Source organism: Streptomyces flaveus, from assembly GCF_014647675.1.
Classification (GTDB): Bacteria; Actinomycetota; Actinomycetes; order Streptomycetales; family Streptomycetaceae; genus Streptomyces; species Streptomyces flaveus.
In genome coordinates, this window is sequence record NZ_BMPQ01000048.1 from 1 (window position 1) to 50,930 (window position 50,930).

The 50,930-nt window shown below is 69.5% G+C and carries 46 protein-coding genes and 2 pseudogenes; 22 read left to right on the forward strand and 26 right to left on the reverse strand.

Features of this window, described 5'->3' with window-relative positions:
• Positions 1–34: 34 nt before the first annotated feature.
• The 4 genes from IEZ21_RS43735 to IEZ21_RS43750 form a co-directional block, all read right to left on the reverse strand.
• Positions 35–2,143, reverse strand: a complete 2,109-nt coding sequence (locus IEZ21_RS43735) for a PTS fructose transporter subunit IIABC (protein WP_189327373.1) — start codon at positions 2,141–2,143, stop codon at positions 35–37.
• Positions 2,144–2,453: 310 nt separating this feature from the next.
• Positions 2,454–3,401: a 1-phosphofructokinase gene (pfkB, locus tag IEZ21_RS43740; RefSeq protein ID WP_189327374.1), complete on the reverse strand. Its 948-nt coding sequence runs from the start codon at positions 3,399–3,401 to the stop codon at positions 2,454–2,456.
• The gene (locus IEZ21_RS43745) at positions 3,398–4,159 is read right to left on the reverse strand and encodes a DeoR/GlpR family DNA-binding transcription regulator (RefSeq protein ID WP_189327375.1); all 762 of its coding nucleotides are present in this window, start codon (positions 4,157–4,159) and stop codon (positions 3,398–3,400) included. The genes pfkB and IEZ21_RS43745 overlap by 4 nt, the downstream gene beginning before the upstream one ends.
• A 242-nt stretch (positions 4,160–4,401) precedes the next feature.
• On the reverse strand, positions 4,402–5,919 hold the full coding sequence (locus IEZ21_RS43750; protein ID WP_189327376.1) for an MFS transporter: 1,518 nt from the start codon (positions 5,917–5,919) through the stop codon (positions 4,402–4,404).
• 107 nt (positions 5,920–6,026) lie between these two features.
• On the opposite strand from IEZ21_RS43750, the gene IEZ21_RS43755 reads away from it, so the two are divergent.
• On the forward strand, positions 6,027–7,019 hold the full coding sequence (locus tag IEZ21_RS43755; protein ID WP_189327377.1) for a helix-turn-helix transcriptional regulator: 993 nt from the start codon (positions 6,027–6,029) through the stop codon (positions 7,017–7,019).
• A 323-nt stretch (positions 7,020–7,342) separates the two neighbouring features.
• Here the strand turns inward: IEZ21_RS43755 and IEZ21_RS43760 are convergent, their stop codons facing one another.
• Positions 7,343–8,335 carry a sigma-70 family RNA polymerase sigma factor gene (locus tag IEZ21_RS43760; RefSeq protein WP_189327378.1) on the reverse strand — a complete coding sequence of 331 codons (993 nt, stop codon included), beginning with the start codon at positions 8,333–8,335 and terminating at the stop codon, positions 7,343–7,345.
• Between the two features lie 167 nt (positions 8,336–8,502).
• Between IEZ21_RS43760 and IEZ21_RS43765 the strand changes: the two genes are divergently transcribed.
• Complete coding sequence (locus IEZ21_RS43765; RefSeq protein WP_189327379.1) at positions 8,503–9,021, forward strand: GNAT family N-acetyltransferase; 519 nt, start codon at positions 8,503–8,505, stop codon at positions 9,019–9,021.
• A gap of 27 nt (positions 9,022–9,048) precedes the next feature.
• Here IEZ21_RS43765 and IEZ21_RS43770 read toward each other — a convergent pair whose 3' ends face one another.
• Entirely contained in the window at positions 9,049–9,855 is an 807-nt protein-coding gene (locus IEZ21_RS43770; protein ID WP_189327380.1) for a dioxygenase family protein, read from the reverse strand.
• 132 nt (positions 9,856–9,987) lie between these two features.
• On the opposite strand from IEZ21_RS43770, the gene IEZ21_RS43775 reads away from it, so the two are divergent.
• Positions 9,988–10,491, forward strand: a complete 504-nt coding sequence (locus IEZ21_RS43775) for a MarR family winged helix-turn-helix transcriptional regulator (RefSeq protein ID WP_189327381.1) — start codon at positions 9,988–9,990, stop codon at positions 10,489–10,491.
• Positions 10,492–10,629: 138 nt separating this feature from the next.
• Here the strand turns inward: IEZ21_RS43775 and IEZ21_RS43780 are convergent, their stop codons facing one another.
• Positions 10,630–12,171: an MFS transporter gene (locus tag IEZ21_RS43780; RefSeq protein WP_189327382.1), complete on the reverse strand. Its 1,542-nt coding sequence runs from the start codon at positions 12,169–12,171 to the stop codon at positions 10,630–10,632.
• Positions 12,172–12,331: 160 nt separating this feature from the next.
• Entirely contained in the window at positions 12,332–12,976 is a 645-nt protein-coding gene (locus tag IEZ21_RS43785; RefSeq protein ID WP_189327383.1) for a TetR/AcrR family transcriptional regulator, read from the reverse strand.
• A 266-nt stretch (positions 12,977–13,242) separates the two neighbouring features.
• On the opposite strand from IEZ21_RS43785, the gene IEZ21_RS43790 reads away from it, so the two are divergent.
• The 3 genes and pseudogenes from IEZ21_RS43790 to IEZ21_RS43800 all read left to right on the forward strand — a co-directional run.
• Positions 13,243–14,523: a M6 family metalloprotease domain-containing protein gene (locus tag IEZ21_RS43790; RefSeq protein ID WP_189327384.1), complete on the forward strand. Its 1,281-nt coding sequence runs from the start codon at positions 13,243–13,245 to the stop codon at positions 14,521–14,523.
• 110 nt (positions 14,524–14,633) lie between these two features.
• Complete coding sequence (locus tag IEZ21_RS43795; RefSeq protein WP_246568822.1) at positions 14,634–16,421, forward strand: IclR family transcriptional regulator domain-containing protein; 1,788 nt, start codon at positions 14,634–14,636, stop codon at positions 16,419–16,421.
• A gap of 239 nt (positions 16,422–16,660) precedes the next feature.
• Positions 16,661–16,873, forward strand: a pseudogene (locus IEZ21_RS43800) (PGPGW domain-containing protein); the annotation flags it as partial.
• A gap of 149 nt (positions 16,874–17,022) precedes the next feature.
• Here IEZ21_RS43800 and fxsA read toward each other — a convergent pair.
• A complete protein-coding gene (fxsA, locus tag IEZ21_RS43805) occupies positions 17,023–17,208 on the reverse strand; it encodes an FxSxx-COOH cyclophane-containing RiPP peptide (RefSeq protein ID WP_189327385.1) in 186 nt (61 codons plus the stop codon).
• A gap of 233 nt (positions 17,209–17,441) precedes the next feature.
• Here fxsA and fsxC point away from each other — a divergent pair, with 233 nt between their 5' ends.
• The 5 genes from fsxC (at position 17,442) to IEZ21_RS48720 (ending at position 26,712) form a co-directional block, all read left to right on the forward strand.
• A complete protein-coding gene (fsxC, locus tag IEZ21_RS43810) occupies positions 17,442–18,755 on the forward strand; it encodes an FxsC protein (protein WP_189327386.1) in 1,314 nt (437 codons plus the stop codon).
• Positions 18,745–22,752 carry an FxSxx-COOH system tetratricopeptide repeat protein gene (gene fxsT, locus IEZ21_RS43815; RefSeq protein ID WP_189327387.1) on the forward strand — a complete coding sequence of 1,336 codons (4,008 nt, stop codon included), beginning with the start codon at positions 18,745–18,747 and terminating at the stop codon, positions 22,750–22,752. Before fsxC ends, fxsT begins: the two co-directional genes overlap by 11 nt.
• 91 nt (positions 22,753–22,843) lie before the next feature.
• A complete protein-coding gene (locus tag IEZ21_RS43820) occupies positions 22,844–24,115 on the forward strand; it encodes an FxsB family cyclophane-forming radical SAM/SPASM peptide maturase (RefSeq protein ID WP_189327388.1) in 1,272 nt (423 codons plus the stop codon).
• 35 nt (positions 24,116–24,150) lie between these two features.
• Positions 24,151–25,977, forward strand: a complete 1,827-nt coding sequence (locus IEZ21_RS48715) for an AAC(3) family N-acetyltransferase (RefSeq protein WP_189327389.1) — start codon at positions 24,151–24,153, stop codon at positions 25,975–25,977.
• Between the two features lie 78 nt (positions 25,978–26,055).
• The gene (locus tag IEZ21_RS48720) at positions 26,056–26,712 is read left to right on the forward strand and encodes a helix-turn-helix domain-containing protein (protein WP_308429716.1); all 657 of its coding nucleotides are present in this window, start codon (positions 26,056–26,058) and stop codon (positions 26,710–26,712) included.
• On the opposite strand, the gene IEZ21_RS43835 is transcribed toward IEZ21_RS48720, so the two are convergent.
• Together IEZ21_RS43835 and IEZ21_RS43840 are read right to left on the reverse strand one after the other, a co-directional pair.
• Positions 26,640–27,203 carry an NUDIX domain-containing protein gene (locus IEZ21_RS43835; protein ID WP_506004894.1) on the reverse strand — a complete coding sequence of 188 codons (564 nt, stop codon included), beginning with the start codon at positions 27,201–27,203 and terminating at the stop codon, positions 26,640–26,642. The genes IEZ21_RS48720 and IEZ21_RS43835 overlap by 73 nt on opposite strands.
• A 20-nt stretch (positions 27,204–27,223) precedes the next feature.
• A complete protein-coding gene (locus IEZ21_RS43840) occupies positions 27,224–27,901 on the reverse strand; it encodes a hypothetical protein (protein WP_189327391.1) in 678 nt (225 codons plus the stop codon).
• Positions 27,902–28,174: 273 nt separating this feature from the next.
• Between IEZ21_RS43840 and IEZ21_RS43845 the strand changes: the two are divergent.
• Positions 28,175–28,378: pseudogene (locus IEZ21_RS43845) on the forward strand (dihydrofolate reductase family protein); the annotation flags it as partial.
• A gap of 37 nt (positions 28,379–28,415) precedes the next feature.
• Here IEZ21_RS43845 and IEZ21_RS43850 read toward each other — a convergent pair.
• Complete coding sequence (locus tag IEZ21_RS43850; RefSeq protein ID WP_246568825.1) at positions 28,416–29,045, reverse strand: TetR/AcrR family transcriptional regulator; 630 nt, start codon at positions 29,043–29,045, stop codon at positions 28,416–28,418.
• 252 nt (positions 29,046–29,297) lie between these two features.
• On the opposite strand from IEZ21_RS43850, the gene IEZ21_RS43855 reads away from it, so the two are divergent.
• A complete protein-coding gene (locus tag IEZ21_RS43855) occupies positions 29,298–30,353 on the forward strand; it encodes an aldo/keto reductase (protein ID WP_189327393.1) in 1,056 nt (351 codons plus the stop codon).
• Positions 30,354–30,673: 320 nt separating this feature from the next.
• The gene (locus tag IEZ21_RS43860) at positions 30,674–31,372 is read left to right on the forward strand and encodes an SDR family oxidoreductase (RefSeq protein WP_189327394.1); all 699 of its coding nucleotides are present in this window, start codon (positions 30,674–30,676) and stop codon (positions 31,370–31,372) included.
• Between the two features lies 1 nt (position 31,373).
• On the opposite strand, the gene IEZ21_RS43865 is transcribed toward IEZ21_RS43860, so the two are convergent.
• Positions 31,374–31,535 (reverse strand): hypothetical protein, encoded by a 162-nt coding sequence (locus tag IEZ21_RS43865; RefSeq protein WP_189327395.1) that lies wholly within the window; start codon positions 31,533–31,535, stop codon positions 31,374–31,376.
• A gap of 255 nt (positions 31,536–31,790) precedes the next feature.
• Between IEZ21_RS43865 and IEZ21_RS43870 the strand changes: the two genes are divergently transcribed.
• Both IEZ21_RS43870 and IEZ21_RS43875 read left to right on the forward strand, forming a co-directional pair.
• The gene (locus IEZ21_RS43870) at positions 31,791–32,702 is read left to right on the forward strand and encodes an alpha/beta hydrolase (protein ID WP_189327396.1); all 912 of its coding nucleotides are present in this window, start codon (positions 31,791–31,793) and stop codon (positions 32,700–32,702) included.
• A gap of 107 nt (positions 32,703–32,809) precedes the next feature.
• Positions 32,810–33,496, forward strand: a complete 687-nt coding sequence (locus IEZ21_RS43875; protein ID WP_189327397.1) for a hemerythrin domain-containing protein — start codon at positions 32,810–32,812, stop codon at positions 33,494–33,496.
• A gap of 51 nt (positions 33,497–33,547) precedes the next feature.
• Here IEZ21_RS43875 and IEZ21_RS43880 read toward each other — a convergent pair whose 3' ends face one another.
• The 8 genes from IEZ21_RS43880 to IEZ21_RS48215 all read right to left on the reverse strand — a co-directional run bounded on the left by IEZ21_RS43880 (position 33,548) and on the right by IEZ21_RS48215 (position 40,385).
• Positions 33,548–34,021: a winged helix-turn-helix transcriptional regulator gene (locus tag IEZ21_RS43880; RefSeq protein WP_189327410.1), complete on the reverse strand. Its 474-nt coding sequence runs from the start codon at positions 34,019–34,021 to the stop codon at positions 33,548–33,550.
• Positions 34,022–34,446: 425 nt separating this feature from the next.
• A complete protein-coding gene (locus tag IEZ21_RS43885) occupies positions 34,447–34,797 on the reverse strand; it encodes a DoxX family protein (RefSeq protein ID WP_189327398.1) in 351 nt (116 codons plus the stop codon).
• 204 nt (positions 34,798–35,001) lie between these two features.
• On the reverse strand, positions 35,002–36,099 hold the full coding sequence (locus IEZ21_RS43890) for an SMP-30/gluconolactonase/LRE family protein (protein ID WP_246568829.1): 1,098 nt from the start codon (positions 36,097–36,099) through the stop codon (positions 35,002–35,004).
• Between the two features lie 109 nt (positions 36,100–36,208).
• Positions 36,209–37,024: an oxidoreductase gene (locus IEZ21_RS43895; RefSeq protein ID WP_189327399.1), complete on the reverse strand. Its 816-nt coding sequence runs from the start codon at positions 37,022–37,024 to the stop codon at positions 36,209–36,211.
• 126 nt (positions 37,025–37,150) lie between these two features.
• Complete coding sequence (locus IEZ21_RS43900; RefSeq protein ID WP_189327400.1) at positions 37,151–37,981, reverse strand: enoyl-CoA hydratase/isomerase family protein; 831 nt, start codon at positions 37,979–37,981, stop codon at positions 37,151–37,153.
• Between the two features lie 119 nt (positions 37,982–38,100).
• Positions 38,101–38,907: a strictosidine synthase gene (locus IEZ21_RS43905; protein WP_246568832.1), complete on the reverse strand. Its 807-nt coding sequence runs from the start codon at positions 38,905–38,907 to the stop codon at positions 38,101–38,103.
• Between the two features lie 33 nt (positions 38,908–38,940).
• Complete coding sequence (locus tag IEZ21_RS43910; protein WP_246568834.1) at positions 38,941–40,116, reverse strand: alpha/beta fold hydrolase; 1,176 nt, start codon at positions 40,114–40,116, stop codon at positions 38,941–38,943.
• 14 nt (positions 40,117–40,130) lie between these two features.
• A complete protein-coding gene (locus IEZ21_RS48215) occupies positions 40,131–40,385 on the reverse strand; it encodes a zinc-binding dehydrogenase (RefSeq protein WP_246568836.1) in 255 nt (84 codons plus the stop codon).
• Between IEZ21_RS48215 and IEZ21_RS48220 the strand changes: the two genes are divergently transcribed.
• Positions 40,272–40,580: a hypothetical protein gene (locus IEZ21_RS48220; protein ID WP_246568838.1), complete on the forward strand. Its 309-nt coding sequence runs from the start codon at positions 40,272–40,274 to the stop codon at positions 40,578–40,580. The genes IEZ21_RS48215 and IEZ21_RS48220 overlap by 114 nt on opposite strands.
• Before the next feature lie 75 nt (positions 40,581–40,655).
• Here the strand turns inward: IEZ21_RS48220 and IEZ21_RS43920 are convergent, their stop codons facing one another.
• The 5 genes from IEZ21_RS43920 to IEZ21_RS43940 form a co-directional block, all read right to left on the reverse strand.
• Positions 40,656–41,207, reverse strand: a complete 552-nt coding sequence (locus tag IEZ21_RS43920; protein WP_189327401.1) for an ester cyclase — start codon at positions 41,205–41,207, stop codon at positions 40,656–40,658.
• 288 nt (positions 41,208–41,495) lie between these two features.
• A complete protein-coding gene (locus tag IEZ21_RS43925) occupies positions 41,496–42,773 on the reverse strand; it encodes a PQQ-dependent sugar dehydrogenase (protein ID WP_213089427.1) in 1,278 nt (425 codons plus the stop codon).
• A gap of 322 nt (positions 42,774–43,095) precedes the next feature.
• A complete protein-coding gene (locus IEZ21_RS43930; RefSeq protein ID WP_189327402.1) occupies positions 43,096–44,031 on the reverse strand; it encodes an alpha/beta hydrolase in 936 nt (311 codons plus the stop codon).
• 209 nt (positions 44,032–44,240) lie between these two features.
• Positions 44,241–45,056 (reverse strand): oxidoreductase, encoded by an 816-nt coding sequence (locus IEZ21_RS43935; protein ID WP_189327403.1) that lies wholly within the window; start codon positions 45,054–45,056, stop codon positions 44,241–44,243.
• A 254-nt stretch (positions 45,057–45,310) separates the two neighbouring features.
• A complete protein-coding gene (locus IEZ21_RS43940) occupies positions 45,311–45,856 on the reverse strand; it encodes a MarR family winged helix-turn-helix transcriptional regulator (protein ID WP_246568840.1) in 546 nt (181 codons plus the stop codon).
• Between the two features lie 338 nt (positions 45,857–46,194).
• On the opposite strand from IEZ21_RS43940, the gene IEZ21_RS43945 reads away from it, so the two are divergent.
• The 5 genes from IEZ21_RS43945 to IEZ21_RS43965 form a co-directional block, all read left to right on the forward strand.
• On the forward strand, positions 46,195–46,698 hold the full coding sequence (locus IEZ21_RS43945) for a flavin reductase family protein (protein ID WP_189327404.1): 504 nt from the start codon (positions 46,195–46,197) through the stop codon (positions 46,696–46,698).
• 60 nt (positions 46,699–46,758) lie between these two features.
• Positions 46,759–48,240: a 4-hydroxyphenylacetate 3-monooxygenase, oxygenase component gene (gene hpaB, locus IEZ21_RS43950; RefSeq protein WP_189327405.1), complete on the forward strand. Its 1,482-nt coding sequence runs from the start codon at positions 46,759–46,761 to the stop codon at positions 48,238–48,240.
• Positions 48,240–49,685, forward strand: coding sequence for a fumarylacetoacetate hydrolase family protein (locus tag IEZ21_RS43955; RefSeq protein ID WP_189327406.1), 1,446 nt, complete (start codon positions 48,240–48,242; stop codon positions 49,683–49,685). The genes hpaB and IEZ21_RS43955 overlap by 1 nt, the downstream gene beginning before the upstream one ends.
• On the forward strand, positions 49,682–50,614 hold the full coding sequence (dapA, locus tag IEZ21_RS43960) for a 4-hydroxy-tetrahydrodipicolinate synthase (protein WP_189327407.1): 933 nt from the start codon (positions 49,682–49,684) through the stop codon (positions 50,612–50,614). The genes IEZ21_RS43955 and dapA overlap by 4 nt, the downstream gene beginning before the upstream one ends.
• On the forward strand, positions 50,611–50,930 hold a 320-nt coding region (locus IEZ21_RS43965; protein ID WP_189327408.1), incomplete at its 3' end, for an aldehyde dehydrogenase family protein. The genes dapA and IEZ21_RS43965, both read left to right, overlap by 4 nt.

Here is a 50,930-nt window from a genome sequence, read left to right on the forward strand (position 1 = left end):
CTTGCGTCCTGGGCCACAGCGCGTCTCGTGGAGGTCAGGCAGCCACCGGCTCCTTGGCCTTTGAAGCCGCCGCCTCCGGCGTCTCGGCTTCGCCCGCCGGCTTGGTCTTGCGCATGCCCTTCAGGGCGATCACCAGACCCGCTGTTACCGCCGTGCCGGCTGCGATGGCCAGGAGGTAGAGGAAGGGCCTGCCGATCAGGAAGGTGACCCAGATGCCGCCGTGCGGGGCGCGCAGGGTCGAGCCGAAGGCCATGGCCAGGGCGCCGGTGACCGCGCCGCCCGCCATCGAGGCCGGGATGACCCGCAGCGGGTCCGCTGCCGCGAAGGGGATCGCGCCCTCGGAGATGAAGGAGGCGCCCAGTACCCAGGCCGCCTTGCCGTTCTCCTGCTCGGCCTTGGTGAACAGCCTCTTGCGGATCGTGGTGGCCAGGGCCATGCCCAGCGGGGGCACCATGCCGGCCGCCATGACCGCCGCCATGATCTTCATCGCCGAGTCGCTGGGGGCCGCCACGGAGATACCGGCCGTCGCGAAGGTGTATGCGACCTTGTTGACCGGGCCGCCGAGGTCGAAGCACATCATCAGGCCGAGCAACACGCCGAGGAGGATGGCGTTGGTGCCGCTGAGGCCGTTCAGCCAGTCGGTCAGGCCCTCCTGTGCCTCGGCGATCGGCTTGCCGATGACCACGAACATCAGGAATCCGACGACCGCCGAGGAGATCAGCGGGATCACCACCACCGGCATGATGCCGCGCAGTGGAGCCGGGATGTTCACGCGCTGGATGCCGAGGACGACACCACCGGCGATCAGACCGGCCACCAGACCGCCGAGGAAGCCCGCGCCGATCGTCACCGAGATCGCGCCACCGACGAAGCCGGGCACGAGTCCTGGTCGGTCCGCCATGCCGTAGGCGATGTAGCCGGCGAGGACCGGAACGAGGAAGCCGAACGCCGCTCCACCGATCTGGAACAGCAGCGCGCCCCAGCTGTCGACCTGGCCCCAGTCGAAGTGCTCGGTGACCGACTTGGCCTCGTTGATCTGGTAGCCGCCGATCGCGAAGCCGAGGGCGATGAGCAGACCGCCCGCGGCGACGAACGGGACCATGTAACTGACGCCGGACATCAGCCACTTGCGGAGCTTGGAGCCGTAGCCCTCGCCGGGCTCTCCGGTTCGCTCGACCGGCGTACCGCCGGGCCTCGCGGCCGCGGTGGCCTCGCCGCGCTCGGCCTTCGCCCGGACCTCGGCGATCAGCTCGGCGGGCCGGTTGATGCCCGCCTTCACGCCGACGTCCACGGTCGGCTTCCCGGCGAACCGGTCCTTCTCCCGTACGGGCACGTCGTGCGCGAAGATCACGCCGTCCGCGGCGGCGATGACGGCTGGGTCGAGCCGGTTGAAGCCCGCCGAGCCCTGCGGCTCGACGACGACCTCGACGTCGGGGTTGTCGCGGCCCGCGTTCTCCAGCGCCTCGGCCGCCATGTACGTATGGGCGATGCCGGTGGGGCAGGAGGTGACGGCGACGATACGGAACGGCCGGCCGGCCGCGCCCTCGTCGGAGCCGCCGCTCTCCGGGGCCGGGCCGTCCTCGGTGGTCGTACCCGGGGCCGAGGTGTCCGCGGCGGCTTCGACGGAGGCCGCTCCTGTCGGCGGGGCCGCGGAGTCTTCAGTGCTGCCCGCCGTGCCGGCGACCTGCGCCGCCACCGCGGGCTCGTTCCCGCGGATCAGGGCGGCTGCCCCCTCCGCGTCGTCCACTGCCCGCAACGCGGAGGTGAACTCGGTGTTCATCAGCTGCCGGGCCAGCGACGACAGGATCGTGAGGTGGGCGTCGTCGGCGCCGGCCGGAGCGGCGATCAGGAAGATCAGGTCGGCGGGCCCGTCGGGAGCGCCGAAGTCGATCCCGGCCGCACTGCGCCCGAAGGCCAGCGTCGGCTCGGTGACGTGTTCGCTGCGGCAGTGCGGTATGCCGATGCCGCCGTCGAGGCCGGTCGGCATCTGGGCCTCGCGGGCGGCCACGTCGGCGAGGAAGCCTTCGAGGTCGGTCACCCGGCCCTTGGTCACCATGCGCTCGGCGAGGGCGCGCGCCGCCGCTTCCTTCGTATCGGCGGACAGGTCGAGATCGACCAGATCCGCGGTGATCATCTCGCTCATCGCGGGCTCCTTCGCACGCGTATCGCCCGGGGAAAGTCATGGGCGGGGACGGGGGTGGTGCGTTCAGACCGGCTGGGTTCAGACGGGCTGCGTTCAGAGGTGGCGTACTCAGCCGTGACTGAATTGCCGGAAGTGTCACATATGCCGAGGTCAGCGGGGAAGGCGGAGGCGGGGTCGGGGAAACCCCGCCTCCCCCCGGCTGCGGCGGGGAGGGGCAGGCCCCGCCGCTTCAGGGCCGATCCAGAGGTCGTACGAGACCTACGGGACGCACAGGTCGTGCGGGCCGAATCAGCGGTGGCAGTACGGAAGTTCATGACACCGGCTCCGTCAGTACGCGATCCACCGGAACCGCCGACGTGACGGTCACGGCGGAGGGGTCGAGGTCGGCCGGGCCCGGCATCACGCTGCCGGGGAGCTGGACGGCCGCGGCGCCGTGTGCGACGGCGGAGGCGAGGGCGTCGGGGCCGCTGCCGCCGGCGATGAGGAAACCGGCGAGCGAGGAGTCGCCCGCGCCCACATTGCTGCGGACCACGTCGACCCGGGCGCTGCCGAACCACACGCCCGAGGCCTCGACGAGCAACTGCCCGTCCGCGCCGAGGCTGGCCAGCACCGCACCGGCGCCCTGTTCCCGCAGGTCCTCGGCGGCCTTGACCGCGTCACCGATGGTGGCGAGGGGACGGCCGACCGCTTCCGCCAGTTCCTCGGCGTTCGGTTTGACGACGTCGGGGCGTTCACGCAGGGCCGCGAGCAGTGCCGGCCCCGAGGTGTCCAGTGCGATCCGGGTGCCGGCGGCGTGCGCTCGGGCGACCAGTGCGGCGTACCAGGACGGGGCGAGGCCGCGCGGCAGGCTGCCGCAGCAGGCGATCCAGGAGGCGTCACGGGACTGGGTCCGTACCGTCTCCAGGAGCAACTCCTCCTCGGTGGAGGTGAGTTCGGGTCCCGGTGCGTTGATCTTCGTGAGTACCCCGTCGGCCTCCGCGAGCGCGATGTTGGAGCGCGTCGCCCCGGCGACCGGGACCGGCGCGACCTCGATGCCCTGCGCGTCGAGCAAGGTGGCGACGAGGGAGCCGGGGGCGCCGCCGAGCGGCAGTACGGCGACGGTGCGCCGGCCGGCCGCGGTGACCGCCCGCGAGACGTTGACGCCCTTGCCGCCCGGGTCCATGCGTTCGCCGGTGGCCCGGATGACCTCGCCGCGGTCGAGCGAGGGGATCTCGTAGGTCCGGTCGAGCGAGGGATTGGGGGTGACCGTGAGGATCATGTACGCACCACTTCCGTGCCGCCGCGCTTGAGAGCGGTCGCGTCTTCGGGGCTCAGCCCGCTGTCGGTGATCAGAACGTCCACGTCGTCGAGGGCGCCGAAGCGCGCGAAGTGCTCCTGGCCGTGCTTGGCGGAGTCGGCGAGCAGCACCACACGGCGCGCGGCGCCGAGGGCCGCGCGCTTCACGGCGGCCTCGGCGAGGTCGGGCGTGGTCAGTCCGCACTCGAGGGAGAAGCCGTTCGTGGCGAGGAAGACGACATCGGCACGGATCTCGCCGTACGCCCGCAGCGCCCAGGCGTCGACCGCGGCGCGCGTACGGTGCCGTACGCGCCCCCCGACGAGGTGGAGCTGGATGCCCGGATGGTCGGCGAGGCGGGCCGCGATGGGGAGGCTGTGCGTCACGACGGTGAGCGTCGCCTCCAGCGGGAGGGCCCCGGCGAGCCGGGCGATCGTCGTGCCCGCGTCGAGGATCATCGTGCCGTTGCTGGGCAGTTCGGCGAGCGCGGCCTGCGCGATGCGGTCCTTCTCGTCGGCCGCGGTGGTCTCCCGCTCGGCCAGATCGGGCTCGAAGTCGAGCCGGCCGGCCGGGATGGCACCGCCGTGCACCCGGCGTACGAGGCCCGCGCGGTCCAGCGCCTTCAGGTCCCGCCGGATCGTCTCGGCCGTGACCTGGAACTCCTCGGCCAGCGACACCACGTCCACGCGGCCACCGTCACGCGCCAGCCGGAGGATCTCCTGCTGTCGCTCCGGTGCATACATGTCCGTTCACCTCCGTTCATGCCCGAACGTGTGGTTTCACTCGTAGAGTACGCCCGGATTTCAGCCATGCAAACGGGCGCGGACGTAAAAGTGGGCATGAACGGACATCGGCGTGACGGTGCCAGGAGCTCGAGTGCAGGGCACGGGCGGGGCATGGGCAGGACATGGGACAGCCGTCAGGCCCGGCCCCAGAGAGGGACCGGGCCTGACGGCTCGAGCAGGATCAGCTTGAACTGGCGGCGTCAGCCCACGAGTTCGGGCTCCTTGTCCACTGCGACGGCGGGCGTCGTCTCGTCGCCCTCCACATGCTGAGCCGGCCGCTTCGGCAGGGCGAACATCAGCAGGAAGATGGCCGTCATCACCGCGGCGACCCAGATCAGCGCGTTCTGGAAGGCGTCGACGAAGGCCGCGCCCACCTCGGCCCGCGGCAGGTGGTCGGACATCGTGCCGAAGAAGACCACGGACACCAGGCCGAGCCCGAGCGCGTTGCCCATCTGCTGGACCGTGCTGATCAGGCCGGACGCCGAGCCGGCGTGCTCGCGCGGCACCTCGGAGAGGATCGCGTCCGTCAGCGGGGCGACGATCAGGCCCATGCCCACACCCATGACCACCAGGGGAAGCGCCATCTGCCAGGGGGCGATGGACAGGCCGTACCGCTCGGACTCCCAGATGTAGATCAGGACACCGATGGCCATGAGCAGCGCGCCCGCCTGGAGCACCTTGCGCCCGAACCGCGGCGTCAGCTTCTGTACCGAGAGTCCGGCCGCCATCGACACCGCGATCGAGAAGGGGACGCCCGTCAGGCCGGCACGCAGCTCGCCCCAACCGAGGCCGGTCTGCATGTAGAACGTCCACACCAGGAAGAAGATGCCGAGTGCGATCCCGAAGACCGTCTGCACCGCGATGCCCGCCGCGAAGCTCTTGACCTTGAAGAGGGAGAGCTCGACCAGCGGCGAACCGTCCCGCACGGTCTTCCTCTTCTCGTACGCCACCAGCGCCGCGAACACCGCGAGCGCGCCGGCCATCGAGACGTAACCCCACATCGGCCAGCCCAGCTCACGGCCGCGGGTCAGCGGGTAGAGCAGCATCAGCAGGCCGAGGGTGACGAGGGCGACACCGACGAGGTCCAGCTTGAGGGCCTGCGGGGCCTTGGACTCCGTGATGTAGCGGCGGCCGAGGATCAGGCCCGCGATGCCCACCGGCAGATTGATGAGGAAGATCGGCCGCCACTCCAGACCGAACAGGTTCCACTCGGTCAGCAGCGCGCCCAGCAGCGGACCGGACACCGCCCCGAGCCCGACGACCGCACCGAACAGGCCGAACACCTTGCCGCGTTCGTGCGCCGGAAAGGTGGCGTGCACGATCGACAGCACCTGCGGCACCATCAGCGCGGCCATACCGCCCTGGAGGATGCGGGAGGCGACCAGCATCTCGGGGTTCACGGCGAATCCGCAGAGTGCCGACGCGAGCGTGAATCCGCCGATGCCGATGAGGAAGAGGCGCTTACGGCCGTGGATGTCGCCGAGCCGCCCGCCGGTGATCAGGCCGGCGGCGAAGGCGAGCGCGTATCCGGCCGTTATCCACTGGATGTGACTGACCGACGCGCCGGCGTCCCGCTGGATCGACGGGATCGCGATGTTGACGATCGTGACGTCGACCAGATCCATGAAGGCCGCGGTCATCACGATGGCGAGGGCTATCCATCGTCGCCGGTCGGCCGTGGTGGCCGGGCTGTTGAGAGGGGTCTCGGTTGAGGTCATGCTTCGAAGTTAGAGGCCCAGTAGGTCAGATCATGTCCTAGTAGTCGGGCATCCTCGGAGAAGCCGAAAAACACAGCCGAAGAACACAGCCGAGAGGGAGACACCCCATGACCACCGACACCCCGGCCCGGCTCCTCCAGCTCCTCTCCCTGCTCCAGACCCCGCGCGAATGGCCCGGCGGTGAGCTCGCCGACCGGCTCAGGGTCTCGCGGCGGACCGTACGGCGGGATGTCGACCGGCTGCGGGAACTGGGCTATCCCGTGCAGGCGACGATGGGAGCGGACGGCGGATATCGGCTGGTCGCCGGGAAGGCCATGCCGCCGCTCGTGCTCGACGACGAGGAGGCGGTGGCGATCGCGGTCGGGCTGCGGGCCGGTGCCGGGCACGCCGTCGAGGGCGTCGACGAAGCCTCCGTACGGGCGCTCGCCAAGCTGGAGCAGGTCCTGCCGAGCCGGCTGCGCCACCGGGTTTCCACGCTTCAGGCCGCCACCACTCCCCTGACCAGTGGGGACGGGGCGAGCATCGCACCCGAGACGCTGACCGTGATGGCCTCGACGGTCGCGGGCCATGAACGGCTGCGGTTCGCCTACCGCTCGGGGGACGGCACGCCCTCCAAGCGCCTGACCGAGCCGTACCGTCTGGTGTCGACCGGCCGCCGCTGGTATCTCGTCGCGTACGACCTCGACCGCGAGGACTGGCGTACGTTCCGCGTCGACCGGGTCTCCGAGCCCTTCGCGACGGGCGCCCGTTTCGCGCCGCGCGAGCTGCCGACGGGGAGCGCGGCCGAGTATCTGCGGCAGTCGATGTACCGGCGGCAGGAGACGTACGAGTTGGAGGTGACGTTCGCGGCGCCCGCGGAGTTCATCGCGGCCCGCCTGCCCAAGTGGCTCGGCACTCCCGAGCCCTTGGACGACCACAGCTGCCGGCTACGGGCCGCCGTGGGCGACTCGGTGGAGTGGATGGCGGTACGGCTCGCGATGGTGGACTGCGAGTTCACGGTCCATGAACCGCCGGAACTGGTCCAGTGCGTACGGGAGTTGGGGGGCCGCTTGAGCCGAGCGGCGGCCGGAGGCCAGGGGGCTCCATCAGCCCCGAGGTGAGGGAGCTTCACCAGTCCCGCTCACTTGGTATGGGCCACAGAGACCGCCCTCGTGACACAATGTGTCCACAGGGTCACCCCGGGGTTCAGGTCCGGGGTGGCCCTTCGCTTGTCCCCGCCTCTCGCAGAGATCGAGCCGAGCCCCGGCGCCAGGGGGAGAGGCGCCGGAGGCTCGGCTCTGGGGAAGTCCCGGCGCCGGGGGGGATAGCGTCGGGACTTGGCTCTGGGAGCCTGGGCCCTGAAGGCTTGTGCCCAAGCTCAAGCGGTTGATGCAGGCGTATTCGGTCCGGTGTGCGAGCCATCGAGAAGCGTCGCCGTGAGGCGTTACGCCGCCGCGTCGAACCCGGTCTGCCTGGCCAGCTTCTTCAGCTCCAGCAGCGCGTGCTTCTCGATCTGGCGGATGCGCTCGCGGGTGAGGCCGTGCTCCTTGCCGACCTCGGTCAGCGTGCGCTCACGGCCGTCCTCTATGCCGTACCGCATCTTGATGATCGAGGCCGTGCGCTGGTCGAGCCGCCCGATGAGGTCGTCGAGCTCCTCGCTGCGCAGCAGCGTGAGCACGGACTGCTCGGGCGAGACCGCCGAGGTGTCCTCGAGCAGGTCGCCGAACTGAGTGTCGCCCTCGTCGTCCACCGACATGTTCAGCGAGACCGGGTCGCGGGCCCAGTCCAGCACGTCGATGACGCGCTCCGGGTTCGAGCCCAGCTCCGCCGCGATCTCCGCGGGCTCCGGCTCCCGGCCGTGCTCGCGGTTGAACTCGCGCTGCACGCGGCGGATCCGGCCCAGCTCCTCCACCAGGTGGACAGGGAGCCGGATGGTCCGCGACTGGTCGGCTATCGAGCGCGTGATGGCTTGACGGATCCACCAGGTCGCGTACGTCGAGAACTTGAAGCCCTTGCGGTAGTCGAACTTCTCGACCGCGCGCACCAGCCCGGCGTTCCCCTCCTGGATCAGGTCGAGCAGGGGGAGGCCGCTGCGCGGATAGCGCCGCGCGACCGCGACGACCAGGCGCAGGTTGGACCGGATGAAGATGTCCTTGGCCCGCTCGCTGTCGGCCACCAGCGCCTCCAGCTCCTCACGGGAGGCCTCCGCCTTGGCGTCGGTCACCTCGCCGTCGAGGATCTGCTGGGCGAACACACCCGCCTCGATGATCTGGGACAGCTCGACCTCCTTGGCGGCGTCGAGCAGCGGCGTACGCGCGATCTCGTCGAGGTACATGCCGACCAGGTCGCGGTCGGCGATCTCGCCCGCGCGAGCGCTGCGTGCCGCGTCGGTCTCGCCGGAGGCGGACTTGCGACGGGCGACGGCACGGGTTGCCATGCGTGCTCCCTTACGTGGTGGCTTGCGGGTCATCTGTGGGGTTCGGCCACCCTTCCGGGTGCCCTGCCTCCGATGGATTCAACGACTGGAATCCGGACAGAATTCCCAACCGGCCCCTCAAATTTTCTGATCTTGCAGTATCCTGTTCCGCCACAAAGGGAGGGCAGATGTCGTCGAAACGTACAGAGGTGCTGGTCAGGCCGGGAGTCGAGGCTGACCTCAAAGCCCTCACCGACCTTTACAACCACTACGTACGCGCGACGCCCATCACTTTCGATACCGCGGTCTTCACTCCGGAAGAACGCCGCTCTTGGCTGCTCTCCCACCCTGAAGACGGTCCGCACCGCCTGAAGGTTGCCGTAGACGTGGACTCACAGGAGATTCTGGGTTACGCCACATCCAGCCTTTACAGGGTGAAGCCCGCCTACGGCACCTCCGTCGAGGTCACCATCTACCTCGCCCCCGACGCGGGCGGACGCGGCATCGGCACGCTGCTGTACAAGTCCCTGTTCGAGGATCTGGCCTCTCAGGACCTGCACCGGGCGTACGCGGGAATCACCCAGCCGAACGAGGCGTCCGTACGACTCCACGAGCGCTTCGGCTTCCGGTACGTCGGCACGTATCGCGAGGTCGGGCGGAAGTTCGGACGGTACTGGGACGTGGCCTGGTACGAAAAAGAACTGTAGGGGCTCTCCCCGTACCAGGAACAGCCCTCAGCCGAACTGCACCGACCGCTTGGCCATGCCCACCCAGAAGCCCTCGATGACGGACTTCTGGTCCTTCAGCTCGCCCACCGCGTCCGCCGCACCCATCGTCACGAAGAGCGGGGCGAAGTGCTCGGTGCGGGGGTGGGCGAGGCGGCCCGCCGGGGACTTGCGCTCGAAGTCGAGCAGACCGTCGATGTCACCGGCCTGAAGGGCCCTGCGCCCCCAGTCGTCGAACTCGCTCGACCAGGAAGGGACTCCGCCGCCCGTGTGCCGCAGGGCCGCGAGGTTGTGCGTGAAGAAGCCGGAGCCGACGATCAGGACGCCCTCGTCGCGCAGCGGTGCCAGCTTGCGGCCGATGTCCATCAGGCGGACCGGGTCGAGCGTGGGCATCGAGATCTGGAGTACGGGGATGTCGGCGGCCGGGAACATCTCGACGAGCGGGACGTACGCCCCGTGGTCGAGGCCGCGGTCGGGGATGTCCTGCACCGGGATGCCGGGGGCACGCAGCAACTTGCGTACGGACTCGGCGAGTTCGGGGGCGCCGGGAGCCTCGTAGCGGACCCGGTAGTAGTGCTCGGGGAAGCCCCAGAAGTCGTAGACGAGCGGGACGGTCTCGACCGCGCCGAGGGCCAGCGGGGCCTCCTCCCAGTGGGCGGAGACCATGAGGATCGCCTTGGGGCGCGGCAGGTCGGCCGACCAGGCTGCCAGTTCGCCGGGCCAGACGGGATCGTCGGCCAGCGGCGGGGCTCCGTGCGAGAGGTAGAGCGCGGGCATGCGCTCGGGGACGGCACGTTCCTCGGTGGCGGCAGACATGGCGGCGGCTCCCCTCCGGGATCTCATAGTTGATCTTGCTTTGAGTCTCATACTTGAATGCTCAACTTATCTGAAAAGGACAATAGCTCTCTTTCGTTTAAAATTCAAGGAGAGGTCGTCTACAGTAGGTACATGGACACGGCACACACCGAAGAGCCGCGCTGGCTCAGCGAGGAGGAGCAGCGCGTCTGGCGTGCGTATGTGCACGCCACCGCACTCCTTGAGGACCATCTCGACCGTCAGCTCCAGCGCGACGCAAAGATGCCGCACATCTACTACGTTCTGCTCGCGTGTCTCAGTGAGGCACCGCACAGGCAGCTGCGGATGACCGAACTCGCGATGAAGATGAAGATCACGCGGTCCCGGCTCTCCCATGCCGTTGCCCGGCTGGAGAAGAGCGGCTGGGTGCGGCGCGAGGACTGCCCCTCGGACAAGCGCGGACAGTTCGCGATCATCACGGACCAGGGCCTGAAGGTCCTGATGCAGGCCGCTCCGGGTCATGTCGACGCCGTCCGCCGGGCCGTCTTCAACCGGCTCTCCCCGGACCAGCAGAAGGCCTTCGGCGAGGCCCTGCAGATCATCGCCGAAGGACTTCAGCCCAAGGACGCCGGCGCGGATCTGCCCTGGCTTCGTTGAGATCGCGTTCGTTCAAGGCATGAATCTGCCCCGGCTCCACCGCTCATGGAGCCGGGGCAGATCCCGGATTCGTACGTACGAAGTCGTCCCCACCACTGCGTACGTACGAGGGTCAGTGGGTGACCCCGCGTCGTCCCGTCAGTGTGCGATCACCGGGACCGGCAGCTCGTCCTCGGCCTCGTCACCCGTGCCGGTGGCCGTCGCCGTCATGTCGGGCTTGCCGGCGTTGACGAGGGTGCCGACGATGACCGCGGCGAGCACCAGCATCCCGACGGCGAACCAGATCGCGTTGGTGTAGCCGTGCACCTGGCCCTGAAGCTGGACCAGCTGCTGCTGGGAGCGGGAGGTCGCGGAGCCGATGTGGTCCGCGATGTAGGAGGTCGTGGCCGACGCGGCGATCGTGTTCAGCAGGGCCGTACCGATCGCACCGCCCACCTGCTGCGAGGTGTTGACCATCGCGGAGGCGACACCGGCGTCCCGGGGCTCGACGCCCAGGGTGGCCAGGGACATGGCCGGCATGAACGCCGTACCCATGCCGAGACCGAGCAGGAGCATCGCCGGCAGGATGATCGAGGCGTACGACGAGCCGATCTCCAGCTGCGTCATCAGGAGCATGCCGACCGCGGCGACCAGGAAGCCCGGGCCCATCAGCAGCCGCGCGGGAACGCGGGTCATCAGACGCGTGCCGATCTGGGTCGAGCCGACCATCATGCCGACGATCATCGGCATGAAGGCGAAGCCGGTGCTGATCGGCGAGTAGCCCTTCACGATCTGCAGGTAGTAGGTCAGGAACAGGAACGTGCCGAACATCGCGATGATCGCGATACCGAGCGAGAGGTACACCCCGCCACGGTTGCGGTCGGTGATCACGCGCAGCGGCAGCAGCGGGGCCTTGACCCTGGCCTCGGTGACGACGAACGCGAGCAGCAGGACCGCGGACGCGACGAACATGCCGACGGTCACGGAGTCGCCCCAGCCGTCGGACTCGGCGCGGGTGAAGCCGTAGACCAGCGCGACCAGGCCCAGGGTGGACAGCAGCACGCCGGGGATGTCGAGCGGGTTGCGGTTGCGGCCGCCCTCCGGCTCACGGATGACGAAGTACGCGCCGAGCGCCGCGGCGATCGCGAACGGGATGTTGACGAAGAACGTCCAGCGCCAGTCCATGTACTCGGTCAGCACACCGCCGAGGATGAAGCCGACGGCGCCACCGCCACCGGCGATCGCACCGTAGATGCCGAAGGCCTTGGCGCGCTCCTTGGCGTCCGTGAACATCACGGCGAGCAGGGAGAGCGCGGCGGGCGCGAGCAGTGCGCCGAACACGCCCTGGAGGGCGCGGGCGCCGAACATCATGGCTTCGTTGGTGGCCGCGCCACCGAGCGCGGAGGCCGCGGCGAACCCGATCAGGCCGACGACGAAGGCCCGCTTACGGCCCCACAGGTCGGCGATCCGGCCGCCGAAGAGGAGGAGACCGCCGAACGCGAGGGCGTAGGCCGTGACGACCCACTGCCGGTTGCCGTCCGAGATGCCCAGGTCCTGCTGGGCGGAGGGCAGGGCGATGTTCACGATGGTCGCGTCGAGCACGACCATCAGCTGGGCGAGCGCGATGAAGGTCAGCGCTTTCCAGCGGTTGGGATCGGAAGCCGGCGCCTTGGCGGCGGTGGCCTGGTCTGTTTCAGACATGGGGGTACCCACTCCGGGACTTCGTAGCGAAAAAGGATGAGGTAAAGGGACGACCCGTCGGTGACGTCTTCGTCGGTGACGGCCGGAAGTTTTGTGCGCGTTGCGTGTTGCGAGTGGTGACTGGCGCTGGGCGCCGAACTAATCGGTCATGACTGATCGGTCATGCTTGCCGCAGGTCCTCCATGGTCGCGGCCGTGCCTGGCAGTTCGGAGTGGGCCGGTGCCCGCAGACCGTCCAGGAACAGCTGCAGATGACGGTGTACGAAGAGGTCGAGGCTCAGGCATCCCGCGCCGGCTGGCGGCCGGGAGAGCTGGACCACGCTGATCATCACGTCTCCGACACCCACGTCGGTGCGGAGCTGCCCGGCCTTCCGGGCGCGCTCCATGATCTCCTCGACCAGCTGCTCGATCCGCTCGCGCGCGGCGACCAGATCCGGGTGGTGCTTGTCGAACGTGCTGGAGACCATCGGGCAGAGCGCGCTGATCCGCTCGTCGGCGGAGGCGTGCACGAAGCGCGACAGGGCCTCGAAGGCGTCGCCGGTCTCGGCGAGCGCCCGTTCGGCCTGCTCGGACGTGCGGTCCAAGACCGAGCAGACGACCTCCCGCACCAGGGCGTCGCGGTCCGGGAAGTTGCGATACACCGTGGCGTTGCCGACGCCGGCCCGGCGGGCGATCTCGTCGAGCGGCACATCGGCCCCGAACTCGACGAACATCTCGCGGGCGGCGGTGACGATCCGCTCCCGGTTGCGCAGGGCGTCGGCGCGCGGCCGGGGCGCCTTGTGCTGTACGGGGGCGGCGGTGGTCACGGCGTACTCCTCGGGAGTTGCTGTGCGATCCGGGGACTTGCTCCCCGTTTCGCTCGGACACATGGCTAAACGGGGAAACGATCCCCGGTTATTTCCCGCCCTTCCCTTTTCTTTCTGTGACCCGAGTCACATCGCCCACCGCGCCTCTCCGGACGGCCTCCCACGATCGGTCTCCTCCAGCGCGCGCCCCCTCAGCGGGCGACACAGGGTGATCGGACAGGGTGCAGCCAGACACGGCCGGCTGCCTGGAGCGAAAGGCCCCCTGCATGCAGCCCACCAGCCGTCGGATACGCCCGCGCAGCCGCGGCGTCGCCCTCGCCTCGGTGACGCTGCTGACGCTGGTGGTCAGCACCTCGGCGGGAAACGGACGGCTGCCGGCCGGTTCGGCGACGGCGGCGGGACCGAGAACGACGGCACGCCCGGCGGCGCTCGGCCCCTGCATGATCAGCGGCTCGGTGGACGTACAGCTGTCGGAGGGCATCCCGACCCCGCCCGGCTACGCCCGCTCCACCGGCACCGTCCGGGCCCTGAACCTCATGGTCGACTTCTCCGACGCGCCCGGCCGGGGCAGCGCGCTCGACCGCTACCGGGAGTTCTTCCCGCAGACCACCCGCTGGTTCCGCACCAGTTCGTACGGCCGTCTCGTCTATCGCCCCGAGGCCCCCGTCGGCCGCTGGCTGCGGATGCCCAAGCCCTTCAAGGAGTACGGGCTGGAACGCGGCGCCCCCTTCGATCCCGCGTACCGGGGGCTGGTCGAGGATCTCGTGGCCGTGGCCGACCCGAAGGTGGACTTCAAGGCGTACGACCTCCTGAACGTCCTGGTCACCCCGAACGCGGGCCCCTCCGCCTTGGACACCGTCCTGTCGGTGACCTTCTCGGGCAACGCGGAGGCGCCGGTCGCCGACGGCACGCCCCTCGCCAACGCGTCCTTCATCTACAGCCGCCAGGACGACGGCTCCGGCTCGTACGCCAAGACCGGCTATCGCGTACTCCCCCACGAGAACAGCCATGTCTTCGGCCTGCCCGACCTCTACACCCAGGACGGGGGCGGCGCGGTCGGGCACTGGGACATCATGAGCGAGGACTGGGGGGCCGGTAACGATCTGCTGGGCTGGCACAAGTGGAAGCTCGGCTGGCTCGACAACGACCAGGTCGCCTGCGTGGCCGCGCCCGGCACGACCGAGCACGTCCTGACCCCGCTGCCGGAACGCGGCGGCGCCAAGCTGGTCTTCGTGCCGGTCGACGCGAAGCGGGGGTACGCGGTCGAGTTCCGTACCCCCGGGGGCAATGACGAGGAGGTCTGCAAGCCGGGCGTACTCGTCTACAAGGTGAACGCGGACGTCGACACCGGGCGCGGCCCCATCCACGTGGTCGACTCCACCAAGGACAGCGGAGGGTGCACGCGCAGCCCGAACGTGCATGCCGAGTTGTCGGACGCGGCATTCGGGCCGGGGCGGCAGTTCAAGGACGTGCGGGCGGGGATCCGGATCCGGGTCGGGGAGATGGACGGGGACGGGAATCAGCGAGTGCGCGTCACGCGCCGGTGACGGGTGTACGGCGCGCGGCGGGGAGGTGGTGCGGCTCCGGTTGGGATGGGGGCGGGTGGTCGGCGGTGGTTACGGTGGTCCGGACACCGTCACGGAGAACCCGAGAACCCATGCCATCGACAGACCTCACGCCGGCGCCCGGCAGCCCCGACGCCGCCGAGCCCGTGCCCGCGGAAGCCGTCGCCCCGCTGATGCGCGGGATCGCCGTGCTGCGCCGGCTCACCGAGGCGGGCGGGACGTCGAGTCTCAGTGGCCTGGAGCGGTCCACGGGCCTTGCCAGGTCCACCGTCGACCGGATCGCGGCGACGCTGGAGCGCATGGGGTACGTACGCCTCGACGGTCGGGACACCGTGCTCGCGCCGCGGCTGATGGAGCTGGGCAACGCGTATCTGGCCGCGCTGCGGCTGCCCCGGCTGCTGGACGCGCGGGCCGACGCGCTGGCGGACGAGCTGGACGAGTCGGTGTCGCTGGCGGTCGCCGACCGGGACGGGATCCGGTTCATCCACCAGGCGACCCGGCGGCGCGCGATGTCGCTGAGCTTCCGGATCGGCGATCTGCTGCCGGCCGAACGCACCGCGCCGGGCCCGCTGTTCGCCACGGAGTGGGCTCCCGAGGACTGGGCGCGGTGGCGCGAGCGGCGGGCGGCGGATCCCGAGGACCGGGGTTTTCCGGCGTTGCCGCCGCGCGCTGTGTCTTCCCGGGGGGCGGCCCTCGCGCCCCCGGGAAGACAAGCGGGTCCGGCGGCCTGGCCGGAGAGGCCTCGCGAGGTGGATGCCGGTGAACACCCCCTGGGGGATGAGGACTTCGAGCGGCGGGTGGCCGAGGCGCGTACGCGGGGTTGGGCCCTCGACGACCAGTTGATCGAGCCGGGTCTGGTCGCCCTCTCCATGCCCGTGCGCGGCGTGCATGGTCAGGGCGGTGGGCGTATCGCGTGTGTGGTGAGCGTGGTGAGTCACACCAGCCGGCACACCGCGGACTCGCTGCGAGCGACACTGCTGCCTCGGCTGCGGGAGACGGTGCGGTCCATGGAACGGGATCTGCGGGCGGCCCCGGCCGTTCCTCCCGCCGTTTCTCCGGCCGCTCCGTCGGGCCTCGCGGTCTGGACGGGGGCGTCGAAGCAGGAGCTGGGCCGGGAGTTCGTCGAGTCGCTGGCGCGCGGGCTGACCGTGCTGACGTCGTTCGGCGAGGGGCGGGCCGAGCTGACGCTCACGGAGGTCGCGCGGGCCACGGGGCTCGCGCGCGCGACGGCTCGCCGGGCACTGATCACCCTGGAGCACTTGGGGTACGTCACCTCGCACGGCCGGACGTACGCGCTGACGCCCCGTGTCCTGGGCCTCGGTTTTCCGCCGCTGTCCCGCACGACGCTCCCGCAGATCGCGGCACCGCACCTGGCCGGACTGGCGGGCCGGCTCCACGACTCGGCGTCCCTGGCGGTCCTGGCGGGCGACGAGATCCAGTACACGGCGCGCGTCGCCACCAGCCGCATCATGAGCGCCAACATCACGATCGGCACACGTCTGCCCGCGTACGCGACGTCCCTGGGCCGCGTCATGCTCGCGGACCTGTCCCCCGCCGAACGCCCCACGCCCACCGTGCCCGCCCTGACCCCGCGCACGCTCACGGACCCCTCCTCGCTGACGGCTGTACTGGACCGCGTACGAGAGGACGGCTACGCCCTGGTCGACGAGGAACTGGAGGAGGGCCTGCGCTCCGTCGCGGTCCCGGTCCGCGACCGCACGGGCAAGGTGGTGGCGGCGGTGAACGTCGCCATGCACAGCTCACGACGCACGCCGGAGCAGTGCGTCGCGGAGGTGCTGCCTCAGCTGCGTACGACGGTGGACGCGATCGAGGCGGACTTGCGGGTGGTGGGGCGGTTCACGCGCGTGCCGGCGTCCTGACGTTCCGCGGCGTTGTACAGGGCCTTCGGGCGGCACCGTTCCGGTGGCGCCGGGCGGCACGGTGGTGTTGATGTGGGTGAGGTGCAGTACCGCCCGCAACGTCTCCGGGCTCATCGTGAGACGCCCGGCCGACACCGGCATCAAGTGACAGCTGCGGCATCCATCAAAGGGCTGATCCACGTGCCGAACGCAGACGAGGCCGACGAGAAGCCGCTGGGCTCCAGGGCGCCGGAGTTCATCTGGCGCTCTGGGCCACCGAGTTCACCTGGGCGCAGCGGGTGCTCCGCTGGACCAAGCGCAAGGTCACCGAGGCCGCCCAGCGCACACTGGACCCGCGCGTCCGCCGCCGGAACATCGCCCTGACCACGGTCGTCGCCGCAGTCCGCGCCGTGCTTTTGTCGGTGTACGTGCGGAGGTACGGCTTCGTCATGCCTTGGGGCATCAAGCGCTGAGCTGTTCCCGTTTGCGGGCGAACGGGAGGTCGGCGTGTACGTGACGTAGGCCCGGCGGATACCACGCGCCATCTGCAGCAGGAACTGAACGCCGACACGCTCCGAGTACGGCGGGGCCTCGGCCGGTTTCCGGCGAGGGCTCTGTTGCCTTAGTCGGACAGGGCCGACTGGAACGCGGCGAAGGCCTCATTCGTCGGGTTCAGGGCCTCGCCGACCACACGGCGCAGCTGCTCGACCAGGACGGTGTCCGGCAGATCGTCCAGGAGTTCCATGGGTAGATCCGCGACATCCACCAGGACCGAGACGAACTCGGAACCGCTCGCGTCCTTCTGCACGTACGGTGCCCTTCTCTGCCGTGCGTGCCCGTGCACGCGTGGTCCCCGGGTGCCGCCCGGTCATCGGCGGCGGATCGAGCCTATAGGATTCCGCGGCCCCGGGACGGCCGAGTTTCCGGGACGATGTCTGAGCTCCGAACGGCGTGGGTATGAAAGCGCCGCGTACGTATTCCAGGCGTGGGGACGTCCCGGCGGGTGCACGGCGGCGGCGGCCGGATACGGGGGTGGTGGGGGTGCCCTGGGAGCAGGAGTTCTATTTCTTTTTCAGCTATGCCCGGCGGGACGACCGTGAAGACGCCTTTGTGGAACAGTTCTACGCGGATCTGCTGACCGAACTCCGGGACAGGGGAGCGGCCTGCGAAGGCCAGCTGTCCTTTCGCGACTCGGCGCGGATCCGACTCGGCGCGGACTGGGAGAAGGCGATCGGCGACGCGGTCGGGAGCTGCCGTTCCCTGGTGGCACTGTGTTCGCCGGGCTATGTGAACAGCGCCTACTGCGGCAAGGAATGGGCGGTCTTCCAGGACCGGCTGAGGCGGTACCGCATCGAGACCGACGCCGACGCGCCCGCGCTGATACCGGTGCGGTGGCTTCCCATACGCGGCGCGCTGCCCCCTGAGATGAGCCGGTACCAGTACACCGATCGGGGGATGGACCCGAAGATGCGGGAGGAGTACGCGGAGCGGGGACTGATGCACATCATGCGCACCGACCCGGCAGGTGCGACCTATCGCGCGGTGGTGTCGGCGGTCGCCGACGGGGTGCGGCGGGCAGCCGAGCGCTACAGGCTGCCCCCGGTCAGGCCCGATCTGAAAACCGTACGCAGTGCCTTCCAGGGATACGAGGTGGGCGACCCCCCCGAGCGCACCACGGGGCGCGTCCGGGTGTTCGTCGCGGCCGGGACCGCCTCCGCGCCACCCGCGGGCCGCCGGGACCACCAGTATTACGGGCGTTCCCCCTACGACTGGACGCCGTACCATCCGCCCATCCACCCGACTGCGGCGCTGCGCGCCCAGCAGGTGATCGGCGACTCGCGGTGCATCACACACTTCGACGAAGTCGGCCACGACCTCGTCAGCAAGCTCGACGAAGGGGTACGCAACCGCGAGACCAGTGTGCTTCTGGTCGACGCGTGGGCCGCGCGCGGGGAGCCGTACCGGGCCGCGCTCTCCGCCTTCGACAGGCAGAACCACCCGGTCACGGGTGTGCTCGTGCCGCGCCACGACACGGACGAGGAATCTCACGCCGACACGCTGTGGCACGACCTCAGCCAGGTCTTCCAGCGCAACTGGATGCGTCGAAACGACGCTTGGGACCCGCTCTTCAGGGTCCAGGTCGACAAGCGGCACTTCGACGACCAGTTGGCGGTGATGGTCGTCGTGGCACAGAACCGGCTGGCGGAGACGGCCGAACCCGTTCTCCTGCCCGCGGGGCCGGCCGCACCGCCGTTGCCGAGCCTGGCCGTTCCGGCGCAGCCTCCGACGGGCCGCGACGGACCGGCCGACCCGCCCGGCAGTCCCTCCAGCGAAGGATCGGACGATGACGGCTGACACCGGGCCACAACGCGAGGGCAAGATCGTCACCTTCTACTCGTACAAGGGTGGAACGGGACGGACGATGGCGCTGGTCAACGTCGGCTGGATCCTGGCCAGCAAAGGGCTGCGGGTGCTGCTGGTCGACTGGGACCTCGAAGCTCCGGGTATGCACCGCTACCTCCGGCCGCTCCTCGTCGTCGACTCCGAACTGCGGTCCACGGACGGCCTGATCAACATGGTGCAGGCCTACGTCGGGCGGGTCATGGGCTCGGGCCGTCCGGAGCAGCCGCCCGGCGAGTCGGGCGCGGCGCCCGCCGTGATGGGCGAGGAGGAGCTGCGTGCCTGTGCCGACCTCGGTCCCTACACCACCGGTCTCAGGCTGAGCCTGCCGCCCGGAGGACGGCTCGACTTTCTTCCGGCCGGACGCCAGTCCGCCGCCTACTCGGCCGCCGTCACCAGTTTCAACTGGCACGCCTTCTACGAGCGCCTGGGCGGCGGTTCCTTTCTCCAGGTGCTGCGCCGGCGGATGGCGGAGGCGTACGACTACGTGCTCATCGACAGCCGTACCGGGGTCAGCGACATCTCCGGTATCTGCACCATCCTGCTGCCCGACATCGTGGTGGACGGCTTCGTGCTGAACCACCAGAGCATCGAGGGCGGTATCGCGGCCGCGAACTCGGTGGCCACTTCCGCGCCGCGCCTGATCCGTGTCCTGCCGGTGCCCATGCGGGTCGAGGATGCCGAGCAGGAACTGCTGGACCAGGGGCGCGACTCCGCACGCGCCGGCTTCGCGCCGTTCCTGTCCTGGCTGGGAGAGGAACATCACGCCCGGTACTGGGGCGAGGTGGAGATCCCTTACAAGCCGTACTACGCCTACGCGGAGATACCGGCGACCGTGAAGGACCGGTTGCTCCAGAAGGGTTCGCTGCTGACGGCCTTCGAACGGCTCACAGCGTGGATCACCGACGAAGAGGTGCGGGCCCTGGAACCGCAACCGGCCGAGGAACGCAAGCAGTTGGTGGCGGAGTACCTCCGCGATCCGCGTGCCGTGCCGCCCCGGCTGTACATCAGCTACGCGCCGATCGACCGTATGTGGGCCGAATGGGCCGCCGCGCATCTGGAGACGGCCGGCTACCAGGCGTCCCTGCACAGCGCCGCCGAACCCGCTTCCGGTGCGCCGCCGGAGGCGACGTCCGTACTGGAGCGGCGTGGACGACTGCTCGCCCTGCTGTCCCCCGAATACATGGTGCAGCCGCGGGCCCTGAACATCGTGACCCGACTGGGCGGCGTCGAGGTGGGTGGCGGGCCGGCCCTGCTGCTGGTGCGCGTGCGGGAGACGGAGGCCGCCTCGGACGGGCCGTTCGGCGACTGGTCCAGCCTCGACCTCACCCGCAGATCGCCCGGCGAGGCCGCCATACACCTGTTGCAGACCGTCGGTTCACCTTCGGGCCGACGGCCGGCGGATGGTGATACTCCGGCCCTGGGCACGGCCACGCCCCCCTACCCCGACGACTCGCCGACCGTGCAGCGCGTCCCGTCGCGCAACGTCTCCTTCACCGGCCGCGGGGCACTCCTGGACCGGCTCCGCGACGGTTTCACCACGGGGCCCACCGCCAGGCCCCAGGTGCTCTACGGGCTGGGCGGGATGGGCAAGACACAGGTCGCCCAGGAGTACGCGCATCGCTTCAAGTCCGCCTATGACGCGGTCTGGTGGGTGACCGCGGCGCAGCCCGGCCTGATCCGCTCGGCACTCGCCGAGCTGGCCCCCGACCTGGGGCTGGAGCGGGGCGAGGACGTGTCCGGTACGGCCGATGCGGTGCTGCGGGCGCTGCGGCGCGGAGAGCCATACGGTCGCTGGCTGCTGGTCTACGACAACGCCGGGCGCCCGGAGGAGCTGGCGGAGCTCATTCCCGCCGGGCCGTCCGGCGGGCATGTGCTGCTGACGTCACGTGACCGGGCCTGGGTGAACAACGCGAGCCTGGTCGATGTCGAGGTGTTCCAGCGCCACGAGAGCGTGGAACTGTTGCGCCGGCTCAACCCCAGCCTGGCGGAGGGTGACGCCGAGAAGGTCGCCGAGGAACTGGGCGACCTGCCGCTGGCCGTGGGCCAGGCCGCCGTCTGGCTGAGCGAGAGCAGCATGCCGGTGGCGACCTACCTCAGCCTGCTCGGCGAGCGGCTCACCGAGGTCCTGCGCGACACACGGCTGCCCGACCGGGACTACCCGCACTCGGCCGTGGCGACCTGGCGCCTCGCGCTGGACGAACTGCGCCAAGTGAACCTGGCGGCGGCCGAGATGCTGGAGATCTGTTCCTTCTTCGGCCCCGATCCCATTCCCCTGAGGCTGCTCTACAGCAGGGCCGTCACCCAGGCGCTGACGCTCCAGGAGGGCGAACCGCGCGACGAGATGGCCATCGCACAGGTGGTGCGTGCCATCAACAGGTTCGGGCTGGCCAAGAGCGACCAGGGCAGCGAGACGCTCACCGTCCACCGGCTGGTGCAGGCGGTCATCCGCGACCAGGTGCCCGAGCCACGCCAGGCGAGGCTGCGCGGCGTGGTGCACGCGGCGCTGGCCGACGCCAAGCCGGGTGACCCGGACGAGACGTCCGGCTGGAAACGCTACGACCAACTGCTGCCGCACCTGGCGCCGTCCCGTGCCGTCAGGAACCCCGATTCCCAGGTGCGGGCGTGGATCACCGACTCGGTCCGCTACCTGTGGAAGCGGAGTCTGCACGGCGCCGCGCACGATCTGGCCCAGGACACACTGCAGCGCTGGGAGGCCCTGGGCATCGGCCACGCGGACGGCGCCCAGGACGCCCAGACACTCATCCTGCGCATCCAGCTCGGCAACGTCCTGCGTTCCCTGGGCCGGCTGCGGGAGGCGTACGAGTCCGATCTCGACACGTACGAGCGGCTGCGGCGCAGCAAGGGGGACGAGTACGCCCACACTCTTGCCGCGGCCGGCAATGTGGCCGCCGACATGCGTGAGCTGGGCCGTTACCTGGAGGCGCGGGAGCTGGACCGGCAGACGCTGCGGGCGGCGCAGCGCACGCTGGGCGACGACCACAAGCGCACCCTGATGTATCTGAACAACCTGGCTCTGTCCGAGTATCTGGCAGGGAACCGCCGTGCGGCCCTGGACCTGCACCGCCGCGCCTGGCAGCAGCAGAGCGAGACGCACGGTGCGAACAGTCTCAACGCGCTGTCCTCGGCCAGCAACTACGCCCGTGACCTGCGAGAGACCGGGCGGCTGCGGGAAGCCCTGGAGTTGCTGGAGAGCACGGTGCCGCGCTACCAGGAGACGCTCGGCGAGAGCCACATCGAAACCCTGCGCGTCCGCAAGAACCTGGCGGTGGCACTGCGCAGGAACGGAGAGTACGAGCGGGCCAGGGAGATCGACGAGGACATTCGCAGCCGGTACGTCTCGGACCAGGGCCCGGACCACCAGGACACCCTTGCCGCCGCCTCCAACCTGGCCAGTGACCTGGCGGCGCTCGGCGAACCGGCTCAGGCCCTGGAACTCGCCGAGCGCGTGATGAACCGCTACCGCGACTACCTGGGTGAGATGCATCCGGTCACGCTGGCCTGCGTCAACAACGTGTCGGTCTATCTGCGTCTGCTGGGCCGAACGGCTGAGGCGCACGAGCTGGTGGACCAGGCGCTGACGGGGCTCCGCGAGGTCTTGGGGGAAACCCATCTCTACACGCTCGCCTGCACGATCAACCACGCCAACGAGCTCGTCGTGGCCGGCGACCTGGAGAACGCCGTCGCGCAGGAGCGGTTGGTGCTCGAGCAGCTGACGGAGGTGCTGGGCCCGGAGCACTACGACACCATCGGCGTCACCTCCAACCTCTCGCTCAGCCTCCGTGCCGCGGGCCGGGCCGAGGAGGCCGACCGGCTGGTCGAGGAGGCGTGGCAGAACGCCGTGAGAACCCTCGGGGAGGACCATCCCACCACCAAGGCGGTGCGGTCGGGGCAGCGGCTCGACTCCGACATCGAGCCGCCGACCACCTGACCGTCCGCCGTCCCCGTCAGGGCATTTGGCAGATAATTGGCGGGTTGTACGATGCCGCTTCACCACCGTCGCACCCGAGCGATCGAGGCCCATGCACGCCACCCGGTCCACGCCTTACGAGCCGTACGGTCCGCGAGAGCAGCCGCCTCACGCGACGCTGCCCTTCCGCCAGTTCCTGCTGAAGATCCACAGTCGCTGTGATCTGGCCTGCGCCTACTGCTACATGTACGAGGCCGCCGACCAGAGCTGGCGCGAGCGACCACGCCGTATGGAGCTGGAAACCGTCCGTCGCACGGCCCGGCTGATCACCGAACACGCCCGGCAGCACGAGTTGGCGACGGTGCACGTCGTGCTGCACGGCGGTGAGCCCCTCCTGGTCGGCGCGGAGCATCTGGACGCCACGCTGCATGTGCTCGCCGACTGCCTGGCACCGGTCGCCGAACTGCGTGTGACCTTGCAGACCAACGGGGTACGGCTGGCCGAGGACCCGGCCCTGCTGCCCGTGCTCGACCGGTACGGGGTCCGGCTCGGCATCAGCCTGGACGGACCGGCAGCCGTCCACGACCGCCATCGGCGGCGGCCGGACGGGCGCGGCAGTCACGCCGCTGTCGCGCGCTCGCTGCGGTTGCTTACGAAGGGACCGTACCGGCGGCTGTTCGCGGGGCTGTTGTGCGTGGTGGACACGGACGCCGATCCCGTGGACACGTACGAAGCCCTGCTCGCGTTCGCCCCGCCCCGGCTCGATCTGCTGCTGCCGCACGGCACCTGGGGCACCCCGCCACCCGGCCTGGAGGACCGCACTTCTCCCCCGGCCGCGCCACCGGTCCTGGCCGCGCCGGCCCGGTCCGCCCCGTACGGCGACTGGCTGCGTGCCGTCTTCGACCGCTGGTACGACGCTCCCCGCCGGGAGACCGGCATCCGGCTCTTCGAGGAGATCATGACGCTCCTGCTGGGTGGCACCTCACGCAGCGAAGCCGTCGGGCTGACCCCGGTCGACCTGGTCGTCGTCGAGACCGACGGGGCGATCGACCAGGCGGACTCGCTCAAGGTCTCCTATCCGGGAGCCCCGGCGACCGGGCTCGACGTGTTCCACAACACCTTCGCCGACGCCGCCGCACACCCTGCCTTCCAGGCCCGTCAGCGGGGGCTGGCCGGGCTCGGCCCGGTGTGCCGTTCCTGTCCGCGCGCCCGCGTCTGCGGAGGGGGTCTGTACGCCCACCGGTACGCCCCCTTGGCCGGTCCCGTCTTCTCGGCACCGTCGGTCTACTGCGCCGATCTCGCGCTGCTCGTGGACCACATCGCCGGGCGGCTGCGGCGGGACGTCGCCGAACTGGTCGTGCCACGGCGGGAAGCGGCCCGGTGAGCGGCGGGGCGAGAGCGGGCACGGGACGTGAACAAGTGCCCGACGCCGGACGGTACTTCATCCCACCCCACACCTTCGCGGCGCTGGCGCGCGCCCGCGGTGGCACCGAGGCCGTGACGCTGCTGCGCTCCGGTCAGCTCAGCAAGCGGAAGCTGCTGGTGCGGGCGCTGCACCAGGCGGCGGTGCGCCGGGAACCGGCCGGTGCAGGGCTCGACGCTGTGTACCCCCAGCTGCTCGACCTCAGTCGCCGGGACCCCAAGGCCTGGCGGGCCGTCATGCTCCACCCCTACCTGGACGAGGGGCTGGCACGGGCCCTGGTGGTGCTGGAGCGCGGCGAGGAGATCGAGACGGAGTGGCTCACCTGGTGGGAGCGGCTCTTGGCCGGTTCGCCCGGGGGAGACTGGCCGGTGGTGCGGGCGGAGTACGGCGGACAGGTCCTGCAGCTGCGGCTCGCTGACAGCGGGCCCTTCCGCGACGCTCATGGGCACACCCTCGACGGGCCGCTCACCGGGGAGCGGACCCGCCACTGGGAGAAGGCCCTGTCCGCAGCCTGGGAGGTGCTCGTGCAGCGGCACCCCTGGCATGTCCGCGCGATGGCGGCCTGCCTGACCACGCTGGTGCCGCTGCGGCCCGGATCCGACGGGGCCTCGGTCAGCTCGACGGCCCGGCGGGCCTACGGCGCCGTCGCAGCCTCGCTCCAGGACGATCCTTCCCTCCTGGCGCTGACCCTCGTACACGAGTTCCTGCACGTCCAACTCGGTGCCCTGCTGGACCTGTTGCCTCTGCACGGCCCGCCGACCGGCGTGCGCCACCACGCCCCCTGGCGTCCGGACCCACGGCCGGCCGGGGCGCTGTTGCAGGGGGCGTACGCACATCTCGGCGTGACCGACTTCTGGCGGGCCGAACTCGCCGTCGGCGGGAAGCGCGCCCGGCGCGAGTACGCCACCTGGCGCGGGCATACCGCCGACGCCGCGGGAACGCTGCTGGACAGCGGGGAACTGCTGCCCGCGGGTGTGCGGTTCGTGACGGAGATGCGGGATGCCGTGCGCCGCCCGCCGGTCGCGTCCGGCGGCTCCGGGAAACCGCGGACCAAGGGCGCTCTCGCCGCCGACCTGCGGGCCCTCGGGCTGCGGGCGGGGGACACCGTCCTGGTGCATGCCTCACTGCGAGCGCTGGGACCGGTGACGGGCGGCGCGGAGACGGTCGTGGACGCGCTGCGGGACGTGCTCGGCCCGGCCGGCACGCTGGTGGCGTACACACAGACACCGGACAACTCCGATCCGGCCCGCTGGCACCTCACCCGCGGGTACGCCGTGCCGGAGGAACACTGGGCCGGGCTGCGGGCCCGGCTGCCCGCGTTCGACCCGTCACGTACTCCCAGTTTCGGCGTGGGGGTCCTGCCGGAGACGGTGCGGATCCGGCCCGGTGCGCTGCGCAGCGCCCATCCGCAGAGCTCCTTCGCGGCTCTGGGGTCCCAGGCCCGGTATGTCACCGAGGAACACGCGCCCGACTGTCACCTGGGGGATCGGTCGCCGCTGGCCCGGCTGGAGCGGCTCGGTGCGCGGGTGCTGCTGCTGGGCGTGGGGTACGACGTGTGCACGGCCTTCCATCTCGCGGAGTACCGGGTTCCCGGGCGGCCGCGGCTGCCGTACGCGTGCGTGGTCGCCGACGAGCAGGGCCGGCGGGCCTGGTACCACTACAGCGACATCGTCCTCGACGCGTCGCCGTTCGTGGAACTGGGCCGGGTCTACGAGGCCACCGGGGCGGTGGCCCGGGGGCGCGTCGGCGATGCGGAGTGCCGCCTGCTCGACCTGGCCCCGGCCGTGGCCCACGCGGCCGAGCAACTCGGTGCCCACGCCTGACGCCCGGGCGGCGGGCCCCGATCGTCCTCCCAGTGTGATGCGCCAGAAATTCTGAGGGTTGATTGGCACCTTCTTTTCATGGCGCGTCGAGGCCCTGCTGCTGTGGAGATCGTTCTCTCCGAGGACGAGCGTGTCGAGCTTGTGCGCCGGGCGGAGTTACCGGACCGGCGCGCGGCTGAGCGGGCCCGGATCATCCTGGCATGCGCTGACGGGATATCGAATGAGGGTGTTGCGCAGGCGGTTGGTGCCGGCGTGAAGACGGTACGCAAGTGGCGCGGCAAGTTCGCCGCGCAGCGGCCGGCGGGGCTTGAGGACGAGGGACCCATCGGCCGGCCGAAGGCTGAGCTGGTGTTGACCGACGGCGAGCGGGCCCAGCTGGTGCGCTGGGCGCGGCGGGCGAGGACCGCCCAGTACCTCGCCCTGCGGGCGAAGATCGTGCTGCGGTGCGCCGAGGGCGTGATGAACAAGCAGGTGGCAGCGGATCTGGGGGTGGACGGCGAGGTCGGCCGCGCCCTCGCCGACCGTCTCGCGCGGATGACCGGCGGCAACCCCGGACCGGCCGTTCCACGTTCGCCGCAGGCGCCTGCGGTTTGCCCGCCTACGGCGGGGAGTTCCTTCCGCCATGCCGGCGGGCCCGCTCGGCTCACACGCCTGAGGCCAGCTCAACTCTGTAGGTGGGAGGCGGCCACCGCCAGGACCAGGGCGGCGCTGGGCGCGCACCGCAAGCGGCCGTGAAGAGCCTCCCGGGCAGCGTCGGCCAGAGGCACATGATGTACGCGCAGGTCCGCTTCGGCCGGTTCAGGGGCTGCCGGGCCGGGGGTCAGGTGCTCGGCGCGCCACAGGTGGACCCGCGCGGAGGTCGTGCCGGGCAGCGGAAAGAGGTCTCCCTGGCTGGTCCAAACGCCGCCCAGGTAACCGGTCTCCTCGGCCAGCTCCCGGCGAGCGGCCGCCTGCGGATTTTCGTCGTCCGGATCGACTGTGCCGCCGGGCAGTTGCCACAGGGGTCCCACGAGGTAGTGGTACTGCTCGACCACGAGCAGACGGCCGTCGACGAGCGCCGCGATTCGCACCTGATCCGGCGTTTCGACCCAGTCGTAGGGGCCTTGCCCGCCGTCGGGGCGTGTCACCACATCACGCCTCACTCCAAAGTGGGGGGTGGAGAGCAAGCGCTCCTCGCTATGGCATGTCCACGGCCCTCGCTGCTCCATGGCCGTACGGTACGGCATCCCCGTCCTGGCCCTGCCACCTACTCCTCCCGGGCTCGGGGCAGCAGATGTGCGCCGTCAGCGCTGAGCCGGCTTGCTGCTGTTGCACCGAGCATGGCCTCTGCGTCCCGGACACCGGCCAGACGGGCGAACGCCAACACGTACTGCTGGGAGTGGTCCTGTACTTCTCGCAGATCCGCACGGCATTCGGAGGCCTGAGACCACTCCGACTCGGATCGACCGGGATGGTCCTCTTCGAAGGCACGCAGACGAGGGTGCCATTTCGAGAGGAAAGGACGAAGTTCCGCGTTGAGGAAGTTCACCGCCAGTGCCTCCACGGTGAGACCGGCCCTCACGTGCGTCGAGGGACGGCTGACCTTCAACGTCTCGCGAGTGGTCGCGAACAGCCCGTACAGCGACGTCATGGTTTCCCTGAGCAGCCCTTCGTCATCCTGGAGCCGCTGAACGGACACTCGTGTCACCGACTCGATGAAGAGCTGCCAGGCGACCTGTCGCGCGTCGTTGTTCACAACGAAGGTCAGTTCGCTCAACTGCGGCACAGTGACGCGGACTTCAGTCAAACGTGCCGCGCGCCGATAGACATCGAGACCGACGGCCACGAGCGCCCCGGCGAGCCCTCCGGTCACGGCGAACAGATAGGTGCCTCCCGTACGGCTGATCGCGTACACACAGATGCCGACCGCCGCACCAGAAATCATCGAAAGGGCAATACGCCATATCTGCCCAGCAGTCATACTCGTCCCGTTCCTCCCCAGCTGCCTTCCGGTCCGTATCGGCCCTGGCCGTACGCATCCTGGACTGCATGTGAACACTGCAGCACACCAACCACTCACATCCGAGTGGCATCTCGCGCCATCGCACTCCGTATAGTCGCGCACGTTCCACAGCACCGACATATGTACGGACACTGGTGACCGCGGACAGGTCTTCGACACCGCCGACGTCTACGACGGCCCGCAAACAGCGGACATGGCCAAATCGGCGGCGCGACGCTCGCCGCCGAGGCGGCCGCGTCGGGTCTGATCGACGAGTACCGGGCCAGGGTCTACCCGGTGCTGGTCGGCGGTGGCATCCCGTTCTTCCCCCAGCACGAGCGCCGGGTGGATCTCGAACTCGTCGAGACCCGCACCTTCAGCTCGAGAATCGTCTACCTCCGCTACCGCGTGGCGCGTTAGCCGGCTCGTCCGCCGAGCCCTGGGAGGAACGGGCCGGTCAGTGACGTTGAGAAGACGTCACCGGCCTCATCACGGAGACGCCGGCGAGGGCGGCATCGACCAACGACTCCGCGATGGATCGCGCGCACGCGGCGGTGTGGCTGCTGTTGAGTGCGGTACCGCGTGCGGCCGCGCCGTCGAAGAGCAGTGCCAGTTGCTCACCGAGGGTTTCCGGGTCGGCGACGCCGGCCTGCCGTGCGATGTCTGTGAGGCGGCGGGCGAACTCCCTCTTGTACGCCGCGGCCAGTTGGTGGGCGGAATGTCCGGGGTCGGGCACCTCGGCGCTGACGTTCAGGAACGGGCATCCCCGGAACGGAGCGGTGGTTTCCGGCCGCTTCCAGTCGAAGACGGCGAGGAGCTGCTCACGTGGGCTCGGTGTCGGCCGGTCGGGCGACGGGGGGACGGGCAGGAGAGCGTCCACCAGGGACTGCAGGTATGCCCCGACGAGCTCGTCCTTGCTCGGGAAGTGCGTATAGAGGGTGCGTTTCGATACTTCGGCGACGGTCGACAGCTGGTCCATCCCGGTCGCGTTGACCCCCTGCGCCGTGAACAGCTGGGTCGCCGCTTTGAGGATCCGTTCCCGGGCGCCACGCCCACGACGCCGACGTACGGGGTGAGATTCGGTCACACCCTTAAGCATACCGATCGTTTTACATAAGCCTGTGAGCCAGCTACGGTGAAGCCTTAAGTAGACCGATCGTCTTACTTAACCACGCCCCGCATCGCGCTGTACGCGGATGGGCGGTTCCGCCGGCGCCGCACCCGTCCAGGGCGCACTCGGTGCCCCCTTCACGCCCCGGCCGGGCCAACGTCCGGACCGGCGCCTGACAGGCCGCCGCCCACCCCGACCGTCGATGCGAAATAGCACCAAGGAGACCTGATGCGTTACACGACCTTCGGACGACGGACCGGACTGCGCGTCTCCGAGTACGCACTCGGCACGGGGAACTTCGGCACCGGCTGGGGTGCCGGTGCCGAGCCGGACGAGGCTCGCCGGATGTTCGACAGGTTCGCCGAGGCCGGCGGTACGTTTCTCGATACCGCGGACGGCTACCAGTTCGGCGAGTCCGAAGAACTGGTGGGGAAGTTCGTCGCCGCCGACCGGGACCACTTCGTCCTGGCCACCAAGTTCACCAACGGAGCCACTCCGCGGCCCGGCATCTCCAGGACGGGCAACAGCCGCAAGAACATGGTCACTTCGCTGGAGGCGAGCCTGAAGCGCCTCGGCACCGACTACATCGACCTGTACTGGGTCCACTTCCCCGACGACCTCACACCCATGGAGGAGATTCTGCGCGGACTTGACGACCTGGTCGGCTCCGGCAAGATCCTCCACGCCGCCCTGTCCAACTTCCCCGCATGGCGCGTCTCCCGCGCCGCCACCCTCGCCGACCTGAAGAACTGGGCACCCGTCGCCGGCATCCAGATCGAGTACAGCCTCGTCGAGAGGACCCCCGACCGCGAACTGCTGCCGATGGCCGAGAGCCTGGGCCTCGGCGCCGCCCTGTGGTCCCCGCTCGGCGGTGGGCTGCTCACCGGCAAGTACCGCCGCAGCGCCGAGGGGCGGCTGAGCGATCTCAAGACGCTCGTGCACACCGAGAGCACCGACCAGAAGACCGCCGTCGTCGACACCGTCCTGGCCATCGCCGAGGAGACCGGCGCGACGCCCGCCCAGGTGTCGGTGGCCTGGCTGCGTGAGCGTGCCGCCCAGGCGTCGACCTCGTTCGTGCCGATCATCGGCCCGCGCAACCTCACCCAGCTCGACGACTACCTGGGCGCCCTGGACGTCCAGCTCACCCCGAAGCAGTTCGCGCGCCTGTCGGACGTCAGCGCAATCCCCCTCGGAGTGCCCCACGAGGCGACCACCGGCGCCCGAGACGCCGTCCAGGGCGGTAACGTCTCCCTCGTCACCCAGCCCGCAGTGCCCGTGGCCTGAGCTGCGGATCCTGCTGCCGACGGCCCGGTCCGCACCAACTCCGACTTCTCGCTCGCCGTCGAGCACGGCACGCCGGCGCCCTCTCGCCGTCGGCGACTGCGGCGTCGACGGTGTTGCCGCCCCGGGGCAGGAGCGCCTCTCCGATGGACCGCCAAAGGGGTCTGCCGTGCGCACGGCAGACCCCTTTCGCATTGGTCGTGGGTACGGCCGACGCACCAGGGACAGGACGCACCCTCTCCGCAGACCGCTTGCGCTCACCGACTCCTACCGCTTAAGATTACGGTCATACTTCAATAAACCTACTTCACCAGGAGCCCTCCATGGACCTCTCCACCAGCACCGCCCTTGTCACCGGAGCCAACCGTGGCTTCGGCCGGGCCCTCGCCGCCGAGCTGCTCAGCCGCGGCGCCACCGTCTACGCCGGCGCCCGCAACCCCGACCAGGTGGACTTGCCGGGCGTCAGGCCGATCGCGCTCGACATCACCGACCCCGCCTCCGTCGCGGCCGCCGCCAAGGCCACCGGCGACGTGACCATCCTGGTCAACAACGCGGGGTCCTCCACCGGCGCGGACCTGCTGGCCGCCGGCCTGGACGACATCCGCCTGGAGATGGACACCCACTTCTTCGGCACCCTCTCGGTGGCCCGCGCCTTCGCACCCCAGATCGCGGCCAACGGCGGCGGGGCGATCCTGAACGTCCTGTCCGGCCTGTCCTGGGTCAGCTTCCCGGACTTCGGCGCCTACTGCGCCGCCAAGTCCGCCGAGTGGTCGCTCACCAACGCCCTGCGCCTGCAACTCGCCGACCAGGGCATCCGCGTGGCCGGCCTGCACGTCGGCTACATGGACACCGACATGGTCCGAGCCGTCGACGCGGCCAAGTCCGATCCCGCCGACATCGCGCGGATCGCCGTGGACGGCATCGCCGCCGGCGCCTACGAGATCGTCGCGGACGACGCCTCCCGCCAGGCGCAGGCCGCACTGGCCGGAGGCGTCTCCGTGCTCTACCCGCAGCTCTCCTGAGTCACATCGCCTCCGGCGCCAACAACGCCGTCCGCGAGGTCGGCTCGTCCAGCCACTGAGCGTCGTCGGCGATGACCAGCACCGGCCGCTTGTCGGCCAGCTCGCCGACAAGCGTCAGTACCGCCACACCGATCAGAAACCGGTCCGCCACGTCACCGCTCATCCCGAGCGCCCCGTTCAGAGCCTTGGCCTGCGGCTCCGGGAGCGTACCGATCCGCTCCGTTGTTCAACCACGTTCGGCAATCCCATGACGGATGCGGTGACGGATGCGCTTCCAGCGCTCCGACTCGTAGCGTCGTGCGCGACCAGTGCACCCGCAAACTCAACTGGATGCCTGGCTGACGCCGCCCTCCCCATACACATCGACCTGACTGCGCGCGACAAGCGGGCGCAGCATGCCCTGAAAAGGAATATCACCATGGGAATCAGTCCAGAAGCACAGCAGTTCGTGGAGTTCCTCGCGAGCACGAACGCGAAGTTGGTCACACCCGGCCTCGACCTGGCCATCGTCCGCGACATCGCCGACTCGCACCACAAGGCGTCGACCGAGCCGGAAGGCGTCACCTACGCCGAGGTCGACGCGGACGGCGTCCCCGCCCTATGGGCCATCCCCGAGGGCGCCGACCCCGACAAGGCACTGCTCCACTTCCACTTCGGCGGATCGGTCACCGCCTCCATGCACTCCGACCGCAAGGCCGCCGGCCACATCGCCAAGGCGGCCGGCGCCCGCTCCCTCGTCGTGGACTTCCGCCTGGCACCCGAGCACCCCTACCCCGCCCAGCTCGACGACACCGAGACGGCCTACCGGTGGCTGCTCTCCCAGGGCTACGAGCCGCGGAACATCGGCAGCACGGGCCACTCGATCGGCGGATCCCTCGCGGTGATGCTGCCGCTGCGCCTCCTCGCCAAGGGCGAGGCCACCCCGGGCGCGATCGTCAGCGTCTCACCGTGGACCGACCTCACCATCCAGAACCCGTCGGTGGACGCGAACGAAGACAACGACAAGATGCTCAGCCGGAACACCCTCGAGCTCTTCCGCGGAGCCTGGCTGCAGGACCCCGCGGTGGACTTCGCCGACCCGCAGATCAGCCTCGTGAACGCCGACCTGACCGGCCTGCCGCCCACGACCGTCCACTACGGCGAGTACGAGACCCTCGCCGACGACGGCGCCCAGCTCGGCCGCCGCCTCGCGGACTTCAAGGTCACCTCCGAGGTCCACCCGATGCCCGAGGGCCAGCACTCCTTCGTCCTGGGCGCCGGACGCGTACCCGAGGTGGACCAGGCGATCCAGCAGATGGGCCAGTGGCTCCGTAAGCACCTCGGCGCCTGAACATAAGAACCCTCGTCACCGTCGGTGGTCCTCCGCACCGAGGACCACCGGCTTCCATCCCCGGACCAGCCCCGACTCGGCGAGGCCGGCCGCAAAGGAGACGACTGATGACTACGAACGCCACGCCTGGCGATGCCCTGCACGGCCCCGGCCTGACCGACGTTCGCGACATGGTCATGGCACATGACGCGTTCCGCCGCGCCCTGCGCTCCAGCGCGTCACTGGTGAGAGCGGTCAACGACGGTGACCGTAAACGGGCCGGCGTGCTCGCCGACCACCTGGAGTTGATGCTCGGCCTGCTCGTCCACCATCACGAGGGCGAGGACGCGTTGCTGTGGCCCATGCTGCTGCAGCGTGTGCCCGAGAAACTGGCTCCCCTGGTGCACCTGATGCAGTCCCAGCACGAGGCGGTGCACGGGATGCTCGACGAGGTCACCGCCCTGATCCCGCACTGGCGAGCCAACCCCACCAGCGCGGCCCGCAGCCGGCTGGCCGACCGCGTCGAGCACCTCCTCGTCCTGCTGGAGGAGCACCTGCATGACGAGGAGAAGCATCTCCTGCCGGTCGCCGCACGCACCGTCACCCAGCCCGAGTGGGACGCGGTCGCCGAACGCAACCTCAAGAGCCTGCCGCCGTCCAAGGCCCCCATGATCTTCGGCCTCTTCATGGAGGTCGGTGCCCCGGAGATCATCGCGCAGCAACTCGCCAAGGCGCCTGCGCCGATCCGTCTGCTGCTGCGCCTCACCGCCCGCCCCGCCTGGCGCCGCTACCAGGCCCGCGTTTTCGACGCCTGACGATCGCCCGGCAGCATCGGGTTACGGAAAGCTGACGGAGGAGTCCTCAGCTCACTCGGGCGACCTCATACGAAACGCCGGGCCGGGGACGCTCTCGATGTCCTCCGCCTGCACCGGGTGGCCTCGCTCGCAGCGAATCTCGACGTCGACGTGCGCGCCGCACTCACGGTGTCGCGTCAGCACCGCCGGCCCCTCCGGGTCGGCGCGGTAACGGTCACCCCACTGCAGCAGCCCCATCACGGCCGGCACCAGATCCACGCCCTTGGGCGTGATCACGTACTTCGGCCGACTCCGCGAACCGGGCTCCTTGTACGTCTCGGTCGCCAGGATCCCTTCCTCCACCAGCATCCGGAGCCGCGCCGCGAGGAGGTTGCGAGGACAGCCGAGGACACGTTCGAAGTCACCGAACCGGGATGAGCCGTACCACACCTCACGCAGGATCAGGATCGTCCACTTCTCACCCACGATCTCAAGGGTCCGCGCGATCGAGCAGTTGGACGTGTCCCGGTCGAGTCGGGGGTCCATGCCGGTGTCTTCAAGAACTTCGGTCCACGCATCCATGGGAGCGATAGTAGCCGCTTGGGTTTATTTTTAGATACTCAGCCTTCGATGCCACGATCGGCGTCGGCACCATCCTGTCGCTCTCGCCGTTGGCGATGAGCGCGGGCTGATGGATGACGGAGAGGATCCCAGCGAGCACCAGGTACGTGCCGCGCCAGGAGAACTGGTCGCCCACCTGATCGGCACTGCTGGCGCCCCGCCCCGGACTGCGCGCCGTAGCCGCCCGCAAGTCCGAGACTGTCCGGGCGGCCGGCGTGGGTCTCCCGGACACTGCCGGCGCCAGCCGTCCCGGAGCGACTTGCCTCCAGCCCGGACGCTGGAGGCAAGTGCCCGGCAGTGGCTGCGCCGTGTGCTCGTGGAGCTGGTCCGATCGCGATCGTGGAGCACGATCAGACCGTCGCGAAGCCCAGCACCAGCGGAGCCACGGCAACGAGCATGATGACGGCCGGGATACCGACCCCCTTCTTGTCGCCTCCACGGAGGTGCGTGATCACGGCGCCCAGGAAGTACAGGACGACACCGATCGCCGCCGCGATGCCCAACGGTCGGTAGGCGATACCGACGAGCAGCCCCAGAGCACCCGCGATCTTGACCAGGCCGAGCGGCAAGAACCAGCTGTCGGGCACCCCGAGCGCCTTGAGCCCTTCTGTGATCTTCGGATCGCGGGTGATGTCGGGAACGGCGGAGAAGACCAGCAGCAGGGACACCGCGACAGCGAGGACGACATAGGCGATGAACACGGAGAACTCCGGAGGGAGAAGGGGACCGTCGATCGGTCCGGGAATACAGGGCGGCAAGCGAGGAGCCGGCCCCGCGCCGAAAGCTTGGCGGAGAGCCGCCGACGGAAGGGCGGAGTAGGCCAGCCGCGTACCGCACGATGCGTTCCTCCATCGCGGCAGCCGGGGCGTGTGCCCCGGCTGCCGCCCTGATCAGGTCAGGTCGGGTCAGTGTGCCGCGTGGGCAAGGAGCGCCGTGAAGTTGATCCTTCCGGCCTGCAGTTTCGGGTCGTGGGGCTCGGGGACGCCGCCGTTGGTGATGTACAGCCTGTTGCCGCGAACCGCGGTCGCCGAGGGTGAGGCGAGACCGTCCTCGCTGGTCAGGACGGGCTTGTAGGTGCCGTTCGGGTAGACCACCACGACCCTGTCCGGACCGTTCTGCGAGGAGGAGCCGTTCTGCGCCACGAACACCACGTCGGAGCGGGAGGTCAGGAAGCTGAAATCGTCGATGTTGGGCAGGCCCTCCGCGACAGGGCGGATGGGACCAGCCGCGCCGGTGCCGGTGACCGGTACCCGCAGCAGTGTTCCCTTGTTGAAGTTGCTGACCCACAGGGCACCGTTGTGGAACCTGAGCCCGTTGGCACCGATCGGCAGGGCTTCGGTCGGCACCGGCGCGAGAGCGGCATCGGTCAGCCACGGGGTCGCCGATCCGCCCGAGACGGGAACGGACCAGATGGTGCCCTTCAGGCTGTCCGCGATGTAGAGGGTGCGTCCGGCCGCATCGATGGCCAGCCCGTTGGGGCCCGAGTCGGCGGGCAGAGCGGCGATGCGCTCAGGGCTGCCGTCCCCACGCAACGCGTACACGCCGTTCCTGGCCGCGTTGCCCGGGGCCCACAACGCGTAGTAGACGGTGCCGTCACTGCCACGGGTGTTGCCGCTGATCGCCTCACCCACCTGCCCGGTGACGAGCACGGTGCGCTCTCCGGACGCGGAGATACGCATCAGCTGCGGCCCATGGGTGCGCTCGCACACCGCGCAACTGCCGAGCATCGACAGGGTCACCGAACCGTCGGGGTTGGCGGTGATGTTCTCGGGGATCTCGCCGGCGGCGTAGTCGAACGTCGCCTCGGTCCGTACGTCGGTGACAACGGATCCGCGATACGAGTACCCCGAGGACCCCGAGTGTCCCGTTCCCGCGGACGCGGACGGCGCCGACCCCAGGACGGCCGCGGACGCGGTGACCGCCAGCGCGATGGAGACGTTCCTCTTCAGAAAACGTCTCGCGCTCGATGCACTGCGCCGGGCCGTTTGCTGGCGTTGCTGCATGACTCTCCTTGGCAAATTCAACGAGTGACTGATCAATGGACTTTCGGCGACATCAGAGAGGTCGGAGACATCCGGGCGGAACCGGCGCTTTTGAAGCCGGACCGGGATGTCAGCCGGGCAGGTGGCTGGTCTTGCGGATCTGCTTGTCGAATGTTCCGGCGGGGACGAGGCGGCGGGCCGCGCTGACGCGTGAGGCCAGCGGGCCGGCGGTGTAGCGCAGCTTCGGCTTCTTGTCGGTGGCCGCGGTGACGATCGTTTTGGCGACGACGGCGGGGTCGTCGCCGTCCTTCATCGCCTGCTCGATCATCGCGTCGAAGTCGCGCCGTCGCTCCGCGTACAGGGGCAGCGGGGTGTCGGGCTGCGCGGCGTTGGTGTCGAAGCTGGTCTTGGTGTAGGCGGGCTGGACGAGGAGGACCCTCACGCCGTGCTCGCGGACCTCGTGGTCCAGCGACTCGGAGTAGCCCTCGATGGCGTGCTTGGAGGCGACGTAGAGGGCCATGAAGGGCTGGGGGGCGATGCCGAGGACGGAGGAGATGTTGATGACGCGTCCACCTCCCTGGGAGCGCATGTGCGGCAGGACGGCCTTCGTCATACGCATGACACCGAGGACGTTGATGTTGAAGATGCGCTGGGCCTGGGCGACGGAGTTCTCCTCGACGGCGCCCGCCGAGCCGATGCCGGCGTTGTTGACCAGGACGTCGATGCGGCCGAACCGGTCGACCACCTCTGCGACCGCGGTGGTGGCCGAGTCATCACTGGCCACGTCGAGATCGAGGTAGGTCACCCCGTCGGGCGGGGTGAGTTGGGAGGTCTTGCGGCCGGTGCCGATCACCTCGAAACCCGCCGCGGCCAGGGCGCTGGCCGTCTCCTTGCCGATCCCCGATGTGGCACCTGTCACGAGCGCCACCGGCCGAGTTGTCGTCATCACGAGCTCCCTTGGTTTTTGAATTACGTTCGTACGCCTTACGTTCGTACGACCATATGGCGGTCGTCGACCGATGGCAAGTGGTCACGTCCGGCGATCCGAGAAAGACCCGGGAAACGCGAGGTGTCAGCGTTGCTGGTTGGCGGTGCCGATGTAATGCCCGAGGCGGTACTCGAAGTCGATGCCGGCCTGCTCGACGACGGCCTGCGTTTCGGCGGCGCGAGCGAGGAACCCGGGGAGGGTAAGGGAGTGGGCGAACTCGCGGTAGGCGGCGACCAGATCCGCGTCCGGGGGCAGGGATGCCCGGTTGATCTGGGCTTTGGCCGAGGCGAGTGAGGTGCGGTCGAAGGAGGCGAGCCGGGCGACGATCGTGTCGACGAAGGCGTCGAGTTCGCTGTCGGGGAGGGCACGGGTGGTCCAGCCCCAGCGTTCGGCGGTGTCGGCGTCGTAGTCGTCGCTGGTGAGGATGGCTTCCAGGGCGCGGTCGCGTCCGATGGCGCGCGGGAGGCGTTCGCTGCCGCCACCGCCGGGGAGCAGTCCGCTGCCGACCTCCGGCTGCCCGAAGATCGCTTTCTCCCGGCTGGCGTACCGCAGATCGAGGGCGAGGGCGAGTTCGTTCCCGCCGCCGCGGGTGCGTCCGCGGATGGCCGCGATGGTGATGTAGGGCGCCTTGGAAAGCTTCAGGACCAGATCCGTCCACGCCGGCACTGCCTTCTCGTCCTCGGGGGCGGGGAAGTCGGCGGCGGCGGCCAGGTCGAAGTGGTTGTAGAAGAAGTCGGGGGTGGCGCTGTCGAACACCACGACCTGGATGTCCGGGTCGGTGGCCAGTTCCTCGACGATCTGGATGAGGCGCAGGACGGTCTCGCCGGCGATGAGGTTGACGGGCGGGTTGGCGAAGGTGATCTTCGCGACCTGGGGTGAGGTGCGCTCGTAGTGGATGGTGCTTTGCTCGCTCATGGTCTGGTTCCAGATGTGTGAGGGATATCGGATGGCGACGGGGCGTCAGTGGGACGGGGACGCCTGAGGCGGATGGGTTGCCGAGCAGGTCCGGCGGTCCTGCTCCCGGCCGTTGCCGCTCACTCCTGGTAGTGCGGGAGGATGTCGCCGTTCTTGACGTAGGTGAGGGCGGCGGTGACGTCGTAGGCGTGGATCGCGGAGACCAGCGGTGCCAGCTGGTCGGACAGGTCCTGGATCACGTCGGCGGTGAAGAAGGCGTCCCGTGCCGCGGTGTCGGTGAACCCGAGCATGAGGGAGGCGTGGAAGTGCTGGTCGTGGGGGTTGTCGTGGGCGACGTTCGGGGTGTCCCAGAGCTTTTCGATCCAGGGCAGGAACGTCTGGGTGCGCAGCTCCTTCAGCACTCCGGTGCCGGCGAGTGCGGGGACGAGCTGCTTCTTGACGAGCTTCCGGAACTCACCCGCACCGGCCCCGTCTCTGCGGCGCAGGTAGACCAGGGCGCGGGCACCGACCTTCTCTCCCGGGCCTGCGACGTCGTACCAGCGGGATGAGTTCGGCGGGCCGGCGTAGAGCAGGGTGCGGCGGAACACGTTGATCTCGTCCTGGTAGGCCAGATTCGTCTGCTTGCGCCCCTGCGCGGGCGCAAGCGCCGATCGGAAGGTGACTTCCGCGACGCCGTCGATCTTCCGGTCGACGGGGATCGAGGTCTCCACTCCGTCGGTCGCCGGCCACCGGCCCGGGTTGTGCTCGGCGAGGTGGATCTGGCGGTACTCCTCCAGGCCCGGGGTGGCGGAGATGATCCCTGAGTGCGGGCCCTTCCAGTAGTCCATGCCGGTCTGACGGGGCTGGTCGGTGCGCACCCACAACAGGATCGAGGAGGTGAAGTGCTTCTTCACGTCCAGTTGCGCGGCGGCCGGTGGCATGCTCATGGTGTTGCCTTTCTCTTCCTGGTCAGGCGGTGGTCAACGGGCGAGGAACTCGACCGCGACCGGGGCGAACTCCTCGTAGTACTGGAAGATGCCGCCGTGGCCGGAGCCGGGGTAGATGATCAGTTCGCTGTCCTTGATGCGCCGGTGCAGGTCCTCGGAGAGGTTCGAGGGGACCATGCGGTCGTTGTCGCCGTTGGCGATCAGCGTGGGATGGGTGAGCTTCGACAGGTCGTCGGGGGTGGAGCGCCCCCACTTCGTGATCGCCCTCAGCTGCGTCTGGAACGCCTTGACCTTGATCTTCGCGTCGCGGTCGACGGTGCGTTCCTTGAGCCGGTTGACGAACGCGCGCGCGGCGGCCTTGCCGACGGGGTCGCGGTTGAAGAACAGGAACTCCTTGGGGTCCGACCGGGTCAAGGTGGCGCGCAGCGTGTCCCAGTACGTGGTGGCGACGACCTTGTCGATGTCCTTGCCGCCCTTGGGCCCGGTGCCGGTGAGGACGAGTTTGCGGACGAGCTCGGGGTGCTTCACCACCAGGGCCTGGGCGACGAAGCCGCCGAGGGAGAAGGAGAAGATGTCGATCTTGTCGAAGCCGAGCGCCGAGATGAAGGCGTAGGCATCGTCGGCCATGGCCTCGACGCTGTCCGGCACCTGGCCGGTGGAGGCTCCGACACCGCGGTTGTCGAAGGCGATGACGTGACGACCCTTGGCGATGGGGTCGATGATGCGCGGGTCCCAGTTGTCCAGGGTCGCGGCCAGGTGGACGAAGAAGACGACGGGGATGCCGCCCTTGGGCCCCAGCTCGCGGTAGGCGTAGGTGACACCGCCGGCGGTGATGGTGCGGGCCGGGGCATTCGCGTAGGAGGTGATGACGGGTTCGTTCGGGGTGGCGTTGGTGCTCATGGTGGCTTCTCCTTGCTTGTTCTGTGCCGGTGCGGTTCGGGCCGCCCGTCGCGGTCGCGGCGGGATCAGTAGTCGCCGGTGATGACTTGCTTTGCCGCGGGCGTCACCATGGGGCAGGGACTGCATCGCCTGCGGGGCCTGGCCGAAACCGGACATTTTTCCCGCGACCGGGCGCACCACGCCTTGGTCGACGAGGGCGGTGATCTGGCGAAGCTGATCGCCGCTGGCGTGTACGAACAGGAACCCGTACATCTCGCCGCGCTTCTTCGCCTGCTTGCGGATCTTGTTGCTGAGGCCTGCGACGGCCAAGGGCATCAGCGGGTTCAGGCCGGCCTCGCGGGCGAACGCGGGGTTGGGGGACCGGCGATCCCGATGGCTTTACCGCCGGGCTTGAGCACCCATAGGCGCTTCTCCAGTTTCTCTCCCCCGAGGCTGTCCGGCACCAGGTCGTAGACATCCAGGTGATGCTCGAAGTTCTGGGCGCGGTAGTCGATCACCGTGTCGGCCCCGACTCGCGCACGAAGCCCGTGTTCGAGCAGTCGGCGGTCGTGGCGCCGGCCCCGAAACTGCCGGACCATCCGGCCTACCGGCAGATCATGACGGTGTTCGCCGCGGCCGACGCGCCGCTGCGGGCGCGGCAGGTGTACGAGGCGATGGACCTGGAGATCGTGCCCAGCAACATCAACAACACCCGCCTGAAGCTCAAGCGGCTGACCGAGCACGGAATCCTGGTCGAGGCCGAGCAGGGCTTGTTCACCCAGCCGCGGCCGTAGCCGCCCGGCGACGCCGCGGCCGGCCCGCCTGCCCCTCCCGAAAGGGTGAAACAGTCATCAACTCACGTAACCCTCTCAGGACTGCAACTGAGCGAAGAGTGTCGCCAGGTCGATGAGGCCCCAGGCCTCGGTGATCTTCCCGTCGACCACCCTGAACATACGGAACTCCAGCACTTTGATGGGTCGGCCGGTGGCGGGAGTGCCGTTGAACGGCCGGGTGCTCGTGCCGGCCCAGATGAAGCCGATCGCGAGCCAATCGTCCTCGGCGACGACACGGACCGGCGTGAAGGTGATGTCGGGGAACGCGTCGAAGACCGACGCCACCACCGCGCGGTTCTCCTCGACGCCGGTGGTGGTGCCGTCGGCGGCGTACAGGCGAGCGTCCGGCGCGAACAGGGCGAACGCGCCGTCGGTGTCCCGCAGGTTGAGTTGCCTGATCAACTCATCGGCAAACTGGTGCAAGTCGGCGGTGGACGTTCGGGTTTCGACGTTCGAGGAAGACATGTGCTTCTCCAATGTGGATGGACGGAGCGGCTCCGCCCCGGTGATGGACAGCGGAATCGGGTCGAACAGGCGGGTTGGACGAGCAGGGTCTGGCACGTTTCCGGCCTGCGTGAGCGCGACCACCCCTTCCGGGCCCGGGACGCGCCGGTCACGAGCGTCACCACCGGGAGGGCGGCCACTCATTAACTTACGATCGTAATGTTATCGGGGTGACCGAGAGGCCGCAAGCGAGTTCCGAGGCGAGTGGGGTCGTGTGGCGGCCTACCGGTCGAGCACCGGGGCACGCCGTCAGCCGTGAACGTCACGGCGGAGAACGGGGCGCAGTGTGTGCGGCAGCGAGCGCGCCGCGTCGGCGATGACGAACACCTGACGATCACCCGGAAGACCATCACTGCTCTCGCGGACCGCCTCTCAGTCGGTGGCGGTGGGCCGGTCCCAGCCTTCCCAGCGCAGGAGGCGGCCGGTCCCGGCCTTGGCCTCGACACCGTGGTCGGTCATCTCGAATTCGCCGAAGTCCAGGACGTACAGGGCCGGATCACCGGGCGCGAAGCCGACATCGATGGGCCGGTGCAGGTCGGGCTCGGACGGCAGGCCACGGGTGGACCAGCCGTCCGGGTCGACCATCAGCAGGTGTCGGCCGAGTTTCGGTCCGCCCGGTGGGAGCGTCATCGGGGCCTCGTCCCCGAACAGCGTGATCACCAGCTGTCCGGCGAGCGGGGAACTCGGCGGGGCGACGGCGAACTTGGTCGCCGCGACGTGTGCCTCGAAGTCCAGCACGGCTTGCTCCGGGGGCGGAAGCCGGTCGTGGTTGGCGAGCAGGAACGTGGGCTGGGGGCCGCGCTGGGGCTTGAACCTGGGGTCGGTCACCGGGGTCCCGCCGATGAAGTCCGGCCAGCCGTACCATGCGCCCTCGCGCACTTCGAACAGCAGGTCGGGCGCGTCTCCGATGGGACGGCTGCCCCGGTCGTCCGCTCCCTGATCCACCGCGAGGAGCCGGCCGTCCGGCAGGAACCCGAGTCCGAAGGCATTGCGCAGTCCCCAGGCCACCAGTTCCAGGTTGCCGCCGTCGAGGTCGCAGCGCATGACGGCCGCGGAGCAGGGCAGTGCGGCGGCGATCTGCTGACCGGGACGGGTGGCGGTGCCGAAGGGGACGAACGCGCCGGTGACGGCCTGCGCGCCGGGTGTGCTGGTCAGCGGGTCGCGGGTGGTGACGTTGACGCCGGTCAGCTCTATGTCGAGACCGGGAAGATCGTACGAATGCGGGAGCCGGCCCAGCCAGCCGAGTTCGTAGGCGTCCAGGCCGATGATCCCCAGGTTGGACATCGCTCCCTGAGCGAAGTACAGCTTGTCGTCGGGGCCCGTCACCGCCATGTCGACGTGGTAGTTGCCGGGGCCGGGCAGGCCGTCGACGATGACGGTGCGCTGCCCGTCGGGACCGATCCGGGTGATCTGGCCGGCACCGCCCTCGGACACGTACAGGTAGCCCTGGTGCCACAGAAGTCCAGTCACCGGAGGGGCCAACTGGTCGGCGATGAGCCGGCGGTCGGCGCCGTCTTTGCCGAGACGCCAGATCCGGCCGCCCGGTGCGGCACCGCCGAAAGGCAGCCCTGACTCGGCCACATAGACTCCGTGGTCGTCGTCGAAGGCCAGGCTGGTCGGGAAATCCAGCCCGTCGGCCACTGCGGTCATGCCGTATCTCCATCTTTGGTGTGTGGGGGGGGACGTTTTCGTGGGTTCGGCCTTCCCACAAGTAGTCGCAGGAGCCGAAACCGCCTCCCGGAGAAATCCGACGGACCGTCATGTCCGACGGAGGCTCATGGACGGCAGGGCGTCACGCCCTGGCGGGCACTGTCATTGCCTACATCCCCGACGTTATGGATGAAGGGATGGAAGCGGATCCGTCACCGTATCCGTCATGGAGCTGCCAATGCGGTCGAGCTGTCTGCGTCGAGGTCCCCGTGGAGTCTGACTGACTCGACCCCAACGCCCAACGTGTGGACTCGGTCTGCCTTTACTTTCGGTCGGCCCACAGTGCGCCCTCCAGCGCCCGTGCCTGTCGGCGCCAGAATTCCCGCGAGACCTCGGCCTTGGGAAACACCAGGTCGAAGGCGTGGAAAGCGCCGGGGACGACGTCGAGGTCGCAGGGGACGCCGCTGTCACTCAGCCGACGCGCATACTCGACGTCTTCGTCGTGGAAGAGATCGAGGGTGCCGACGCCGATCCAGGCCGGAGGAAGACCGGTGAGATCCTCGCGGCGGGCTGCGGCCGCGTACGGGGAGACCTCCGGGCCCGCGACGGCGTCGCCGAGGTAGGACGACCAGGCGTACCGGTTGCTCTTGGGCGTCCAGAGGCGCACCTTGAGGGTGTCCAGGTCGGTTCTCGTCGTCGTGCGGTCGTCCAGCATGGGATAGAGCAGCAGTTGGAACACCGGCCGGATCTCGGCCCGGTCATGGGCGAGCAGTGCGAGGGCGGCGGCGATTCCGCCGCCTGCGCTGGCACCGCCGATCGCGATGCGATCGATGTCGATGTGCAGGTCGCCCGCGCGCTCGGCCAGTCCACGCAGCGCGGCGTAGGCGTCCTCGACCGCGGCGGGTGCGGGATGGTCCGGCGCCAGTCGATAACGGACCGCGGCGACGGTGATGCCGAGCTCGCGGGCGAAGGCGATGTTCGTACGGTCGTCCAGCTCGGGTGCGCCCATGATCGTCCCGCCTCCGTGTATCCAGAGCAGCGCCGGAGCCGCTGCCTTCAGGCCGGTCGGCTGGAAGACGCGAAGCGAGACGGACGGTGCATCCTTCGGCCCGGGCACGACCAGCTCCTGAACCGTGACGCCCGTTCCTGGATCGGTCGGGCGTATCTTCCGGCTCCGCACGATGCGCGACGACAGGCGTCCGACGGACACATTGGGGATGAAGCGACCTCGTGCGAGATCGGGGTGGAAGGTACTCATCGGGTCCTCGTTTCTTCCCCTCATGGAGGGTGTACGGAATCGCCCGGCCGGTGGTCGGCCTCGAGAGTGGGGACGGTCATCAAGCCGGTGCGACGGATGCCGTCGCGCAGTTGCTCGCCGGCCAACGTGCATCGTGATCGTTCTCAGGCGCGAGATCGTTCTCAGGCGCGAGCCGAGCGAGTCACACGCTGATCCCCGGCCCGTGGCTGTCAGGCGGTCATCCGGTTGAATTTGCGCACGGACTTGTCGAAGGTCCGGGCGGGGAGGATGCGGCGCAGCACTTTGAGGCGTGGGGCGAGCGAGCCTGCGGGATAGCTCAGTTTCGGCTTCCGGTCGGTCGCTGCCGCGACGACCACCTTGGCGATGACGGCGGGATCGTCGCCGCCCCTCAGCTGCTCCTGTGTCACCTCGTCATAGATGGCCCGTTGGCGGGCGTATACCGGCACAGGGGTGTCGGCCTGCACCGAATTCGCGTCGAACGGGGTGTTGAAGGGGCCGGGCTGGACGCGCAGGACCCGAACGCCATGCTCGCGGATCTCGTGGTCCAGGGACTCGGTGTAGCCCTCGACCGCATGCTTGGTCGCGATGTAGACGGACATGAAGGGGTTGCCGACGAACCCGCCCAAGGAGGAGATGTTGATGATGCGGCCCCGGCCCCGGCCGCGCATGTGCGGCAGGACGGCCTTGGTCATGCGCATGAGGCCGAAGACGTTCACGTCGAACACGCGCTGTGCCTGGGCGACGGAGATTTCCTCGGCGGCGCCGTCGATGCCGAGCCCGGCGTTGTTGACCAGGACGTCGATCCGCCCGAACCGCTCGATCACCTGCTGGACGACGCTGCTCACCGAGTCGTCGCTGGTCACGTCGAGGGCGAGGAACGTCACACCGCCGCTGGAGGTGCTCCCCGACGTCTTCCGGCTCGTCCCGACCACGTCGAATCCCGCTTCGACGAGTGCGTGCGCTGTCGCCTTGCCGAGCCCCGAGGACGCGCCCGTCACGAGTGCTACCGGCCGATTTGATGCCATGACTGCCTCCCGAAGTTTTTATATTACGATCATAATTGCATGGAGGTCCGCTCGGCACAACCCTGGATCGCGATCGCCGACATCCCCGCACCTGCGTCAGTCGTGTACGCCCCTGGCCGCCGCGCACTCACACCCACGGCCGTCGACCCCGTGCCGCACGTGCGGTCGGCTCGAGTAGGCGGCTTGGGCGGCGAAGCAGTCGCCGTCCGCCAGGCAGGACGCCCGCCATCGGCTCGTTGCCCTGGAAGAACCCCTCAGGTCCGATGCCGTACGTCGAAGTGCGCGGAGTGCGCGGTCAGCTTGCCGAGCAACTCGATGAGGGTCCGCTGCTCGTCCTCACTGAGGGCGCCCGCCCACTCCTGTTCACGTGCGTTGTGTGCCTGGAAGGCAGTGGTGATCGCATGCAGGCCGGCCTCGGTGAGGCCGAGCTGGACCGCGCGCCCGTCGTAGGAGGCGCGCTCCTTGCTCACCAGGCCGTCCCGTTCCAGCGTGTTCACCAGTGCCGACACGGCGGCTCGGCTCATGCCGGACAGCTCCGCGACCTTCTTCGCCTCGACCGGGCCCGACAGCCAGATGGCGAACAGCACTCGGAAGCCGGGCCATGACCAGCCGCGAGGCCGGTGTACGGCGGATTCGAGGTCGTAGACGAGCATGTTGGCCGCGCGGTGGAAGGTGAGCACCAGCCGCATGGCGAGCGGGTCGATGCCGGGGAGTTCCCGCGAGACCCGGTCGACGGCGTGGTCGATGAACGACCAGAAGTGCAGGTGGTCGGCATCCAGCGGTTCCGGTTCCTGGGGCACAGTCGGAGTCTAGGTCGGCCAGGTCGGGCGGCATCACGGACCGCACTCGGGAAACGGGCACGCGTCGGCACCCCGTCCAGGTTTCCGGACCGTGAAAAACCTTCGCCCGAGGGCTTCCCCAGAGATGCCGGCGGGGGTACGGTCCCCAATTAATCAAAGCATTGATTACATGCGCTGAGCAGTAGTTGAGCAATAGTTGTTCTGTTTTGTCCCCTGGGCCTGTCAGGGGACAGGTCTCCTCCCGGCCGTGCGTCCCGATGCGCGGCCGGGTAGCCCCGGCCGTTCCTCCTCCGTCGACGGGGACGGTGTGGCGGGCGATCGATCCGAAGGAACCTCGTATGCCCGAAGCACTCGCTCCCCCCAGTCCCGGCGCGCTGCGTGCCTGCATGTCCCGTTTCGCCACCGGAGTCACGGTGGTGTCGTACGCGACCGACGGCGGTCCGCGGGGCGCCACCATGAACTCCTTCACGTCCGTGTCCGCTGAACCGCCGCTGGTCCTGGTCAGCGTCGCCCGCCGGGCCCGCTGCCACGACCAGCTGGCCGACGGGCCCTTCTGCGTGAACATCCTCGGTGCCGAACAGGAGCAGTTGGCCCGGCTGTTCGCCGGGGCCCCGAGCACCGCGGAGCCCCGCTGGGCAGAGGGCGCGCGCGTCCCCCGGCTGGCCGACCCGCTCGCCTGGGTGGAGTGCGAGCCCTGGCGCGCGTACGACGGCGGCGACCACACCCTGGTCCTCGGCCGCGTCACCGACCTCGGTCACCGCGACGGCGACGCCCTGACCTACGCCTGGAGCCGTTTCGCGTCCACGACCGAGTCGACCGACGGCATCGAGCACCTTTTCTGAAGCCTTTCCGCCCGGCCCACCGCCCTCTCGAGCCCCACCGCACTCCTCAGGAGAACCACCATGGCCGCACGCACCGGCAAGGAATTCCTCGAGCGCCTCTCCCAGTCCCGCCCCACCGTGAACATCCAGGGCGAGACGCTCACCGGAGGAATCCAGGAGCACCCCGCTTTCCGCAACGTGGTGCGGACCTACGCCGAGCTGTACGACCTCCAGCACAGCGACGAACACAAGGACGTCCTCACGTACGCCTCCCCCACCTCCGGTGAGCCGGTCGGCACGTCCTTCCTCACTCCGCGCACACCCGACGATCTCGTCAAGCGCCGTAAGGCGTTCAAGGTGTGGGCCGACCACAGCAACGGCATGCTGGGCCGCACCGGCGACTACATGAACAGCTCCCTGATGGCCCTCGCCTCGGCCGCCGACTGGTTCGCCCAGGCCAACCCCGCCTTCGGCGAGAACATCCGCCGCTACTACGAGAAGGCCCGCGAAGAAGATCTGCTGTGCACGCACACGCTGATCCCGCCGCAGGTCAACCGGGCGGTGGCGGGCACCCAGCAGGCCGGCGGCAAACTGGCGGCGCGAATCGTCAAGGAGGACGACAACGGGGTCGTGATCCGGGGCGCCCGCATGCTCGCCACCATCGCCCCCTTCGCCGACGAGATGCTCGTCTTCCCCTCGACCGTGCTCCGCGGCACGCCCGAGGACAAGCCGTACTCGTACGCCTTCGCCATCCCCAACGACGCCCCCGGCCTGCGCTACATCGCCCGCGAGCCCCTCGACTACGATCGCCCGCGCCACGACCACCCCCTCGCCTCCCGCTTCGAGGAGTCGGACTGTGTGGTCGTCTTCGACGACGTGCACGTGCCCTTCGAGCGCTGCTTCGCGCTCGGTGACGCCGAGCTGTGCAACGGCTTCTACTCCCAGACGGCCTCCGTGGTGCACATGACCCACCAGGTCGTCACCCGCACCACCGCCAAGACCGAGTACATCCTCGGGCTGGTGTCGCTGCTCACCGAGGCCATCGGCATCGAGCAGTTCCAGCACGTCCAGGAGGACGTCGCCGAGATCATCACCACCCTGGAGACGCTGCGCGCCTTCCTGCGCGCGGCGGAAGCCGACGCCGAGGTCAACGAGTACGGGGTGCTGACCCCGGCCTGGGCCCCCCTCAACGCCGCCCGCAACCTCTACCCCAAGCTCTACCAGCGCTTCCCGCAGATCCTGCGCAAGCTCGGCGCCTCCGGCCTGATGGCCACCCCGACCGAACTCGACATCACCGGCCCGGCGGCCGCCGACATCGAGGCCTACCTCCAGTCGGCCACCCTGTCCGGCGCCGAGCGCGTGAAGCTTTTCCGTCTCGTCTGGGACACCTGCATCTCCGCCTTCTCCAGCCGCCAGGCCCTGTACGAGTACTACTTCTTCGGCGACCCCGTCCGCATGGCCGGCGCGTACGTGAAGTCGTACGACCGCGAGCCGTACAAGGCGAAGGTCCAGGCCTTCCTGAACCAGCACAGCCTGGATCAGCACAGCCTGGAGCGCTCCTGATGACGCACCCCCTGGGCAACCCCCCGTCGAAGATCATCGCTGTCCATCTCAACTACCCCAGCCGGGCCAAGGAGCGCGGCCGGATCCCCGCCCAGCCCTCCTACTTCCTCAAGCCCCCCTCGTCGCTGGCAGGCACCAAGGAGGCCATCGTCCGCCCTGAGGGGTGTGAACTTCTCGGCTTCGAAGGCGAGATCGCCCTGGTCGTCGGCAGCCGGGCCCAGCGGGTGCGGCCGGAGGACGGCTGGTCCCACGTGCGGTGGGTGACCGCCGCGAACGACGCCGGGGTCTACGACCTGCGGTACGCCGACCGCGGCTCCAACCTCCGCTCCAAGGGCGCGGACGGCTTCACCCCGCTCGGGCCGCGACTGCTCGATGCCCGCCAACTCGACCCGGCCGCACTCCAGTTGCGTACCTGGGTCAACGGCGAACTCGTGCAGGACGACACCACCGACACGCTCCTCTTCCCCTTCGGACAGCTCGTCGCCGATCTGTCGAGACTGGTCACCCTGGAGCCCGGGGACGTGATCCTTACGGGCACTCCGGCCGGCGCGTCCGTCGTCTCCCCCGGCGACACGGTGGAGGTCGAGGTCACCGGCAGCGGACAGTCCACCGGGCGGCTGCGCAACCCCATCGCCTCCGGGCCCGCCCTGGAGACGTACGGAGCGATGCCGAGGACGGACGCGGCCGAACGCGAGGCCGCCCACGGAGCCGCGTTCACCCCCGAGCCACTGCTCGACAAACACATCGAGCAAGGACTGCGTTCGGTCGCGGTCGCCACGCTCAGCGCACAGTTGCGGGGGCGCGGGCTGCCGCACATGTCCATCGACGGAGTACGTCCCACACAACCGGACGTGAAGATGGTCGGCGTCGCCCACACGCTGCGCTATCTGCCGCTGCGCGAGGACCTGTTCAAGCGGTACGGCAACGGCATGAACGCCCAGAAGCGGGCCATCGAGCAGCTGCGCCCCGGTCATGTGCTGGTCATGGACGCCCGCAGGGACACATCCGCCGGCACGCTCGGCGACATCCTCGCCCTGCGTGCCCAACAGCGCGGCGCGGCCGGGGTGGTCACCGACGGGGGGCTGCGCGACAGCGTCGCCGTCACCGAACTGGGGCTGCCCGTCTACCACGGCGGAGCCCACCCCTCCGTCCTCGGCCGCCGCCATGTGCCGTGGGACACGGGAGTGCCGATCGCCTGCGGCGGAGCCCTCGTGCAGCCCGGCGACCTGCTGGTGGGAGACGCGGACGGCGTGGTCGTCGTGCCGCCCGAGTTGGCCGAGGACCTGATCACCGACTGCCGGGAGCAGGAACAGCGGGAGCACTTCATCACCGAGCAGGTGCGCGCCGGACACGACATCGACGGCCTGTATCCCCTCGGTCCCGACTGGCACGAGACGTACGAGCGATGGCGCAAGCAGCACAGCACGCAAGGAGAGCACACATGAAATTCCGCAGCGACCCGTCCGCCATCCGCGGATCCATCGCTCCCGCCATCACCCCCTTCACCGCGGACGGAGCCGTCGACCACGACAGCCTGCGCGCGCTGATCCGCTTCCAGCTGGAGTCCGGTTCGCACGGCATCTCGCTGGGCGGCTCCACCGGCGAGCCCAGCGCGCAGAGCGTCAGCGAGCGGATCGCGGGGATGCGGACGGCGGTCGAGGAGATCGGCGACCGCGTCCCGTTCCTGCCCGGGACCGGATCCCACAAGCTCGACGAGACCCTCGAACTCACCGCCGCCGCGGCGGAGTTGGGCGCCGACGCCGCGCTCGTGATCACGCCGTACTACGCGCGGCCCACGCAGGAGGCGCTGTATCAGTGGTACGCGACGGTGGCACGGGAGTTCCCGGACCTGCCGATCGTCGCCTACAACGTGCCCTCGCGCACGGCCGTCGACATCGCGCCCGAGACGGTGAAGCGGCTGTTCACCGACTTCGAGAACTTCGTGGGCGTCAAGGAGACCACCAAGGACTTCGAGCACTTCTCGCGCGTGCTGCACGCCTGCGGGCGCTCACTGCTGGTGTGGTCCGGTATCGAGCTGCTCTGTCTTCCGCTGCTCGCGCTCGGCGGTGCGGGGTTCGTCTCAGCCGTCGCCAATCTCGCGCCCGGCGCGGTGGCTCGGATGTACGAGCTGTGGGAGGCGGGCGATTTCGACGGTGCCCGCGATCTCCACTACCGCCTGCACCCGCTCGTCGACCTCTTGTTCGTCGAGACGAACCCGGCGCCGGTGAAGTGGGTGCTGCACCAGCAGGGACGTATCGCGTCGCCCCATGTCCGCCCGCCGCTCACCTCTCCCACCGACGCGGGCCTGTCGAAGATCCGCGCGCTGCTCCGCGAGGGCGGAGACCTCACCCAGCAGATCGGAGCCGCGCAGTGAGCACCACCCCTGAGCACCTTCCCACCGTGATCCGGCACTGGATCGGCGGTGCCCTCGTCGACGCCGCGGACGGTCGCACCTTCGATGTCGCCGACCCGGTCTCCAACACGGCCTACGCACAGGCCGCGCGTGGTTCCGTGGCCGACGTGGACCGGGCGGTATCGGCTGCCCGGGTCGCGTTCCCGGAGTGGGCCGGGCTGTCCAACCGGGCGCGCGCGGGTGTCCTGTACCGGATCGCCGACGCCGTCGAGGCCCGTCATGACCGGCTCGCCGCCTTCGAGTCGTACGACTCCGGGCTGCCGATCACGCAGGCCCG

Bases quoted from the DNA above. Each gene is read 5' to 3' on its own strand.
- IEZ21_RS43930 (WP_189327402.1), bottom strand. From the start codon at position 44,031: ATGAGTACCTTCCACCCCGATCTCGCACGAGGTCGCTTCATCCCCAAT.
- IEZ21_RS43900 (WP_189327400.1), bottom strand. From the start codon at position 37,981: ATGAGCGAGCAAAGCACCATCCACTACGAGCGCACCTCACCCCAGGTC.
- IEZ21_RS43855 (WP_189327393.1), top strand. From the start codon at position 29,298: ATGCGTTACACGACCTTCGGACGACGGACCGGACTGCGCGTCTCCGAG.
- IEZ21_RS43840 (WP_189327391.1), bottom strand. From the start codon at position 27,901: ATGATTTCTGGTGCGGCGGTCGGCATCTGTGTGTACGCGATCAGCCGT.
- IEZ21_RS43880 (WP_189327410.1), bottom strand. From the start codon at position 34,021: ATGGACCCCCGACTCGACCGGGACACGTCCAACTGCTCGATCGCGCGG.
- IEZ21_RS43795 (WP_246568822.1), top strand. From the start codon at position 14,634: ATGCCATCGACAGACCTCACGCCGGCGCCCGGCAGCCCCGACGCCGCC.
- IEZ21_RS43890 (WP_246568829.1), bottom strand. From the start codon at position 36,099: ATGCAGCAACGCCAGCAAACGGCCCGGCGCAGTGCATCGAGCGCGAGA.
- IEZ21_RS43835 (WP_506004894.1), bottom strand. From the start codon at position 27,203: ATGCCGTACCGTACGGCCATGGAGCAGCGAGGGCCGTGGACATGCCAT.
- IEZ21_RS43735 (WP_189327373.1), bottom strand. From the start codon at position 2,143: ATGAGCGAGATGATCACCGCGGATCTGGTCGATCTCGACCTGTCCGCC.
- IEZ21_RS43875 (WP_189327397.1), top strand. From the start codon at position 32,810: ATGACTACGAACGCCACGCCTGGCGATGCCCTGCACGGCCCCGGCCTG.
- IEZ21_RS43820 (WP_189327388.1), top strand. From the start codon at position 22,844: ATGCACGCCACCCGGTCCACGCCTTACGAGCCGTACGGTCCGCGAGAG.
- IEZ21_RS43790 (WP_189327384.1), top strand. From the start codon at position 13,243: ATGCAGCCCACCAGCCGTCGGATACGCCCGCGCAGCCGCGGCGTCGCC.
- IEZ21_RS43945 (WP_189327404.1), top strand. From the start codon at position 46,195: ATGCCCGAAGCACTCGCTCCCCCCAGTCCCGGCGCGCTGCGTGCCTGC.
- IEZ21_RS43895 (WP_189327399.1), bottom strand. From the start codon at position 37,024: ATGACGACAACTCGGCCGGTGGCGCTCGTGACAGGTGCCACATCGGGG.
- fxsT (WP_189327387.1), top strand. From the start codon at position 18,745: ATGACGGCTGACACCGGGCCACAACGCGAGGGCAAGATCGTCACCTTC.
- IEZ21_RS43770 (WP_189327380.1), bottom strand. From the start codon at position 9,855: ATGTCTGCCGCCACCGAGGAACGTGCCGTCCCCGAGCGCATGCCCGCG.
- IEZ21_RS43925 (WP_213089427.1), bottom strand. From the start codon at position 42,773: ATGACCGCAGTGGCCGACGGGCTGGATTTCCCGACCAGCCTGGCCTTC.
- IEZ21_RS43750 (WP_189327376.1), bottom strand. From the start codon at position 5,919: ATGACCTCAACCGAGACCCCTCTCAACAGCCCGGCCACCACGGCCGAC.
- IEZ21_RS48220 (WP_246568838.1), top strand. From the start codon at position 40,272: ATGCTCGAAGTTCTGGGCGCGGTAGTCGATCACCGTGTCGGCCCCGAC.
- IEZ21_RS43765 (WP_189327379.1), top strand. From the start codon at position 8,503: ATGTCGTCGAAACGTACAGAGGTGCTGGTCAGGCCGGGAGTCGAGGCT.
- IEZ21_RS43905 (WP_246568832.1), bottom strand. From the start codon at position 38,907: ATGAGCATGCCACCGGCCGCCGCGCAACTGGACGTGAAGAAGCACTTC.
- IEZ21_RS48720 (WP_308429716.1), top strand. From the start codon at position 26,056: ATGGCGCGTCGAGGCCCTGCTGCTGTGGAGATCGTTCTCTCCGAGGAC.
- IEZ21_RS48215 (WP_246568836.1), bottom strand. From the start codon at position 40,385: ATGGTCCGGCAGTTTCGGGGCCGGCGCCACGACCGCCGACTGCTCGAA.
- IEZ21_RS43775 (WP_189327381.1), top strand. From the start codon at position 9,988: ATGGACACGGCACACACCGAAGAGCCGCGCTGGCTCAGCGAGGAGGAG.
- hpaB (WP_189327405.1), top strand. From the start codon at position 46,759: ATGGCCGCACGCACCGGCAAGGAATTCCTCGAGCGCCTCTCCCAGTCC.
- IEZ21_RS43760 (WP_189327378.1), bottom strand. From the start codon at position 8,335: ATGGCAACCCGTGCCGTCGCCCGTCGCAAGTCCGCCTCCGGCGAGACC.
- IEZ21_RS43870 (WP_189327396.1), top strand. From the start codon at position 31,791: ATGGGAATCAGTCCAGAAGCACAGCAGTTCGTGGAGTTCCTCGCGAGC.
- IEZ21_RS43780 (WP_189327382.1), bottom strand. From the start codon at position 12,171: ATGTCTGAAACAGACCAGGCCACCGCCGCCAAGGCGCCGGCTTCCGAT.
- dapA (WP_189327407.1), top strand. From the start codon at position 49,682: ATGAAATTCCGCAGCGACCCGTCCGCCATCCGCGGATCCATCGCTCCC.
- IEZ21_RS43755 (WP_189327377.1), top strand. From the start codon at position 6,027: ATGACCACCGACACCCCGGCCCGGCTCCTCCAGCTCCTCTCCCTGCTC.
- IEZ21_RS43865 (WP_189327395.1), bottom strand. From the start codon at position 31,535: ATGAGCGGTGACGTGGCGGACCGGTTTCTGATCGGTGTGGCGGTACTG.
- IEZ21_RS43955 (WP_189327406.1), top strand. From the start codon at position 48,240: ATGACGCACCCCCTGGGCAACCCCCCGTCGAAGATCATCGCTGTCCAT.
- IEZ21_RS43745 (WP_189327375.1), bottom strand. From the start codon at position 4,159: ATGTATGCACCGGAGCGACAGCAGGAGATCCTCCGGCTGGCGCGTGAC.
- pfkB (WP_189327374.1), bottom strand. From the start codon at position 3,401: ATGATCCTCACGGTCACCCCCAATCCCTCGCTCGACCGGACCTACGAG.
- IEZ21_RS43860 (WP_189327394.1), top strand. From the start codon at position 30,674: ATGGACCTCTCCACCAGCACCGCCCTTGTCACCGGAGCCAACCGTGGC.
- IEZ21_RS43935 (WP_189327403.1), bottom strand. From the start codon at position 45,056: ATGGCATCAAATCGGCCGGTAGCACTCGTGACGGGCGCGTCCTCGGGG.